The sequence below is a fragment of the Bartonella grahamii subsp. shimonis genome (assembly GCF_036327415.1).
Lineage (GTDB): Bacteria > Pseudomonadota > Alphaproteobacteria > Rhizobiales > Rhizobiaceae > Bartonella > Bartonella shimonis.
This window is the reverse complement of the sequence record NZ_CP123961.1, coordinates 1,207,700-1,265,370: the sequence shown is the minus strand read 5'-3', so window position 1 is coordinate 1,265,370 and position 57,671 is coordinate 1,207,700. Positions and strand designations below refer to the sequence as shown.

The 57,671-nt window shown below is 37.6% G+C and carries 45 protein-coding genes, 1 tRNA gene and 1 pseudogene (2 of these 47 running past the window's edge); 12 read left to right on the top strand and 35 right to left on the bottom strand.

The genetic code is table 11. The features are described from left to right. Positions 1-798: the 3' portion of a DEAD/DEAH box helicase gene (locus QHG57_RS05510; protein ID WP_330168874.1), read on the top strand. The gene continues 606 nt to the left of window position 1, outside the view; only the last 798 of its 1,404 coding nucleotides appear in the window; its start codon lies off the left edge, out of view; the stop codon is at positions 796-798. 59 nt (positions 799-857) lie between these two features. On the opposite strand, the gene gltX (QHG57_RS05505) is transcribed toward QHG57_RS05510, so the two are convergent. The 7 genes from gltX (QHG57_RS05505) to QHG57_RS05475 form a co-directional block, all read right to left on the bottom strand. Continuing rightward, a complete protein-coding gene (gltX, locus tag QHG57_RS05505; RefSeq protein WP_330168873.1) occupies positions 858-2,231 on the bottom strand; it encodes a glutamate--tRNA ligase in 1,374 nt (457 codons plus the stop codon). A gap of 10 nt (positions 2,232-2,241) precedes the next feature. Continuing rightward, positions 2,242-3,918 carry an NAD+ synthase gene (locus QHG57_RS05500; protein WP_330168872.1) on the bottom strand — a complete coding sequence of 559 codons (1,677 nt, stop codon included), beginning with the start codon at positions 3,916-3,918 and terminating at the stop codon, positions 2,242-2,244. A 108-nt stretch (positions 3,919-4,026) separates the two neighbouring features. Continuing rightward, positions 4,027-5,406 carry a class II 3-deoxy-7-phosphoheptulonate synthase gene (locus QHG57_RS05495; protein ID WP_330167466.1) on the bottom strand — a complete coding sequence of 460 codons (1,380 nt, stop codon included), beginning with the start codon at positions 5,404-5,406 and terminating at the stop codon, positions 4,027-4,029. 68 nt (positions 5,407-5,474) lie between these two features. Next, entirely contained in the window at positions 5,475-6,866 is a 1,392-nt protein-coding gene (gene gor / locus QHG57_RS05490; RefSeq protein WP_330168871.1) for a glutathione-disulfide reductase, read from the bottom strand. 203 nt (positions 6,867-7,069) lie between these two features. Next, positions 7,070-7,639 (bottom strand): DUF2059 domain-containing protein, encoded by a 570-nt coding sequence (locus QHG57_RS05485; RefSeq protein WP_330168870.1) that lies wholly within the window; start codon positions 7,637-7,639, stop codon positions 7,070-7,072. Positions 7,640-7,744: 105 nt separating this feature from the next. Beyond that, a complete protein-coding gene (gene rpiA, locus QHG57_RS05480) occupies positions 7,745-8,449 on the bottom strand; it encodes a ribose-5-phosphate isomerase RpiA (protein ID WP_330167463.1) in 705 nt (234 codons plus the stop codon). 462 nt (positions 8,450-8,911) lie between these two features. Further along, entirely contained in the window at positions 8,912-11,176 is a 2,265-nt protein-coding gene (locus QHG57_RS05475) for a ComEC/Rec2 family competence protein (protein ID WP_330168869.1), read from the bottom strand. Between the two features lie 111 nt (positions 11,177-11,287). Between QHG57_RS05475 and gltX (QHG57_RS05470) the strand changes: the two genes are divergently transcribed. From gltX (QHG57_RS05470) to QHG57_RS05440, 7 genes are all read left to right on the top strand, one after another. After that, positions 11,288-12,718 (top strand): glutamate--tRNA ligase, encoded by a 1,431-nt coding sequence (gene gltX / locus QHG57_RS05470; RefSeq protein WP_330168868.1) that lies wholly within the window; start codon positions 11,288-11,290, stop codon positions 12,716-12,718. Positions 12,719-12,967: 249 nt separating this feature from the next. Next, positions 12,968-14,263 (top strand): citrate synthase, encoded by a 1,296-nt coding sequence (gene gltA, locus QHG57_RS05465; RefSeq protein WP_330167460.1) that lies wholly within the window; start codon positions 12,968-12,970, stop codon positions 14,261-14,263. 646 nt (positions 14,264-14,909) lie between these two features. Continuing rightward, complete coding sequence (locus QHG57_RS05460) at positions 14,910-15,662, top strand: transporter substrate-binding domain-containing protein (RefSeq protein ID WP_330168867.1); 753 nt, start codon at positions 14,910-14,912, stop codon at positions 15,660-15,662. A 473-nt stretch (positions 15,663-16,135) separates the two neighbouring features. Next, positions 16,136-16,888: a transporter substrate-binding domain-containing protein gene (locus tag QHG57_RS05455; RefSeq protein WP_330167458.1), complete on the top strand. Its 753-nt coding sequence runs from the start codon at positions 16,136-16,138 to the stop codon at positions 16,886-16,888. A gap of 80 nt (positions 16,889-16,968) precedes the next feature. Further along, positions 16,969-17,691, top strand: a complete 723-nt coding sequence (locus tag QHG57_RS05450; RefSeq protein WP_330167457.1) for an ABC transporter permease — start codon at positions 16,969-16,971, stop codon at positions 17,689-17,691. Continuing rightward, on the top strand, positions 17,688-18,395 hold the full coding sequence (locus QHG57_RS05445) for an ABC transporter permease (RefSeq protein ID WP_330167456.1): 708 nt from the start codon (positions 17,688-17,690) through the stop codon (positions 18,393-18,395). The genes QHG57_RS05450 and QHG57_RS05445 overlap by 4 nt, the downstream gene beginning before the upstream one ends. A 79-nt stretch (positions 18,396-18,474) precedes the next feature. Beyond that, the gene (locus QHG57_RS05440) at positions 18,475-19,248 is read left to right on the top strand and encodes an amino acid ABC transporter ATP-binding protein (RefSeq protein WP_330167455.1); all 774 of its coding nucleotides are present in this window, start codon (positions 18,475-18,477) and stop codon (positions 19,246-19,248) included. A 20-nt stretch (positions 19,249-19,268) separates the two neighbouring features. Here the strand turns inward: QHG57_RS05440 and lpxB are convergent, their stop codons facing one another. From lpxB to QHG57_RS05375, 13 genes are all read right to left on the bottom strand, one after another. Continuing rightward, a complete protein-coding gene (gene lpxB / locus QHG57_RS05435; RefSeq protein ID WP_330168866.1) occupies positions 19,269-20,465 on the bottom strand; it encodes a lipid-A-disaccharide synthase in 1,197 nt (398 codons plus the stop codon). Continuing rightward, on the bottom strand, positions 20,458-21,330 hold the full coding sequence (locus QHG57_RS05430; protein WP_330167453.1) for an LpxI family protein: 873 nt from the start codon (positions 21,328-21,330) through the stop codon (positions 20,458-20,460). The genes lpxB and QHG57_RS05430 overlap by 8 nt, the downstream gene beginning before the upstream one ends. A 32-nt stretch (positions 21,331-21,362) precedes the next feature. Beyond that, positions 21,363-22,157, bottom strand: coding sequence for an acyl-ACP--UDP-N-acetylglucosamine O-acyltransferase (gene lpxA, locus QHG57_RS05425; protein WP_330167452.1), 795 nt, complete (start codon positions 22,155-22,157; stop codon positions 21,363-21,365). A gap of 24 nt (positions 22,158-22,181) precedes the next feature. Further along, entirely contained in the window at positions 22,182-22,649 is a 468-nt protein-coding gene (gene fabZ / locus QHG57_RS05420; protein ID WP_330167451.1) for a 3-hydroxyacyl-ACP dehydratase FabZ, read from the bottom strand. 1 nt (position 22,650) lies between these two features. Then, positions 22,651-23,697: a UDP-3-O-(3-hydroxymyristoyl)glucosamine N-acyltransferase gene (gene lpxD, locus QHG57_RS05415; protein WP_330167450.1), complete on the bottom strand. Its 1,047-nt coding sequence runs from the start codon at positions 23,695-23,697 to the stop codon at positions 22,651-22,653. A gap of 65 nt (positions 23,698-23,762) precedes the next feature. Further along, entirely contained in the window at positions 23,763-26,159 is a 2,397-nt protein-coding gene (gene bamA, locus QHG57_RS05410; protein ID WP_330167449.1) for an outer membrane protein assembly factor BamA, read from the bottom strand. Between the two features lie 202 nt (positions 26,160-26,361). Next, complete coding sequence (gene rseP / locus QHG57_RS05405) at positions 26,362-27,510, bottom strand: RIP metalloprotease RseP (RefSeq protein WP_330167448.1); 1,149 nt, start codon at positions 27,508-27,510, stop codon at positions 26,362-26,364. Positions 27,511-27,525: 15 nt separating this feature from the next. Next, the gene (locus tag QHG57_RS05400) at positions 27,526-28,341 is read right to left on the bottom strand and encodes a phosphatidate cytidylyltransferase (RefSeq protein WP_330167447.1); all 816 of its coding nucleotides are present in this window, start codon (positions 28,339-28,341) and stop codon (positions 27,526-27,528) included. 738 nt (positions 28,342-29,079) lie between these two features. Beyond that, positions 29,080-29,640: a ribosome recycling factor gene (gene frr / locus QHG57_RS05395; protein ID WP_330167446.1), complete on the bottom strand. Its 561-nt coding sequence runs from the start codon at positions 29,638-29,640 to the stop codon at positions 29,080-29,082. Positions 29,641-29,677: 37 nt separating this feature from the next. Continuing rightward, positions 29,678-30,397: a UMP kinase gene (pyrH, locus tag QHG57_RS05390; protein WP_330167445.1), complete on the bottom strand. Its 720-nt coding sequence runs from the start codon at positions 30,395-30,397 to the stop codon at positions 29,678-29,680. 156 nt (positions 30,398-30,553) lie between these two features. Next, on the bottom strand, positions 30,554-31,477 hold the full coding sequence (tsf, locus tag QHG57_RS05385) for a translation elongation factor Ts (protein ID WP_330168865.1): 924 nt from the start codon (positions 31,475-31,477) through the stop codon (positions 30,554-30,556). Positions 31,478-31,580: 103 nt separating this feature from the next. Then, positions 31,581-32,360 carry a 30S ribosomal protein S2 gene (gene rpsB / locus QHG57_RS05380; protein WP_330167443.1) on the bottom strand — a complete coding sequence of 260 codons (780 nt, stop codon included), beginning with the start codon at positions 32,358-32,360 and terminating at the stop codon, positions 31,581-31,583. Between the two features lie 167 nt (positions 32,361-32,527). Continuing rightward, complete coding sequence (locus QHG57_RS05375) at positions 32,528-33,364, bottom strand: EipB family protein (RefSeq protein ID WP_330167442.1); 837 nt, start codon at positions 33,362-33,364, stop codon at positions 32,528-32,530. Between the two features lie 144 nt (positions 33,365-33,508). Between QHG57_RS05375 and QHG57_RS05370 the strand changes: the two genes are divergently transcribed. Continuing rightward, the gene (locus tag QHG57_RS05370; RefSeq protein WP_330167441.1) at positions 33,509-33,970 is read left to right on the top strand and encodes a RidA family protein; all 462 of its coding nucleotides are present in this window, start codon (positions 33,509-33,511) and stop codon (positions 33,968-33,970) included. Between the two features lie 135 nt (positions 33,971-34,105). Then, positions 34,106-34,528, top strand: a complete 423-nt coding sequence (locus QHG57_RS05365) for an HIT family protein (RefSeq protein ID WP_330167440.1) — start codon at positions 34,106-34,108, stop codon at positions 34,526-34,528. A gap of 7 nt (positions 34,529-34,535) precedes the next feature. Here the strand turns inward: QHG57_RS05365 and clpA are convergent, their stop codons facing one another. Both clpA and clpS read right to left on the bottom strand, forming a co-directional pair. After that, positions 34,536-36,887 (bottom strand): ATP-dependent Clp protease ATP-binding subunit ClpA, encoded by a 2,352-nt coding sequence (gene clpA / locus QHG57_RS05360; protein WP_330168864.1) that lies wholly within the window; start codon positions 36,885-36,887, stop codon positions 34,536-34,538. Between the two features lie 6 nt (positions 36,888-36,893). After that, positions 36,894-37,265, bottom strand: a complete 372-nt coding sequence (gene clpS, locus QHG57_RS05355) for an ATP-dependent Clp protease adapter ClpS (RefSeq protein WP_330167438.1) — start codon at positions 37,263-37,265, stop codon at positions 36,894-36,896. Positions 37,266-37,501: 236 nt separating this feature from the next. Between clpS and QHG57_RS05350 the strand changes: the two genes are divergently transcribed. Together QHG57_RS05350 and QHG57_RS05345 are read left to right on the top strand one after the other, a co-directional pair. Beyond that, positions 37,502-38,851: a D-alanyl-D-alanine carboxypeptidase gene (locus QHG57_RS05350; protein WP_330167437.1), complete on the top strand. Its 1,350-nt coding sequence runs from the start codon at positions 37,502-37,504 to the stop codon at positions 38,849-38,851. A 31-nt stretch (positions 38,852-38,882) separates the two neighbouring features. After that, complete coding sequence (locus tag QHG57_RS05345) at positions 38,883-39,161, top strand: hypothetical protein (protein WP_330167436.1); 279 nt, start codon at positions 38,883-38,885, stop codon at positions 39,159-39,161. A 1,810-nt stretch (positions 39,162-40,971) separates the two neighbouring features. On the opposite strand, the gene QHG57_RS05340 is transcribed toward QHG57_RS05345, so the two are convergent. From QHG57_RS05340 to tuf, 13 genes and pseudogenes are all read right to left on the bottom strand, one after another. Beyond that, positions 40,972-42,363 (bottom strand): L-serine ammonia-lyase, encoded by a 1,392-nt coding sequence (locus QHG57_RS05340; protein ID WP_330167435.1) that lies wholly within the window; start codon positions 42,361-42,363, stop codon positions 40,972-40,974. 351 nt (positions 42,364-42,714) lie between these two features. Next, complete coding sequence (locus QHG57_RS05335) at positions 42,715-43,404, bottom strand: nitroreductase (RefSeq protein WP_330167434.1); 690 nt, start codon at positions 43,402-43,404, stop codon at positions 42,715-42,717. Between the two features lie 177 nt (positions 43,405-43,581). After that, positions 43,582-43,986: pseudogene (locus tag QHG57_RS09775) on the bottom strand (MerR family transcriptional regulator). Between the two features lie 845 nt (positions 43,987-44,831). Beyond that, a complete protein-coding gene (gene rpoC, locus QHG57_RS05320; RefSeq protein WP_330167432.1) occupies positions 44,832-49,043 on the bottom strand; it encodes a DNA-directed RNA polymerase subunit beta' in 4,212 nt (1,403 codons plus the stop codon). 172 nt (positions 49,044-49,215) lie between these two features. Next, the gene (rpoB, locus tag QHG57_RS05315) at positions 49,216-53,364 is read right to left on the bottom strand and encodes a DNA-directed RNA polymerase subunit beta (protein ID WP_330167431.1); all 4,149 of its coding nucleotides are present in this window, start codon (positions 53,362-53,364) and stop codon (positions 49,216-49,218) included. Positions 53,365-53,655: 291 nt separating this feature from the next. Next, the gene (rplL, locus tag QHG57_RS05310) at positions 53,656-54,027 is read right to left on the bottom strand and encodes a 50S ribosomal protein L7/L12 (RefSeq protein ID WP_012755028.1); all 372 of its coding nucleotides are present in this window, start codon (positions 54,025-54,027) and stop codon (positions 53,656-53,658) included. A gap of 100 nt (positions 54,028-54,127) precedes the next feature. Continuing rightward, positions 54,128-54,646 carry a 50S ribosomal protein L10 gene (rplJ, locus tag QHG57_RS05305; protein ID WP_273723160.1) on the bottom strand — a complete coding sequence of 173 codons (519 nt, stop codon included), beginning with the start codon at positions 54,644-54,646 and terminating at the stop codon, positions 54,128-54,130. A gap of 357 nt (positions 54,647-55,003) precedes the next feature. Then, positions 55,004-55,708 (bottom strand): 50S ribosomal protein L1, encoded by a 705-nt coding sequence (gene rplA / locus QHG57_RS05300; protein ID WP_330167430.1) that lies wholly within the window; start codon positions 55,706-55,708, stop codon positions 55,004-55,006. A gap of 4 nt (positions 55,709-55,712) precedes the next feature. Continuing rightward, positions 55,713-56,141 carry a 50S ribosomal protein L11 gene (gene rplK / locus QHG57_RS05295; RefSeq protein WP_273723157.1) on the bottom strand — a complete coding sequence of 143 codons (429 nt, stop codon included), beginning with the start codon at positions 56,139-56,141 and terminating at the stop codon, positions 55,713-55,715. Positions 56,142-56,290: 149 nt separating this feature from the next. Further along, positions 56,291-56,821: a transcription termination/antitermination protein NusG gene (gene nusG / locus QHG57_RS05290; RefSeq protein ID WP_273790740.1), complete on the bottom strand. Its 531-nt coding sequence runs from the start codon at positions 56,819-56,821 to the stop codon at positions 56,291-56,293. Between the two features lie 20 nt (positions 56,822-56,841). Next, complete coding sequence (secE, locus tag QHG57_RS05285; protein ID WP_012755023.1) at positions 56,842-57,054, bottom strand: preprotein translocase subunit SecE; 213 nt, start codon at positions 57,052-57,054, stop codon at positions 56,842-56,844. Between the two features lie 201 nt (positions 57,055-57,255). Further along, positions 57,256-57,331, bottom strand: a tRNA-Trp gene (locus QHG57_RS05280). A 47-nt stretch (positions 57,332-57,378) separates the two neighbouring features. After that, positions 57,379-57,671, bottom strand: partial view of an elongation factor Tu gene (gene tuf, locus QHG57_RS05275; protein WP_330167429.1) — the end only. The gene runs 883 nt beyond the window's last position; the window shows 293 of its 1,176 coding nt (coding positions 884-1,176); the start codon falls outside the window, past its right edge; it ends in the stop codon at positions 57,379-57,381.

Below are 57,671 nucleotides of genomic sequence, written 5' to 3'. Positions count from 1 at the left end.
TTTTTACATTCTCCCGTATCTGTTGAAGTTACAAAAGCTTCCTCAACAGCTACCACAATTACACAACGGCTTGTTAAATCTGGAAATAAATCATGGGATAAAAGAGCGGTTTTACGAGAACTTATCCAAAATGAAGGTGCAGAGCTTCAAAATGCAATCATTTTCTGTAATCGAAAGAGAGATATCTCTGAACTTTTTAGATCGCTCATCAAACATAACTTTAATGTAGGAGCACTTCATGGAGATATGGACCAATATTCGCGCATGAACACCCTAGCTGATTTTAAAAATAATAAACTTACACTTCTTGTTGCTTCTGATGTTGCTGCCCGTGGACTCGATATTCCAGCTGTAAGTCATGTATTTAACTATGATGTTCCTACACATGCTGAAGACTATATCCATCGAATTGGTCGTACAGGGCGTGCAAATCGTAGCGGAAAAGCTTTTACGATTGTCACAAAAGCTGATCAAAAATATATCAATGCCATTGAGGAAATGAGTAATGAAAAAATTGAATGGCTCAATGGAGATCTCTCAACTTTAATAGCCGATGATCAAACAGAAGATATTGTTGTAAAGAAAAAATCTTCAAAATCATCAAAGAAAACTGCTCAAAAAGAGCCTGTTGCTCACACTAAAAAATCTGTAGAAGAGAATAAAACAGAATATATCAAAAATGCAAATAATAAAGAGAAGCCACCTGAGCAACAACGCCCACGAAAAAATAAGAATTACACGCCCCTTGGATTTGGTGACGATATTCCTGCTTTCATGCTTATAAAAACGTGTAAATAAACTTGTTCTTTATTCTCCTTAAGAGTAAAATGAACGAAATGCTTTTAAAAAAGCCGCTCTTATTTCCTAGAGAGTCTTTCTGCTACCTTTTCACGCCCTAAAAGCTGTAAAATTTTTCCCATTTCAGGCCCATGATCCATGCCTGTAAGTGCCTGACGTAATGGCATAAATAAAGCTTTTCCTTTCCGACCTGTTTTTTCTTTTAATGCTGTCGTCCAAATTTTCCAACTTTCATCCTTCAATACACCTTCAGGTAAGAAATTAAGTGACTGCTGCACGAAAGCACGATCCTCTGGTGCCACTGTATCAAAATTCTGTTCATCATGAATGATTTTCCACCACAAAACAGCATCATTGACTTTATCAATATTGCTTCTTATCGCGTTCCAGAAATATTCCGCCTTATCTCCCTCAATAGAAAGGCTTTTAAGTCGCATTTGAACTTCTTCATAAGTTAACTCATGGACAAGATGACTATTTAAAGCAAGAAGATCAGCAATATCAAATTTTGCAACGGATCTTGACGTATCTTGGAGATTAAAATGTTCTAAAAGTGCTGCTTGATTGGGATAGGGACACACATTTTGCGATGTTCCAATCAAAACAGCAAGACACTGAACAGCTATAGATTCAAATCCTTCTTCCCGTAGAGAACGAATAGAAAGATCATTATTACGTTTTGAAAATCCTTTTCCTAAAACTGTCGCCAATAAATTGATATGACCAAAAACCGGTAACTCTGCGTTAAGAGCTTTAAAAAGAGCAATTTGAGCGCCTGTATTTGTAATATGATCATCCCCACGAATAATATGCGTAATAGCCATATCTACATCATCAACAACAGACGGCAATGTATAAAGATAGCTTCCATCTTCACGAATAAGAACAGGATCTGAAAGAGAAGCCAAATCAATCGTCTGCTTTTCCTTTACTGCATCATTCCAGCAAACTTCTGTTCGCTTTGTTTGCAAAGGATTATTTTCAAAATTAGGGAGAAGAAAACGCCAATGGGGTTTACGACCTTGTGATTCAAATTCTTTTTTCTCTTCTACTGTCAATTTTAATGCAGCACGGTCATAAACAGGAGGCAATTTGCGCGAAAGCTGGATTTTACGACGCCGATCTAATTCTTCCGCTGTTTCATAACAGGGATAAAGAAACCCGCGTTGTTTGAGAATTTCCGCAACTTCATCATATCGATTAAATCGCTTAGATTGGTAATAAACTGCATCTGGTTGAATACCAAGCCATTCAAGGTCAGCAGCAATAGCATCGATATATTCTTGTTTAGAACGTTCAACATCTGTATCATCATAGCGCAAAATAAATTTTCCCTTATACGCTTGCGCATAAAGCCAATTGAAAAGCGCAATACGGATATTGCCGATATGAATATAACCTGTTGGAGAGGGAGCAAAACGAACTTTAACCATAAAATAATACTCAATTTTTATCGCGAAAACGATTAACTATGGGATAGCGACGATCGCGTCCGAAATTCTTGTAACTGATTTTTACACCGGGTGCAGATTGTCGTCTTTTATATTCGGCACCATAAAGAAGCTGTTCAACTTTCTCAACAGTTTCCCGTGAATACCCACGTTTAATAATATCACAAACACTCATGTCATTTTCTACAAGAGATTGCAAGATATCATCTAGAATAGGATAAGGGGGAAGAGAATCTTCATCTTTTTGATTTTCCCGCAGCTCTGCAGAAGGCGCTTTTTCTATAATATTGGATGGAATGACAATTCCTTCTGGTCCTCTCAAATTGTGCAAGTGATTTTTATTGCGCCACCCAGCTAATGCATAAACCTGCATTTTATAAATATCTTTAATAGGATTAAACCCGCCATTCATATCACCATACAGTGTCGCATATCCCACAGCCATTTCTGACTTATTGCCTGTCGTTACCACCATTGAACCGAATTTATTTGAAAGAGCCATTAAAAGTGTACCGCGTATACGACTTTGAAGATTTTCTTCTGTTATATCAGAGGGTAACCCTAAAAAAATAGGTGCCATTGTCTTTAAAAAAACTTCAACAACTTGCTCAATCGGTATGATTTCATAACGACATCCTAAAAGGTGTGCACATTCTTTAGCATCTTTTAATGATTCTTGCGAAGTATAATGATAGGGCATCATAATGGTGCAAACCCTCTCAGCACCAAGAGCATCCACCGCCATTGCCGTACACAGGGCTGAATCAATTCCTCCTGAAAGACCAAGAATAACATCCTTAAAGCGATTTTTATTGACGTAATCTCTCAAACCTAAAACACAAGCTTGATAATCGGCCGCTAATCCATTGAGAAGACTTTCATTAGGACCTGAAACACAGTGCCATCCCGTCGTTGTTTTTTGCCAATGGCTTAAAGCAATATGGCTATCAAAGTGTTTCATTTGAAATATCCTTTTGCCTTGTCCATTCAAGGCAAAGGACCCGCCATCAAAAACGAGCTCATCTTGACCACCAACTTGATTAGCATAGATAATTGGTACTCCAGATCGTAGAGCTTGCGTATGAACAATATCTATACGTTTTAAAGTTTTATTACGATAGTAAGGAGATCCGTTAAGGACAAGAATAATTTCCGCTCCTTTATCTTTAAGCTCTGTACTGAGAGAGAAATCATTCCAAAGATCTTCACAAATGACAATTCCTAATTTGATTCCATGATAAACAATAGGCTCAGGACGTGTACCTGAAGAAAATAAACGCTTTTCATCAAATTCAGCATAATTAGGTAAATCAAACTTCAAACTTTCAGCAATGACTCTACCTTCATCAAGAAGCATGACACCGTTGTAAATATTGCCATTGCGTCTTAATGGAAGACCAATGACAATTCCTGGTCCGCCTACGGTTATCTTTGCTAATTTCTCAACAGTCTTTTCACATGTTTTTGTAAAAGCAGGTTTTAGAACAAGATCCTCCGGCGGATAAGCACTTATAAAAAGCTCCGTGAATAAAACAATATCAGCCCCCTCTTCTTTGGCCTTTTGATGTGCCATAACAGCTAAAGAAAAGTTTCCCTCAATATCACCGACAATAGGATTTAATTGGGCAATTGATACCCGAAAATCATTTTTTATAAGCCTTTGTATCATTTCATCAGTTTAGCAACCACAACTTCATTCTTCATCATCGGAAATATCACTTTTTTAAAAATTCTCCTCTGCCATAATGACCTAAAAATATATTAGGAAAATTTTTGCCTACCCACCAGCAGCAATTGCTAACGGATCAATCACACGATTTTTTTTAAGGAGTTCAGCAACAAGAAAAGCTAATTCTAACGCTTGGTCTGCATTTAACCGTGGATCACATTGCGTATGATAACGATCAGATAAATCGTCTACAGAAATGGCATGCGCCCCTCCTGTACATTCAGTAACATCACGACCTGTCATCTCAATATGAATGCCTCCTGGATAAGTTCCCTCTCCACGATGTACTGCAAAAAAATTCTCTACTTCTTTTAAAACATAATCAAAGGGACGCGTCTTATAACCATTAGCAGTAATTGTATTGCCATGCATTGGATCACATGACCATATAACCGCACGCTTCTCGCGTTCAACGGCACGGATGAGTTTAGGCAAATAACTTTCAACTTTATCATAACCAAAGCGCGTAATGAGAGTAAGCCGACCCAGCTCGTTTTCAGGATTTAAAATATCAATTAATTTTAAAAGCTCATCAGACTCAATAGAAGGACCACATTTTAATCCTATAGGATTTTTAATGCCGCGACAATATTCAACATGAGCATGGTCAATCTGACGTGTACGGTCACCAATCCATAACATATGACCAGATGTTGCATACCAATTTCCTGAAGTTGAATCAATCCGCGTCAATGCCTCTTCATAACCCAATAAAAGTGCTTCATGACTGGTATAAAAAGATGTTTCACGCAATGAAGAATGGGTTTTGGATGTAATCCCTATAGAACGCATAAAATCAATTGCTTCAGAAATACGCTCTGCCAATAATTCATAACGCTCCCCCTGTGGACTGTTAGAAACAAAACTCAACATCCATGTGTGAACATTTTCTAAATTAGCATAGCCACCTTGTGAAAAAGCACGCAATAGATTAAGTGTTGCCGCAGATTGGCGATAAGCCATAGACATCCGTTGCGGATCTGGAATACGAGAATCGGCTTCAAATTCAATGCCATTAATAATATCCCCCCGATAAGCAGGAAATTCAACTCCCTCTTTGCTTTCGATATCAGAAGAACGGGGCTTTGCAAATTGACCAGCAATACGACCAATTTTAACAACAGGTTTAGAACTACCAAAGGTTAAAACAATCGCCATTTGCAAAAAGACACGAAAAAAATCACGGATATTATCAGCTTCATGTTCTGCAAAGCTTTCGGCACAATCACCACCTTGCAATAAAAAAGCTTGTCCTTTTGCAACAGCTGCTAATTCATTTTTTAAATCACGTGCTTCACCGGCAAAAACTAAAGGAGGATAACTTCTCAGTTTTCGTTCAACATCTTCTAACATAGACTTATCTGGATAAGTCGGAACTTGTTTAATTGGCCTTACTCTCCAAGAGTCAGGCGCCCATTCTTTTATCATTACACACTCTCTAAAGATTAATCTTACAAATTGGCATATCAAAAGCTTTTTACCACAATATATGCTGTTTAACTTTCTATTCTCTTACCATTTTCATATATATAACTTGGTTTATACATCGTTACCAATTCTTCTGCCATCGTTGGATGCACTGCCATCGTTTCATCAAAGATATCCTTCGTCAGCTTACCCTTGAGAGATATCCCTATAAGCTGGGCCATCTCGCCAGCATTTTCCCCTAAAATATGAGCGCCCACAACAATACGGCTTTCACCATCAACAATGAGTTTCATAAGCATTTTCTCTGAACTACCAGAAAGAACATTACGCATAGGACGAAAAACTGTACGATAAATTTCAAGACGTTTATAGCGGCGTACTGCATCTTCTTCTGAAAGACCAACTGTTCCAATCTCTGGCTGAGAAAAAACTGCCGTCGTAATTAAATCATAATCAGGTGTCGTTGGAATATTCTCAAACGCAGTCTTCACGAAACACATTGCATCATGAATCGCAACAGGTGTTAATTGAATATGACCTGTTACATCACCAACAGCCCCAATATGGGATATGTTTGTTGTCATTCTTTCATCAACAACAACTGCACCAAACGTATTAACTTTAACCCCTGCCCTCTCAAGTCCTAAACCGACTGTATTGGGCACACGCCCCGTAGCCAACATAACCTGATCGGCACTGATCATTTTCCCATTTGATAAAACAACTTCATAACAATTTTCTGCAGACTGCACCTTAGAAACTGTTACGCCATAGAGAATAGAAATCCCTTTTTCAACCATTGCATCGCTAAGCAATTGCCGCAAATCATGATCAAAATCACGAAGGATTAAATCACCCCGATGGAGTAGTGTTGTTTTTACACCTAATTCATGAAAAATATTAGCAAATTCAACACCAATATACCCTCCACCAACAATAACTATTGATTTTGGTAGTTGATCAAGGTCAAAAATCTCATTAGAAGTAAGGCAAAATCCACCGCCTTCTATGAAAGTATTTGGTGCAATTTTTGCCCCTGTTGCAATCAAAATTTTTTCTGCACTTACCCGCTCCCCCGTAGCAGCAAGCTCTAATGTGTGATCATCTATAAAAGTAGCACGACTTTCATAAATATGCACATTGTTACTTTCTAATCCCTTACGATACAGCCCTTCTAACCTTGATATTTCTTTATTTTTAGCTGCAACCAACTTTTCCCAGCTAAAAATTGGATCCGCATATTTCCATCCAAAACCAACACTTTTCTTAAATTCTTTTACATATTGTGATGCATAAACATAAAGTTTTTTTGGAACGCAACCACGAATAACACAAGTGCCCCCTATACGATATTCCTCTGCTATGGCAACCCGCTTGCCAAGCCCCCCAGCAAGCCGTGCTGCACGCACTCCACCAGAACCACTTCCAATAACAAATAAATCAAAGTCAAAAGAGCCCACGAATTATTCCTTCTTATATACCTGCAAGAATAGGCTAAGATCATTTATTATCAAATGAAAGTCTTTTTTCTTTTGAAGAAGCATTTTTTATAAAGCCGTATTCTAAATAGACCTACTCTCATTAAAATATTAAAAACGGTGGGAAAACCGCCGCTATTTAAAAAATCAGAAATTACTCATTGGTTGTCATGATATCAATCACGCTATTTTTTATTTTCTGAAGATTCTGATTTTATAGGCATATTTGTAGGCATAGTAGAATTATTCAAATTAAGTGTTTCAGACATCTCTTTTTTCACATTTTCTACAAGATCCTGCATAAGAGCAGTACGCCATATATCAAATGCTGAATAAGAATCACGTGCAATATTGGGAACTTCTGTCAAAAACTTTTTACCGGTATCAGAATTATAAAATGTTGTTATTGCATCAAGCTCTTTTTGAGTAAAATATTTTGCATATACATGAGCAATCTCTTTTTCTAGATCAGAGCGCCTTTTAATTAAAGCAAGCGCCTGCTTATCAACAATATCAGAAATAGCTGTTGCCAAATTCGGATCATCGCTGATCAGTTCATTTTTGAAATCATGGACCGCATTTGGTAAAAAACTATCAAATTGATCCGTTGCATGAATAGCTCTGATTGCCTTTCGCGCTGAATCTAAATGTTGATCACTCACACCTTGTGCATCAACCATTCCAACATTCACAAAAAAAATAGCAATTGCACCAAAATATACGACAAAACGCTGAAAAGAAAATATTATTCTCATTTAATGATTACCCCGATCGCTAATTATAATTTTAATTCGTTATTCTACCTAAAATCTTTAAGACCCTTTTTACTCCGCTAACATATCATCATGTAAATGCCTTTTCTAAAAATCAAATGGTTCTAAAACTTTTATTTGACCATCAGCCATAGCGACAATTGCACGTGAAGCCAACCCCAAAAAAAGTCCATGCTCAACAACACCAGGAATGGCAAGAAGTGCATCCGATAATGGTTTTGGTTGCAAAATGCAGCCCCAAAATGCATCAAGAATAAAATGTCCACCATCTGTTTCAAAAGGATTTTTTCCATTCATTCGCAATGCAATTTCTCCAGAAAGCCCTAAATCATTAGCAACTTTTTCGATGGCTCTGCATGTTGTATGGATACCAAATGGATTAACTTCAATTGGTAGTGCAAAAGCACCAAGTCTTTTTACCATCTTTGTTTCATCAGCAATGACAAGCATTGTACGAGATGCCGATGCTACAATTTTTTCATACAACAATGCTCCCCCTCCACCTTTAATGAGCATCATCTCAGGACCAATTTCATCTGCTCCGTCAATATCAAGATCCAGTTCAGGTATTTGTTCTAAAGTAGCAACAGGCACTCCAAACTTACAACAGAGTTGTTCAGAATATCGTGAAGTAGCAACACCAGTCACTCGCAAACCATCCGCAACACGCTCACCAAGAAGACGAATAAATTCATTGACTGTCGAACCAGATCCAATACCAAGCCGCATATCATCTTCAATAAATTCAAGCGCTTTAATAGCTGCCATTTTTTTTAACTGCTGAACATTCATAAATGACTTTGCCTTTTATCTGTATAAACAGCATTCACCCCCCTATTACCACCGATAATAATGATAACTTATTGACGCAATCTATTTAAATTTACCATCATCTTTGACTTGAAGAGATGTTACTCGTTATAGAAATATATGATAAGAATAAAATCGAATAATCAACAATTATCTTTTTTATTTCTTTGAGAAAATTTGTTAGCATTTTTCTCATTCAATAAGAGTTTTTGATTTATCTTGTGCTATCAATAGGATACACATATCAATTTTCTTTGAAAATTTAAAATGATCAGATTATAAAAAATCATCTACTTCTAGAAAACTGTAGATTATTATCTCGTTTCAATAACGTTGATAGACTTACCAATTTAAATGCCGCAAAATATTACCAGAAAAGTCTTCTATTATTTTTTGTTTTGTCATTATCCAAATGTGAAGCAAAATATGATGGATTATATATTGTTATGAATGCTGTCTGTGCATATTCCATGGTCTATGAAACCCTAGCGAAGACCAAATAATCTCTCCACCTTTGGTCATCATAACGCTTCCTCGTGATAACAATTGTTGAGGCGTAAATATTATTTTTGCCTTCTTGTAACAAGTTGGATTATACATTACAAATGTCTGAATGAGAATATCTGCCTCTACACATTGATCTGTTTCTCTCTGTAAAACAATTACTTTTAATCCATTCTCTAATAATGACGTACATACATGATAATCACAAATAAATTGTCCGTACAACGAAGGACCATATTTTGTCGGTTTTATCGTTTCATTCACACGAAATGACTTTTTCCATATAGATGTCGTGAACTTAGAAATATGGTAACGATCAATATATAATTTTTTATCATGGATAACACCCACGAGACGCATATTGTCTGCTATAATCAGTTGTACAGGTGAATGTATTACACAAATAGAAATACCAGCCAAAATAAATAAACTGAAAAAGAGTCGGATGGGTGTTTTGCAAAAAGTCAGTCCAACCAAGCCTATACTCAATAAAACCAATGCAGATAACGGCATAAAACCAGGATTCAAATCAGGAGAAATAGCCTTGATAGCGTGCGCAATCTTTATCACAAGATCAACACCAAACCCCATAATTTGAAGGGGGAGCCATTCGAATCCTCCTAACATTGCGAAGACTGCAATTAATCCAAAAGGAATGACGAAAATTGAGATGACAGGCAAAGCAAAAGCATTACTGATAATGCTCAAAGATGCCGTATTAGAAAAATGATAAGCAGCATAAATTCCACTTGCACTCCCTGCAACAAGGGAAGAAGCACATGCTGAAAGCATCGATAAGAAAACAAAATTTATCACTCCTCCTCCAACATAAGAGGGAGTTGTTTTTCTTTTACGAAAAAATGACCTTCCACTCCACCAATCAAAAAAAGCGATTAAAGCAGCAGTCGCAGAAAAGGACATTTGAAAGCTAGGACCTAATATTTCATGGGGTGTCATCGCCAGAGTTATCAACCCTGCAATAGAAAAATTACGCATTGTTATAGCAGAGCGATTACACAATATAGCAACCAACATAACAGCAATCATCACAAAACTTCTCTGTGCTGATATTGCTAAGCCCGACAATAACAAATAAAAAGCTGTTATCATAAACGCAACGATAGCAGCAAATTTTTTACTGGAATAATAGGAAGAAAAAACTGGAAAAAATGCTAAAAAACTACGGATACTCAAAAGAACTATGCCGCTTAACAACGCCATATGTAAACCTGATATTGATAAAATATGGGCTAATCCAGCCGTACGTAATGCTTCATTTGTCTCATTTGAAATGCCAGCACGCTGCCCTGTTATGAGAGCAGCTGCAACACTCCCCTTTTCTCCTTCAAGGGCTATACGAATTCTTTGTGTCATCTTCGTGCGTAAATTTTCAATTTTCTGTAGAATGATAGCGAATATCCCATCAGACTTCGAAACGGATATTTTTCTTGGTTTTCCTAAATAAATACCTTGTGCCCCAATTCTTTTAAAATAATTATGAAAACTAAAATCGTAGCCTCCTGGACGTACTGGCCCAGAGAATGCACGAATCTTAACTTTCCCATATAGGCCTTCACCAATCGCTAAGCCAGATGGCAAATATCTTGCCGATAAACGAACACGATGAAGACTATGGCGTAATATAGGCTTTTCTGTACTCAAAACATCCAAAATTAAACGAAATCCCCCTTTGTTTCCTGACTCAATAGAAACAATTCTTCCCGTCAATGTGGTGACAATGTCACTGCTTAACATAGGTGTTGCAATACGCCACGTTTCTATTTTTGCCGCCAAAGCACCCAATATAATACAAAACAAAAATCCCACGGGAATCCATATTTTTCGATAAAAACGTGCAACGTAGAGTATTCCCAGAAAAATACTGACCAACGCCCACAATTGTCCCCAACTTGGCTCCCACTCTAAATGAAAATAAAAAATGATTCCTAGGGCAAAAAAGACTAAAATCAGCGAAAAAAAGACACCAAAAGAAACTTCTTTATTGATACAATCTTCTAACCATTTGCGAAATAGAGTGATTGCCTCTCTTAAAAGTGTCAATAAAAAAAATTTTTGTCGGTTATAACTGCCATTCTTTGCATCATTATATATAGAAAAAACGCTCTGCCCTATTTGACATGGCTTTTTTCTTTCTATAACAGATTTTTCGGATAAACTCTCTTTAACTTTACTTTGATAAAACATTCGTCCCCCACTTTAACTCGCAATACGGCTATTGCACACCCCATCACCTATGTTAACATGACTTTTCTATAAAGTTCCATAAGTAATATCTTAATTTAAAGGAAAATATTCGTGTCTGTTATTACTCGTTTTGCCCCTTCACCTACTGGCTTCCTTCATATTGGTGGCGCTCGTACTGCTCTTTTTAATTGGCTTTATGCAAAGCATACTGGTGGAAAAATGCTTTTACGAATTGAAGATACAGACCGAGAGCGCTCAACAGAAGCAGCTGTAAAAGCTATTATAGATGGCTTGCACTGGATGGGGCTTAGTTATGATGGCCCCCCTATTTTGCAATTTGAACGTGCTGAACGTCACCGCCAAATCGCCGAACAGTTGGTCAAAAACGGCAAAGCATATTATTGTTATGCTTCACCTGAGGAGTTAGCTGAAATGCGTGAAAAAGCCCGTGCAGAAGGGCGCCCACCACGTTATGATGGACGTTGGCGGGACCGTGACTGTTCTGAAGCTCCTAAAGGTGTTAAGCCTGTTATTCGCATCAAAGCCCCTGAAGATGGAGAAACGATTGTACATGATCGTGTGCAAGGTGATGTTCGTTTTCCTAATAAAGATCTGGATGACTTTGTTATTTTACGTTCTGATGGTTCGCCTACCTATATGCATGCTGTTGTCGTTGATGATCATGATATGGGCATCACACATATTATACGTGGTGATGATCATCTTACCAATGCAGCCCGACAAATGATCATCTTTAAAGCAATGGGATGGGACATTCCTGTTATGGCACATATTCCTCTTATCCATGGTGAAAACGGTGCAAAATTATCAAAGCGACATGGTGCACTCGGTGTTGAAGCCTACCGAACAATGGGATATCTTCCTGCTGCTTTGCGCAATTATCTTGTCCGTTTAGGTTGGAGTCATGGTGATGACGAATTGATATCACTTAAAGATATGATTTCTTGGTTTGACATTGAGGATATTAACAAAGGTGCCGCTCGTTTTGATCTCAAAAAGCTCGATTCTATCAACGGGCACTATATGCGCATGAGTAATGATCAAGAACTTTTTGATGCTGCTCTTAATATTCTACCAGAAACCGACAGGGGGGCACAAATTTTTGAAAGACTTGATGAAAACCGCCGTGTTCAATTTTTAAAAGCAATCCCGCATTTGAAAGAACGTTCAAAAACACTGTGCGAACTGATTGACAATGCCTCCTTCATTTTTGCGCAACGACCTTTACAACTTGATGAAAAAGTACAAATACTCCTAGATAAAAATGGACGAACCATTTTAAACGATCTTTATCTTGCCCTGAAAGCTTGCCCTTCTTGGGATACAAAAGCCCTAGATGAAACACTTCGTTCTTGTGTACAAACACAGAATCTCAAATTTGGATCTATCGCCCAACCACTTCGCGCAGCTCTTACAGGATGTGCAACATCACCAGGTATCGTAGATGTTCTTATTTTATTAGGACGTGATGAATCTCTTCATCGCATCAAGGACCAACTTATCACAACAATATGTTCATGATGTGTACTGAGTATATTTCCTCAAATAGGAATCTATATAAATATATCAACGCACCCTAAAAAGTTTTTTATGTTATATCATTGAAATACATTTTTTATTGAGTAATAATGATCAATACAGAAATATTTTTAGATTGCATGTACTCACTTTTAGAGGCAATCTATCCTTAAAAGCTTCAGTTATACATCCTCCACTCTGATGAAGCAGAGTTTTAATTTTTAGAAGTAAAGGATCTGAAAGGAATACCGAATGTCTGAGAATAACGCATATATTACTGTGAATGATAAAAAAGTAGAGCTTCCCTTGCGTAAAGGCACGAGTGGACCTGAAGTCATTGAAATTGCTTCTCTTTACAAAAAAACCGATATTTTTACTTATGATCCTGGTTTTACTTCAACAGCTTCTTGTGAATCAAAAATTACTTATATCGATGGTGATAAAGGCATATTGCTTTATCGTGGTTACCCTATTGATCAATTGGCTGAGAAAGGAGACTTTCTCGAAAGTTGTTACCTTTTACTTTATGGTGAACTCCCAACACAGCAAGAAAAAAATGAATTTGATCGATGTATTATGCAGCACACCATGGTACATGAACAGTTTGCACGCTTTTTCCATGGATTCCGTCGTGATTCTCATCCTATGGCTGTCATGGTTGCCTGCCTTGGTGCTATGTCTGCGTTCTATCACGACTCTATTGATATTACAGATCCTCACCAGAGAATGATTGCTTCTGTTCGTCTTATCTCAAAAGTTCCAACGCTTGCTGCTATGGCCTATAAATATAGTATCGGACAAGCATTTGTTTATCCACGTAATGATCTTAGTTATGCTGCAAATTTCCTCCGTATGTGCTTTGCTGTTCCTTGTGAAGAATATAAAACAAACCCTGTGCTTGCTCGGGCGATGGATCAAATCTTTATTCTTCATGCAGATCATGAACAAAATGCTTCTACATCTACGGTACGTCTTGCTGGATCATCGGGTGCTAATCCGTTTGCCTGCATTGCAGCAGGTGTTGCATGCCTCTGGGGACCAGCACATGGTGGGGCCAATGAAGCATGTCTAAAAATGCTACAAGAAATAGGTTCTATAAAAAGAATTCCTGAATTTATTGCACGTGCAAAAGATAAAAATGATCCTTTCCGCCTTATGGGCTTTGGGCACCGTGTCTATAAAAATTATGATCCACGTGCAAAAATCATGCAAAAAACCTGTCACGAGGTTTTAAAAGAACTCAACATTCAAGATGACCCACTTCTTGATATTGCAATAGAACTTGAAAAAATTGCCTTAAGTGATGAATATTTTATTGAGAAAAAACTTTATCCCAATGTTGATTTCTATTCCGGCATTACATTAAAAGCTCTAGGTTTTCCAACTGAAATGTTTACTGTTCTTTTTGCATTGGCGCGCAGTGTCGGGTGGGTGGCACAATGGAAAGAAATGATTGAAGACCCTGCACAAAAAATTGGTCGTCCTCGACAACTCTACACAGGCTATGCTATGCGTGACTATGTTCCTATAGATGGACGTGCAAATTAAAAAAAGAAATCAATAAAGCTTCAATTTACTGAAGCTTTATTGAGAATAATCAAAAAACATCCTTTAAAAATTTTATAAAACGTGATTTTAAAACTCTTTCTACAGAGGTAACAGCATCATAAGAATTTACTTTGTAATTCTCATTATCTTTAATGGAAGTGTATTCCCTATCATTCCTTCATGATTAAAAGCCTTATTACATATTAAAGTCTAGCAATGTCAGAATTCTACTTTCTATCTTCTCCATATAAAATTGCAAAAGGCTTACATTAAGTGCTTCTTTAGGATGCCAAAAACTTCTTATCCCTCTTCAAGTAGATTAGAATAAAAACACTTTACATCTTTTCTTGTTAAGAGCTGAAATTTTCTTTATATTTAGGTTAATAGTTTTTCTATTAAAGATAACTTATTGATTTTTAAATAAAATTGTTAAAAATCATCATATAATCAACAAGAAATGTACTTCTTCCCTGCATTTTTTATTCCCATCCTTGATAAGGATAAATCATTTTTTTGATAATGATATCCAGCATAATGATAGCAAAATAAACACAGACAAATTTTTTACATTGCTCCCAAAAAGCTTACAGATTATAAAAATGCCTGATGGTTTCATATTTGCCAGCTTATCTAATAGGAGAACATAATGAAATTATTAGCAGGAGCTCTTATAATAAGCGCGACATTGTTTACCCTATCGGCCAATTCTCAAACGCTGAAAATTGCAAGCGATGCTTCTTATCCGCCATTTAGTTATATTGACTCAAACAACAAACTTCAAGGATTTGATATTGATATATCTTATGCGCTTTGTAAAAAAATGAATGTTGAATGTACTATTGTCACACAAGACTTCGAGGGGATGATTCCCGGTCTTCTCGCCAAAAAATACGATGCTATTGTTTCTTCCCTTTCTCCTACAAAAGAGCGCTTACAAAAAATTGATTTTACCGATTCTTACTACAACACTGTACTCGCTGTTATCGTTACCAAAAATTCGGGAATTAAAGAAATCTCAACACAAGACTTTAGAGGTAAAAATCTTGGAGTACAATCGAATACAACACAAGCCGCATATGCGGAAGATCATTATGCCTCTGAAGGAGTGAATATCAAACTTTATCCTACAGCAATAGAAGTTAATCGTGATCTTTTAAGCCATCGGCTTGATATCATCATCTTTGATAAATTAAAAGCATTAAATTGGCTTGAAAATGAAGGAAAAGATTGTTGTAAGCTTCTAGGGACTTTAGAAGAAACAAAATTTCCTATTGCAATTGCACTCCGTCAAAATAATAATGATCTTAAAAACAGTTTTAATAAAGCAATAGAAGAAATCCGCGCCGATGGAACCTACGAGAAAATTATGAGAAAATATTTTACTTTTAATATCGATTAGATATCAATTAAAATTCAGTCTTTATATTTAAAGAATATTTTTAAACTCTTTATTGGGCATGCAAGTATAATTTGAAATTCGGTATTTTTATAAGAAAATTTACATTTATCAAAATAATTTTTAATTGTTCCTCGATATTTAAACATTTTATAGAATCTAATGACAACAATAAGGTTGTATTTTTATCGTATCAAAATCTAATTTTTTATGTTCAAATTGAATCGCCTTATTTTCAAGAAAAATCCTCAGTTTTTACTCACGAAATGATCTAATCAATCATTTCGTGAAAATTAAGCTATCATACAAGCAATAAGATATTTATTTTTTGTAAAAAAGATAGTTTTTTGATAATTATGTCCAACATAATGATCTAAAATAAGCATCAATAAATTTTTGAATTGCTCCCAAAAAGCTTACAGATTATAAAAACATAACGATTTCATATTTGCCCGCTTATCCAATAGGAGAACATCATGAAACTATTAACAGTAGCTCTTATAATAAGCGCCGCATTATTCACCCAATTGGCTGATGCGAAAACATTAAAAATTGCGAGTGAAGGCACCTACCCTCCCTTTAGTTATATTGACTCAAATAACAAATTACAGGGACTTGATATTGATATATCTTATGCGCTTTGTAAAAAAATGAATGTTGAGTGTACTATTGTCACACAAGACTTCGAGGGAATGATCCCTGGGCTTATTGCAAAAAAATATGATGCTATCATTGCTTCCCTCTCTCTCACAAAAGAGCGCTTACAAAAAATTGACTTCACAGATCCTTACTACGATACAGCACTGGCTGTTATTGTTACCAAAGCTTCGGGAATTAAAAAAATCTCGATCCAAGACTTTAGAGGTAAAAATCTTGGTGTACAATCAAATACAACACAGGCTTTCTATGCAGAAGATCATTATGCCTCTGAAGAGGTGAAGATCAAACTCTACCCTTCCACAATAGAAGTGAATCGTGATCTTTTAAACCATCGACTTGATGTGATTATTGTTGATAAATTACAAGCATTAAATTGGCTTAAAAATGAAGGAAAAGATTGCTGCAAGCTCCTAGGAACTTTAGAAGAAACAAAATTTCCTGTTGCAATTGCACTTCGTCAAAATAATAATGATCTTAAAAATAAGTTCAATAAGGCGCTAAAAGAAATTCGTTTGGATGGAACTTATGAGAAAATTATGAGAAAATATTTTACAAGTGATGTCTATTAAATTATCAATATAATATTTAACAGATATCCGCTGGTTATTTCTAAAAAATATTATCTAACTCTTTCATGAGGAACACAAGAATGATTGAAAATTTAGCATTGCTATCATTTAGCAATGGTGGATGGGGAGCGGTTATACTTTCCAGTGCAGGAATGACATTGTCGTTGGCATTATGTTGTGGACTTCTAGGGCTTCCTCTAGGTCTTCTAAATGCAGTGATGATTCGATCCAATATTAAGATGGCCAAAGCTATGGCACGCCTCTTTTCAACGGTATTTCGTGGGCTACCAGAGCTTTTAACTTTGTTTTTAGTTTACTACGGATTACAAAGCCTTATTCAAAATGTCTTTGATTATTTTAATCTTGAAATCATGTTCAGTATCAATGCTTTTGTTGCTGGTGTTCTTGCGCTTAGTATGGTTCTTGCAGCTTTTTCTTGTGAAGTTTGGCTTGGAGCATTTAATATTTTTGATAAAAATCAATATGAAGCGGCTAAAGCTTTAGGACTTTCACGGTCAACCACATTTTTTCGTATTGTCTTCCCTCAGCTCATCCGAAATGCCTTGCCTGGACTTTCTAATAATTGGCTTACTTTACTGAAAGATACATCCCTTGTTTCAACCATCGCACTTGTTGACCTCATGCGACAAACGAATTTAGCTGTCGCTGCTACCAATAAACCCATGCTATTTTATCTTGTAGCATGCTTACTTTATTTGCTATTTTCAGCAGTTTTTGCTGCAATCTTACGCCATTTGGAAATATACACTCAAATAGGCTATAAAAAGGTGCTACGTCAATGATTCCTGAGTGGCTTTATTTCCTTTTCAATCCTGATCTTTTAAACCATTATGGACCAAAATTTATTAATGGCTTTATTGTTACTGTTGAGCTTGTTTCTATTTCTTGTTCTCTTGGTTTTTTTCTTGGTATGCTTATCGCTTTTGCACGTGTATCAAAAAATACATTTTTACAATATTGTGCAAATGCTTATGTCTATTTTTTCCGTGGCTCTCCTTTATTAGCTCAACTCTTCCTTTTTTATTATGGGCTTGGTTCAATGAACAGTTTTTGGCAACAGGTAGGACTATGGTGGTTTTTTCAAAACGCGTGGTATTGTTGTCTTTTTATTTTTACACTCAATTCTGCTGCCTATCAATCTGAGATCTTTAAAGGAAGTTTTCTATCCGTAACAATTGGGCAACGTGAAGCATCAAAAGCTTTAGGGCTAAGTAGCTCTGTCACATTTTTTAGAGTTATTCTTCCACAAGCAATGATTGTAGCATTACGCCCCCTAGGAAATGAGTTGATTTTAATGATTAAATCTAGTGCTATTGCCTCACTTATTACTGTTTATGATTTAATGGGGGTTGCTAAACTCACTTATTCACGGACTTTCGATTTTCAAGTTTACGTTTGGGCTGCTCTTATCTATCTCTTTATCGTTGAACTCATTCATCGTTTTATTGTTTTTATAGAACAGCGCCTTACTCGATATTTACGGTAAATAAAATGATCATAAAAAACTTTACCAAACCAAAATATTGAATTAATCAAGTTATTCATCAATGAAAGAATAAAATGAGATGAATTTGAAAAATAATAAATCGACCTCTCCCAGTAAGAACCCTGTGATCTCTATTCGAAATCTAAATAAATGGTATGGAAACTTTCAGGTTCTACATGATATTAACTTTAATGTTCAAGCGGGTGAACATATTGTTATTTGTGGACCATCCGGATCAGGAAAATCAACGTTAATTCGTTGTATTAATCAATTAGAACAAGCACAAAAAGGTTCAATCTGTATCCATAACGTTGATATCCATACCGCTCCTGTACAACAGCAGAAAAATGTGCTTCGTAAGATAGGAATGGTCTTTCAAAACTTTAATTTATTTCCCCACATGAACGTTATACAAAATTGTATTTTAGCACCTATGACAGTTCAAGGGCTTTCCAAACAACAAGCACAAGAACGGGCAATTCGTTACTTAACGCATGTTGGTATTGAAAAACATTGTGAAAAATATCCTTTACAACTTTCTGGTGGGCAACAACAACGCGTTGCGATTGCCCGTGCACTTTGTATGGAGCCTGAAGTCATGCTTTTTGATGAACCAACCTCTGCTCTTGATCCAGAAAGTGTGGGAGAAGTTTTGGAAGTGATGGCTCGATTGGCCGATACAGGGATCACAATGCTTTGTGTTACCCATGAAATGGGCTTCGCACGTAAAGTCTCAGAAAGAATACTCTTTCTAGAAAATGGAAAAATTGTTGAAGATACAGCCTCTGAAGAATTTTTTACCAATCCTAAAAGCCAACGTGCTTGTAATTTTCTTGCTAAAATTAAATATTAATCATTAACATATTGCTTTATTTATACAATTTTATTTCTGCTTTTTAAAAGAGTGATAATTGTTTGTGCGCCAACAACCCCCGATGGTACTTCAGTTTTCATTTTCTGTTCTACAATCTCAAAAGCATCGAGTTGTGCCTGTCGTATTAAAGGATTATATAAAAGTTGTTCTACTTGTCTTGCTAACATGCCTGGACGTAGAAATTCATCAAAATATTCCGGTACAATAGGCTTATCAGAAATAATATTGGGAAGAGCTGCACTCCATAACATTATTTTAGGGAAAATAAAGAATTTAGAAAAATGATCAAGTTTATAGCAAAGGACCATTGGAATTTTAGCTAATGTTAATTCAAGTGAAATCGTTCCAGATGCTGCAAGTGCAACATCTGCTTGTTCAAAAGCACGCCATTTTGCATCTTCACCAACTACAATTTCCACTTTGCTTTTCCAACCTTGTACAAAATCACGAATTTTATCTGCTAAACGTGGTAAGGTTGGTAAAATAATACGTAAATGAGGAATACGTTGTATAAGAATCTCTACTGTTTCTCGAAAAATAGGCATTAAGGAACGAATTTCTAAATTACGTGATCCTGGTAAGATAACTAATGTAGGCGATGATGTTTGTATATTGATCAAACTTCTTTGTTCTAATTGGCGTTTTTTTTCTGACTGAACTCTTAAAAGGGGGGGATATGTCAAAAGACGATGTCCAACATAGGTTGTGGCAGGGCCTCCCAAATCTTGCATAACCTTTTCTTCAAAAGGAAAAACCGCTAAAACATGATCAACAAATCCACACATAGCTTTTGCACGCTCTGCCCTCCATGCCCAAACGGTTGGTGCAACATATTTAATGATAGGAATAGAAGGCGCTAAAGCATGTACCTTTTTTGCAACACGATGCGTGAAATCAGGGCTATCAATAATAATTAAACAATCAGGTTGTTCTTGTGCAATAAATTTGGATAAATTGCGAATATGTAGCAACAACAATGGCAGTTTTTTCAATACCTCCTTTAAGCCTACTAAAGCAATATCATGGGGATCAAAAAAGCTTTTTAAACCTAATGCCTTTAAATGCCTTCCCCCAACACCAATCAAATGAATATTGTATCCTATCTGTTGTGATAAACAAGAAATTAAATCGGACGCAAGTAAATCACCAGATTCCTCACCTGAAACCACAGCAATCTTTAAGAAACAATTACTCATGACCAAACTTTTCGAATGTTTCTATAAATAGAGAATATTTGTTGGCTTTTTCTATTGTTGTTTTCACCGATAATATTAGACTTCTATTTGCTTCCACCGCAACACCAGATAAACCACTCTTTGCAATATTCATTATTGTCGCGGGCCCAATTGATGGCAAATCAACGCGATTATCCTGTTGTGGTTTTGCACATTTTACAAGAATGCCACCTTTAAGGGGAATTTGCCCTCTTTCTCGCATTTCACAAACACGCCACAACATATTATCAGTTCCCTCAGCGCCCTCCAGTGCAATCACCCTTCCTTGAACAACGACAACGGCTTGCCCGATATCTAATTGACCTAAAAGCTTTGCTGCTTCTGCTGCTAAAAAAATATCTTTTTTCTCTTTTGGAGTAGCACGCCGTACTGTTAAATTAAATCCTATGGGAGCTAAAAGATCTGGGACTATTTCATGAGCACCGATAACACAAAAGCCGTATGCTTCAATAACCCGTATAAAAGCTTTTAATAACGCATCATCCCCTCTTTTCAAAGCTCCGATTAACTTAGGAAGAGCTAAAAATGTTGTCCAGTCCAGTCGCAATTGTTTAAGAAGTGGGCGCTTTTTCACACCACCTGCCAAAACAACATTATAAACTCTAGCCTCTTTTAAGATTTTAACGAGTCGCGCTAGCTCTACAATTGATAACTCGCAATGCTCATAGCGATAAAGAACAGAATCTGCCTCACCACGCAAAAGCACAAGAAAAGGATTCTCTCCATTCTTCTCAAGAGCCTGCGCAACAGTAATTGGTAGAACACCATTTCCTGCTATAACAGCAGTACGGCCGGAAAGAAAACTTCTGGTTCCCCAAATAGGCATTTTTAATCCTTATGTTCTTTTATTCTATCACCTTAAAATTTTGGTGTACAATAAAAACGCTTTCCCTCTTCTTTAATAAAATTAACAACGTCAGCAACAGACTGAGAAGAAGAATAGAAAGAAGCAACATCACTAACACGCTCTTTAAATGGTTTGCTATGATCAAAAAGCATCGCAACCGCATGACGGAGTGCATGAATATCTTGACGCTCAAGTCCTGCACGCTTCATGCCAATAATATTGAGTCCAGCAAGTTTTGCTTGCACACCAACAGCTGTTCCATAAGGTATCAGATCACCAACCAGTGCAGATACGCCGCCGATAAATGCATGATGTCCAACACGAACAAATTGATGAACAGCAGCACCGCCACCGATAATCACATAATCACCAATAGTAACATGACCAGCAATCATGGCATTATTGGCAAATGTTACATGATTGCCTACATAACAATCGTGAGCGATATGCGCATAACAAAAAAATTGGCAATTATCACCAACAACTGTCATCCCTACACTCGAATCGGAGCCTCTATGCATTGTTACACCTTCACGAATCGTACAATTCTTACCAATAGAAAGAGTTGTAGCCCCTCCTTTATGTTTATTATTTTGCGGTTCTGCGCCCAAAACAGCATGAGAAAATACTTTACTCTTGGCTCCTAACGTTGTCTTTCCCATTATCACAACATGACTTGTCAAACTACATTCATCACCAATAACAGCCTCTGAACTAATATGGCAAAATGGTCCAACGCGTACATTCTCACCAAGCTGCGCTCCCTTCTCCACAAGAGCAGTTGGATGGATTTTCGTACCGGACATTTTTAAATTCCCATCAAATATCGTTTATTCTTCTTCGACAATCATCGCAGCAATTTCTGCTTCAGCGACGCGGACATCTTCTACTTTTGCAACACACGAAAAACGTCTCATACCAGACCTTTTTTTCAAAAGCTGAACATGAATCTTGAGCTGATCACCAGGCATAACCGGCTTACGAAATTTCGCATTATCAACCGTCATAAGGTAAACTAAATTTGTTTGCTTATTGCCTAAATTTAAAAGAGCTATTGCTCCTGCCGTTTGTGCCATAGCTTCTAAAATCAAAACTCCAGGCATAACAGGCTTCGCGGGAAAATGTCCCGTAAAATGCGGCTCATTAATCGTTATATTTTTAATACCAATAGCTCCCTGTTCACCATCAATATCAACGATACGATCGACTAATAAAAATGGATAACGGTGCGGTAATATTGATAATAGTTTTTCAATATCGACAGCCTCTAAGTTTTTAGTCTTTTCACTGCTGATCATATCAGCGTTTCTCCTTTTTAACTTTTCCCATACTGCGCAACGTCGCTACTTCACGAAACCATTGTTTAAATGGTCGCGCTGGACTACCTCCCCATTTTTCGCCATCCGGAATGTCATTCATAACACCACTACGAGCAGCAATCTGAACACATTTACCTATTATGATGTGGTCGGCTACTCCAACACCTCCGCCAAGCTGAGACATATCCCCTATAGATGTACTTCCCGCAATGCCACATTGAGCGGCAATAAGACAATAGCGGCCAATTTTTACATTGTGGGCAATTTGTACAAGATTATCAATCTTGCTTCCTTCACCAATAACAGTATCTTGAAATGTCCCACGATCAATTGTCGTGTTCGCACCAACTTCTACACCATCCTCAATAATAACGCGACCAAGTTGTGGAATTTTCTCGATTCCAAAAACGCCCCCAACATAACCAAAACCATCTTGCCCAATGCAAGCACCAGGATAAAGCTGAACCTTATCACCTATTATAGAACACTGAACTGTTACCTTAGGAGCAATATAGCAATCACATCCAATACGGCAATTTTCACCGATAACAGCTGTGGATGAAATAAGCGTTCCTGCACCAATCTCAACATTTTTACCAATAACAGCTCCCGCTTCAATACACACATCATGTGCCAACTTAGCCGTTGGATGAATATGTGCATGCGATGAAATCCCCTTCGGTCCCAACCAAGGCATTGGCTTGACAGAATCTGGAAACAAAATACGACCAATCTGAGCAAAGTCACGCTGTGGTGTGGATGTCACCAAAATTGCCATAGTTTCGGGAACTTTAAAAACAACCTCATTCGTACAAAAAACAGCAACAGCAGAACTGTCCAGTAATGCATCAGAAAACTTCCGACGCTCTACAAAAACAAGAGAACCTTCCACAGCACTCTCAAGTGAAGAAAGAGTATTGATAACTTTATGAGAAAACTCTGGATTAAGAAGCTTTGCACCCGTCAACTCAGCAACATTTGCAACTGTCAATCGCCGGGACGGCGTAAAAAAAAATGTATCCGCCATCAAAACACTTTCTCTCCCAGCTTAAGCTATTCTCTTCAAGTTTTTCCTTCTTAAAATCGCTCAAATCAGAACTTCGTAGAAATACCAAAGTTCAATTGTTGCAAACGATCACCTTCCTGCTTCGTTATTGGCCAGGCATAATCAAAACGCAAAGGACCAAACGGAGAATCCCACATCAAACTCACACCTGCAGATGAACGCCAAGCACTTTTGGTATTGGTAACAGACGGTTCACCCTTAAAAACGGCTTTATAATTATTGCCATAAAGCGTGGCAATATCCGCAAATAAAGCACCGCGCAACCCGAACCCTTCAGGCACAACAGGGATAGGAAACTGTACTTCAGCAGTCGCATTCATATATGTTGTTCCCCCCAAAAAATAAACTTCACCCTTACTGGAAACCTGACGGGGACCTATTCCATTATATTTGAACCCTCGAATCATATCAGTATTCGCTTTAAACATATCGAAAATACGGACACCTTCTTTGCCTATTTCATGGAGATAACCACCCCCAAAGGAAAGCAAACCAACAATATCCTTCTGATCAGAAAGAGTCTTGTACATCATCGCCTTACCCGTGGTCTTCAAGAACTTTGCACTCCCACCAAGCCCTGCATATTCCTGAAGAAGATGCACATACCACCCATCATGGGGAGATTTCATATCATCAATCGTATTATAGGTGAAACCATAACTAATTGATGAACGTTTCCAAGGACTTTGTTTTGCAGCTTGAACAATCGCACCAGAATATTTCCCATATAATTCTATTACGTCACTCTCTTTGTCAAAATCATACTCTCCGCCAAAATCATATTCTTCCTGCACATAAGAATAAGCTAGATTGGCAGATAATTGATTATTAATAGGCAATGAAAACCGCAGCGATCCACCTGTCTGTCGTACATCATAGGCTTTATCAGCACGATAAGTACTGCGAAAAACATCAACGCCAGCAGATAAACGATATCCTAAGAAATAAGGATCAACAAATGATAAATTATAATTACGAGATTTTTCTTGCCCCGCACCTAATCCTAAACGAACATATTGACCACGTCCCCCAAGATTACGTTCAGTAACAGAAACTTCAAGTGACATACCAGGACTTGTTCCCCCCGTTGTATATCCTCCAGAAAGAGAGAGGTCTCCTGTTGAAGCTTCAACGACATCTATCACCAAAATAACTTGGTCAGATTGATCTGTGGGAACCATTGAAATATTAACGGCTTTGAAGAAACCTAAACTTTCTAGACGACGTTTTGCCCGCTGTAATAAAGTTTGATTGTAAGCATCTCCTTCGTTTAAATCAATCTCACGGCGAATGACGTAATCACGCGTTTTCTCATTGCCACGTATATCAATACGCTGAATATAAGCACGTGTACCCTGTTCAATATTATATAAAATTGAAATTGTATGATTTGCTAAATTACGATTTCCCCGCGGTTCAACTTTAGCAAAAGCATATCCAGAATCAGCGACCTTGTTATTAATAATTGCAACAGACTGTTCAATATCTTCTGCACTATAAACACCACCTGGCTGGGTTTTAAGCATCCTTTTCACAGATTGAACATCAATTCCATCAACGTCACTTTCAACCTGAATATCACTAATTTTATAGCGCACACCTTCATCAAGAACGAAAGAAATTTTATACGTATTGCTTGCTGCATCAAAAGTCGCTTTAGAAGAGACTATACGAAAATCCGCATAACCACGATTATAATAAAAGCGACGTAAAGCTTCTTCATCAGCAGCGAGACGCTCTTCACTGTAAACATCACCTCCCAACAACTTCGAAAAAATTCCCGAAGTTTTTGTTGAAATCACATCACGCAAACGGCGACTTCCAAAGACACTATTCCCCTTAAAAGTGATATCCCCAATCTTTGTTTTTTGCCCTTCAACAACATTAAATACCACATTAACTCGCCCTTTTCCAAGGTTAATCGTTTGAACGTTAACAGTGATATTATTACGACCAAGAGTTTTATAGGCTTCACGAATTGTATTTATATCAGCAGAAAGCTTAGCAGAATTAAAAGGCTCATTCGGTTTTAAAGAAATAAACCGCTTAAGATCTGGGTCTTTAAAAGATTTATTTCCCTGAAACAATATTTGATTGACAACCTCATATTCTTTTACAAATACAACTAATTTATCACCTACCGGATTTATTTTAACATCATAAAATAAACCCAATTCGAAAAGATTCTTCACAGCATTATCAACATCACCACTGGAAACCCCTTGTCCAGCCTTAATTCCCATATTGTCTCGAATCGCCTGAGAACTTACAAACTTATTCCCACGAACCTCAATAGAACGGACTACAGACGCTTGTATTTCTCCAACCGCAGCAATTGACATAAAAACTGTTGCTGGGGCAATCATCCCCATCTTTAACACCAATACAGATGCTGCATTTAAAAACTTTGAATTTGTAGTCATTGGCTTTTTTACCTTACTCTTGTTCCTTGGACATGATGCCTTAAAAAGCTAACTGCCGTAACAACCTTTTTACAGCAAGACTTTTCATTCCTTAATACTCATTATAATGTACGACGCCACAACATTTTGCAGACATGGTAAACAACCTTCAATTTGTTTTTGCTATTATTACCCAATTTATAAAGCGTTTTCCATAATTTAATTAGCTAAACCAACAAAAATAATCATTAAAAAAGACAAAGATCATAAAAAGGAGAAGAATGGAAAAACCTAAACGAAAAACAATTCCCTGAATTTTAGCGGATATTTTCCTCCCAGTAATGACCTCAATGACATGCAATAAAAGATGCCCACCATCAAGCGGTAGAATCGGAAAAAGGTTAATAAGCCCAACACTTATTGAAAGAAAAGCTGCCAAATTCAACAAAGAAATAAAACCTGTCTCGCTCACTTTCCAAGCAATTTTAACGGTTTTAGAAGGTCCACTTAGCCGACAACGATCCTCTTTGCCTCCTATTAAACGACTCATAAAAAGAACAGTTTGAGTGGCGATAAACACAGTACGGTCTGCCGCTTCCCTTACAGCTGTTACAAAACCATAGCGAATATGTTTTATATAAGTTGGATCTAAACGTGCAGGATTATTTAAATCAACAGGAACACCTACACCTATCATAGCACTTTGTGTTCGACTACCAAATCCATCATCTCGCTCAACGACTTTCGGAGTAATGACCGTTGTAAAAACTCGCCCCATACGTTCTATTTTAAACTCTATGGGTTCTCTTCCGTTAAAAGCTATATAATTCATCAAATCTTCAAAACTCTCAACCCGTCGTCCATCCATTTCAACAAAACGATCACCTAATTCCAAACCGGACTGAAGAGCAGGGCTATCTTTTACCAAAGAACCAACAACAGGCTCAATAGCTACACGACCATAGATAAAGAAAAAAAATGTTAGAATAATAACAGTAAAAAGGGCATTGAAGAAGGGACCAGCAAAAACAGTTGCTGCTTTTTTCCAAGCATGCGCACGAGCAAATGAACCATCAACAATCAGTGATGATTGGGATGATACCGTATCGATTTTTTCCTCATCCCCAACAAATTTTACATAACCTCCTAAGGGGATAAGTGCTAAACGCCACTTCGTGCCATGCTTATCTATATAACTCGCTATTTCTGGTCCAAATCCCAGTGAAAAAATTAACGCCTTAATACCACACCACCGACCAATGAGATAATGCCCAAATTCGTGCACAAAAATGATAATCATAATGATAAAAAGAATACTCAAACTTCTTAAAAGAAAATCACCCATAGTGACGATATGATTTAAAAGTCCCAAACTATCTTCTCCCAATTAGATCATACTAAAAAGATTAAAAGGCGCATCCGTATCAGACATAAATGAACCAATTAAATAAAGAAGAAAAGCTGCCCCTACCAATCCATCTATACGATCCATAAAACCACCATGTCCAGGCAATAAAGAACTAGAATCTTTAACAGAAAAACATCTTTTGAGCCATGATTGCCCTAAATCACTCAATTGTGAAACAATTGACAAAACAAGTGTAAGGAGTGGCACAAAAAAACTTGCTAAATTTATATCAAAAAATCCAAAAGCAACCCATATACCACCGAAAACTCCGACAAATGTACCACCAAGTGCTCCTGACCATGTTTTATTAGGAGAAAATTGTGGTGCTAATTTAGGCCCCCCTAATGCACGTCCGATAAAATATCCACCAATATCTGTTCCCCACACTATCGTAAATAAGAAAATAACAACTTGGAACCCCAACATTTCATGATCCCGCAGAAAGCATAAAGCAACAACAGGAAAAGACGCATATAAAAAACCACAAAAAACCCAAACACTCTTTTTTATAGATATAATAGCCAACAGCACAGCCAAAACGATTAAAACACAAAAATTTAATGAAGCAGATACATTCAACACTAAAAAAAAGCCAAAGATCAAATAAAAGATACTTGCTAATACTTTTTGTAAAACACACCATTTTTCTTTAGTAATACTCATCCACTCATAAAGAACAAAACCGCCAATACACCATACAAATAAAAAAAAGAAGATCCCTCCTAACCATGTTAGATACAACGCAATAATGCCAAACACAAAAGCTGTCAGAACACGATAAACCAAATTAGACAAAACAACATCCAAACAATAAACATAAAAATACAAATTCTAAAATTGACGCAAGAAAAACTCCTCTACCCAGTATTTTTATTTCATACTTGTATAAATTTCTCTTATAATTTATCATAAACAATCTAGTCTACCAAGATAGCGCTTATGAGACTAATAATCAATGAAAACAGCTTCAAAAATCTCCGTCAAGATTAATCCTAAAATATTTTTTGATATTTTCTCAAATATAAAATGAAAAAAAGCTATTCATGCTCCATATAAATTAACTAATATAGGTTTCATATAAAAACACTTCTCTATCAACCATTCGTTATTAAAAAACGAATTATGCCACATAACATCTACCTGATCGATTATACTCATATGTTTTTAATGGGAAATAAGAGAAAGGTTAGGCTTATATTTTTGCGTTATATTCTTTCCCCAACCTCATCTTAGAATATTTAAATAATTTCTAATAATGCTTTCATTATGCAGTTTAACAAAGGCACGCTAAACTGAGAGCCCTCATCATACTGTTAAATAGTGTCTTTCAGCAAAGAACATGATTTACCACACAGACTAAAGAATAAAAACATCTGCCCTCTCAAATCAATCTCTGCCGTATCAGGATAATAAAACGATCCCCCCTTGCATTGCACCTTGCTGCCACAGAAGACACCACTCCCCACTCTTATCTATAGAAGCCATTTACAGGCTAAGAGTATAACATCCTTTATTCTAGCGAAAAAAACTGTCTTAAACGTGCATAATTTCAGATTCTTTTACGGCTAAAATTTTATCAATATCAGCAATAGTTTCATTTGTGAGTTTTTGAACTTTTTCAGACAAACTATGGGCTTCATCTTGTCCAATTTCACCATCTTTTTCTAACTTTTTCAAATTGTCCATACCATCCCGACGAACATGACGTGTAGCAACACGTGCTTGCTCTGCATAGTGATGCGCAATTTTTACAAGTTCTTTACGACGCTCTTCATTCAACTCAGGCAAAGGAATACGTAAAGTCGTACCATCAGTTATGGGATTTAAACCAAGACCAGAATCGCGAATAGCGCGCTCTACAGCTCCGACCATCGTTTTATCCCATACAGAAACAGAAAGCATCCGAGGTTCGGGAACAGAAATATTAGCAACCTGATTTATGTGCACAATAGAACCATAAGATTCAACGGTCAACGGTTCTAATAAACTGGCCGATGCGCGTCCAGTCCGCAAACCACCTAATTCATGTTTAAAAGCCGTAATAGCACCATCCATGCGACGTTTCAGATCATCCATAATTGACGTAACATTCATATTTCTGTCTCCTTCAATTGTCCTTTGAAGCTTACCCTTATTCCGATACTATTGTAAAGCGCCCTGTTCCATTCAAGACTTTAGCCAAACCGCCTTTTTCATGAATGGAATACACAATAATCGGTACATTGTTCTCACGTGCTAAAGTGACCGCCGTTGAATCCATAACAGATAATCCCCATTGCAAAACTTCAACATGTGTTAATTGGTCAAAACGCTTAGCGTTAGGATCTATCTTTGGATCTGCTGAATAAATACCATCAACTTGTGTTCCTTTAAGAAGAACATCCGCTCCAATTTCTGCTGCACGTAAAGTAGCAGCAGAATCAGTGGTAAAAAATGGATTTCCTGTACCGCCCGCAAAAATAACAACTTTTCCCTGATTCATATAAGCTATTGCTTTACGTTGCGAGAAACTTTCACAAATTTGTGGCATAGCAATCGCAGAGAGCACAACAGTTTCAACCCCTAATTTTGTCAAAGATGTTCGCAATGCTAAAGAGTTAATAGCAGTTGCAAGCATTCCCATATGATCGCCTGTCACTCGGTCCCCACCATGCGAAGCAACAGCAACGCCGCGAAAAATATTTCCCCCACCAATAACAACCGCAACTTCTATCCCCATTGTGCGCACTTCTGCAATATCAGCGGCAATACGGTCTACAACAGAAACATCAATGCCAAAACTCTGCCCCCCCATAAGAGCTTCACCAGAAGCCTTTAAAAGAATACGTTTATACGGAAGTGCTAATGCCATTAATAATCTCCCCAAAAGCATATTTACTTTTTGCTTTTGACACCACGAAGGGCATCACTTTTTTACGTGACGCCCTCTCAACAATTACATTGTTCCCATCAGAGTTTCTACAACCAACGATATGATTTTAAATCTCTGATCAAAAGTTTGCAATAACTAGCCTTTTACAGCAGCAGCAACCTCTGCAGCAAAATCAGATTCCTCTTTTTCCACACCTTCACCTAATGCAAAACGAATAAAGCCTGTGATTTTTGCTGGTGCACCAATTGATTTCTCAGCATCCTTTAAAGCGGACTCAACAGTCATATCAGGATTCATAACGAAAGCTTGAGAAAGCAAAACAACCTCTTCAAAAAACTTACGCATACGTCCTTCTACCATTTTTTCAATGATATTTTCAGGCTTTCCAGACTGACGTGCTTGATCTGAAAAAATCGCTTTTTCACGTTCAACAGCAGCAGCATCAACATCTTGTGCTGTAAGCGCTAACGGATTGGTTGCCGCAATATGCATCGCAACCTGCCGACCAAAAGCAAAAGCTGCCTCTTTATTTCCTGTTGTTTCAATCGCAACCAAAACACCAAGCTTACCAAGACCATCAGCTACACTATTGTGTATATAAGTTGCAACAACACCATTCTCAACAGACAATTTAGCAGAACGACGAAATGTCATATTTTCGCCAATTGTACCAATTGCATCTTTAATCGTAAGCTCTACAGTCTTCTCAGAACCAGGATAAAGAGAAACAGAAACAGATTCAACATCACCTGGCGTATCCAAAGCAGCAGTTGCTACATTGCGCACGATGTCTTGGAATCCGGCATTGCGTGCAACAAAATCTGTTTCAGAATTAATCTCAACTAAAACCGCATTTAAATCTTTTGATACAACTCCGATTAATCCTTCAGCTGCTGTACGACCAGCCTTTTTATCTGCTTTAGCTATTCCTTTTTTACGAAGCCAATCAACAGCAGCTTCCATATCACCACTGGTTTCTGCTAAAGCGGCTTTACAGTCCATCATACCAGCGCCAGATAGTTCTCGAAGTTCTTTTACTTGTGCAGCAGTAACGCTCATATTTGCCTCTTTATTTTGTAACAGTGAAAGCGTGCAAAATCCCTCTGCACGCCTATAACTTCTTTTTTATAAAATACAAAGTACCTTAATTAGGCACTTTATATTATCCAGAAACTTCTGAAACCACATTTTCTTCCAAAATAGGCTCCACAGGCGCATCAACTTGAGCTCCTAAATCGATACCCATTGCTCCTTGCTGACGTGCAATACCATCAAGAGCGGCACGAGCAAAAAGATCACAATAAAGAGAAATTGCACGTGAAGCATCATCATTACCTGGTATTGGATGCGTTACGTCATCAGGATCACAATTGGTATCAATAATAGCAATCACTGGAATGCCTAAACGCTTCGCTTCTTGGAGGGCAATATTTTCTTTATTCGTATCGATAACAAATATAAGATCTGGAACAGATCCCATATCTTTAATACCACCAAGCGCACGATTAAGCTTTTCACGATCACGTTCAAGATTTAAACGTTCTTTTTTGGTAAAACCTTGCGCTTCAGCAGCAAGAATTTTGTCAAGCTTTCGCAAACGATGTATCGAATTGGAAACCGTTTTCCAGTTTGTGAGCATACCTCCAAGCCAACGTGCATTAACGTAATACTGGGCAGAACGATTCGCCGCATCAGCGATAATGTCAGATGCTTGCCGTTTCGTACCAACAAAGAGAATACGACCACCACGCGCAACAGTATCTGAAACAAGTTTAAGCGCTTGGTGTAAAAGCGGAACGGTCTGAGCAAGATCAATAATATGGATATTATTACGCTGACCATAAATATAGGGAGTCATTTTGGGATTCCAGCGATGAGTCTGGTGACCAAAATGCACACCTGCTTCTAAAAGCTGATGCATAGTAAAATCGGGTAGTGCCATAAATCTTATCCTTTCCGGTTCAACCTCCGCGGAAAAAGCAGGAAAACCTACTACCGGCCGATGCTTGCTAGACTTTTCTCATAAATCATTTGCAAACACCCAAACTCCGCGTGTGGAATAGCGCAAACATACTAATATTTGATTCTTTTTCAAGTCATTTTCTTTAATCATTTAATATTTGCATTTTCACATTGATTAAGATCTTTTCCAGGCTCCAAGAATTCGAGACTGTTCAATTTTGCACGCACTGAAAAAGTTCCATAATCTATATGAAAATCACGCATGACGCCATTCTCATGTAAGAGAAAACTGCTCCGATAAACCGGCAAACCATCTTTATTTTCTCCATCATCAAAATAAGAAATTGTAACAGGCCAATATTCCTCTTCATCCAATTTTCTCATTTTTTCCGTTTCGCTATCAGATAAAAGCGCCTTCTTTTCTCCTATGACGATACTTTCTTTTATAACTTTATCTGCTTTATTTGTCCCATCAAATACAGTAACATTATAAAAATGATGTCCTGCTTTTGCATGGCGGATAATATTTTTTAGTTGCATCATTGGAAATTCAGCCATTGCAAGCTTATACTCTTTTTTCTTTGGCTTTTTTAAAGTAACTGTAATACCATCTTGAGTACGCTCCGCAACCCCCTCGGCACGATGCGTAACCTCTTCTCCCTCTTGATCTGTAATATTAAAATGAAATGTACGACTGTCTCCTGTTTCATAACTCGTCGTCTGTTGATCCGTTAAACGGACCGGCATATCTTCAATGTGAATACGGCTAATGAAACGAAAACGTGTGCTATAACCTTGGCATGCCGAACCAGTAAGCTCGTAAACCATTCGCCCTGACATCGCAGAAATTGCCATTTCATGAGAAACGCTATCGAGATGAAAATCATAAATTGCTCGATGAGGCAAAATAAAAATTGGCTCTTCAGCTCTCGCGGTACATAAAAAAACAATATATAAAATTATTATAAATAATGATCTAATCATTCCCAACTTCCGAACTTTATCCCCGTTGCATAACATCATACAATAAGGCAAAAAAGGCTAATTTCTCAATTAACCACACATTTCCTTAAATCAAAAAATAGATTATGCAATGAATGTATTATAGAGTAGCTATGGAGTTTAATTATGACCAATATGATTGAAAAAAACTTAGAAAAGTTCGGAATCACTCTTCCTGAAGTAATCTCCCCCCTTGCTAATTACATCACCACTTCACAAAGTGGCAATCAACTCTTTATTTCTGGACAACTCCCTCTTATTAATGGAAAACCAATAGCCATCGGTAAAGTTGGTGCAACTGTGAATACCGAACAAGCCCAAAAAGCATCCGAAGCTTGCGCTCTCAATATTCTCGCTCAACTCAAGGCAACTCTAGGTGACTTAAATAAAATAAAACGTGTGGTAAAAATTACTGTTTTTGTGGCTGTAGATTCTCATTTTACCGATATTCCTTTTGTTGCCAATGGAGCTTCTAATTTATTCGTTAATATCCTTGGTGAAATTGGAAAACACGCCCGTTCTGCTATTGGTGTTTCCTCTCTTCCTATGGATGTTCCGGTAGAAGTTGAAGCCATCATAGAAATCTAAATCTTCATTAAGACAGGGCACTATCCTAAATATAACTGAAGTCAAAATACTTCGTTTGTCTTAAACTTTGATAAACCTTGCATTTTTTCGTTTTGAAATTAAAATCTTAGACTTATAATAAAAGGAAATATTTGTATGAAACAAGCTTATGACAATAACAATATTTTTGCTAAATTGATTCGCAATGAAATCCCTTCTGTTCGTGTCTACGAAGATGATGATGTTATTGGATTTATGGATATAATGCCACAGGCACCAGGTCATACGCTGGTCATTCCTAAAAAAGGCTCTAGAAATTTACTTGATGCAGATACTGAAACATTATTTCCTGTTATTAAAGCTGTTCAAAAAATTGCAAATGCCATCAAAAAAGCCTTTCAAGCAGATGGCATAACTGTCATGCAATTTAATGAAGCAGCTAGCCAACAAACCGTTTATCACCTCCATTTCCATATTATACCACGTATGGAGGGAATAGAACTTACCCCTCATAATAATGTGATAACGCCTACAGAAATACTTGAAGAGAATGCAAAAAAAATCCGCGCTGCCTTATAACAAACTCTTAATTTGTTGTGCTTTTTTTTCCTACACGTTTTTTTGTAAAATTTTCCATTTTACTTTTTTTTGAGCCTACAGATATATTGGAAGATGAGATTTCTAACTGTAAGCTTTCTTTTTTGTCATTTGATTTTTGTGTCAATATGCGAACGATGCCACCGTTGCGTAACTTTCCAAATAAAATTTCATCTGCTAATGGCTTTTTAATATATTCTTGTATAACACGCCCTAATGGGCGTGCTCCCATCTGAGAATCATATCCTTTATTGGAAAGCCATAAAGTTGCAGAAGGACTTAATTCAAAACAAATTCCCCGATCAGCTAATTGTGCTTCAAGCTGAAAAATAAATTTTTGTACTATCTGATTGATGATTAAGTGAGATAAAGGTGCAAACGGAATAATTGCATCTAACCGATTACGAAATTCTGGTGTAAATAACCGATTAATTGCTTCTATATCCTCACCATCACGATGTACTTTCCCAAATCCAATAGCTGATTTTGCCATATCTGAAGCACCAGCATTGGTTGTCATAATCAAAATAACATTGCGGAAATCAATTTTCTTACCATTATGGTCTGTTAATTTACCATAATCCATTACCTGCAATAAAATATTAAATAACTCTGGGTGTGCTTTCTCAATCTCATCTAGCAATAGGACTGCGTAAGGTTTCTGATCAACTGCATCTGTAAGGAGGCCGCCTTGATCAAACCCTATATAACCTGGAGGAGCTCCGATTAAACGTGCTATCGTATGCCGTTCCATATATTCTGACATATCAAAACGCAATAATTCAATGCCTAAAGATGATGCAAGCTGTTTTGCAACTTCAGTTTTTCCTACACCTGTTGGTCCTGAAAATAAATAACTTCCTATTGGTTTATCCGGTTCGCGTAAACCTGCTCGCGCCAATTTTATGGATGAAACCAAGACAGAAATTGCCTGATCTTGACCATAAACAACATGTTTGAGTTCTCTTTCAAGCTTACTCAGTATCTTCTGATCATTCCGAGAAACTGTTTTTGGTGGAATTCTTGCAATTGTAGCAACAGTCGCTTCAATTTCTTTAACACCTATACTCTTCTTGCGCTGTTTTTGCGGCAAAAGCTTTTGCGCTGCGCCACTTTCGTCAATAATATCAATTGCTTTGTCAGGTAACCTACGGTCAATTATATAGCGTGAAGATAATTCTACGGATGCCTTCATTGCCTGATCTGTATATTTAATCTGATGAAAATCTTCAAAGTAAGGCTTCATCCCCTGCAAAATCTTAATCGCATCTGTAACAGAAGGTTCATTAATATCAATCTTCTGAAAACGACGCTCTAAAGCACGATCTTGTTCAAAGAATTTGCGATATTCTCTGTAAGTCGTCGAACCAATACATCGCATAGTTCCAGAAGATAATACAGGTTTTAAAAGATTTGCTGCATCCATATTTCCCCCTAATGTCGCTCCTGCCCCAATTAAGGTATGAATTTCATCAATAAATAAAATAGCATCTGGATACAGCTCAAACTCTTTAATAACTTGCTTTAAGCGTTCTTCAAAATCACCGCGATAACGTGTACCAGCAACAAGTCCCCCCATATCAAGAGAAAATATTGTTGCATTTGATAAAACTTCAGGCACTTGCCCATCAACAATGCTCTTTGCCAATCCCTCAATTATAGCGGTTTTCCCCACTCCAGGATCACCAACCAAAAGCGGATTGTTTTTTGACCTTCGACATAAAATCTGAATCATGCGTGAAATTTCTATTTCTCGGCCAATTAATAAATCAATTTTTCCATTAAGTGCTTTACAATTGAGATCAACACAATAATTCGTTAAAGCACTTGTTCCTCTTTCACCATTATCCGAAATCTGCTGATCTAATTGCTCTTCAAGTCCTTCAAGTAACATAGATAGCCCATCATCACGCGTGACACCATGTGAAATAAAACGTACAGCATCATAGCGTGTCATTCCCATCTCTTGAAGAAAATATGCTGCATGGCTTTCACGTTCAGAAAAAATTGCAACAAGAACATTTGCCCCCGATACTTCATCTTTTCCAGCTGATTGTGCATGAATCACCGCACGTTGGATAACACGCTGGAAAAAAGCTGTAGGCTTTGTATCCTCATCAGCTCTAATCTGTTCATCTAACTCTGAGCGAAGATAATTGGTTAAGCGCTCTCGCAATTCCTCCACATCTACTTGGCATGCCTGAATAACGGAATTTGCATCGGCATCATCTAACAGTGCAAGTAGAAGATGCTCTAATGTTGCATATTCATGCCGTGCTTGAGTAGCAATTGTTAATGCACGATGCAAAACCTCTTCAAGACTAGGTGTAAAAGATGGCATAATTCCTCACTTCCATTCCATTACACATTGTAACGGATGTTCATTTTGACGTGCACATTCCCTCACTTGTACTATTTTCATTTCAGCGACTTCATAAGTATAAGTTCCACATTCACCTATCCCATTGTGATGAACATTTAACATAATCCGTGTTGCCTCTTCGAAATTTTTTTTAAAAAAGTTCTTCAAAACGAAAACAACAAAATCCATAGGTGTGTAATCATCATTAAGTAAAAGAACGCGATATAATTTAGGTTTTTGGAGTTTTGCTTTAGCCTTAGGTATTATAACCGCACCATGCCTACCTTCATCACCATTTTTGCTCTTTTCATTATGCATAATATGAGCTATAGAGTTTGTTATGAGCGTCTGTCCCATTATCGTTTCCTATGAAGCACATTTTTTATTAATTTTAAATTCTTTCATAACTATTGCAATACCTGTTTGTATAAGAGAAAAACTTTCTCTCTATAGTTAGACTTCAATCACTCACTCAGAAAATAACTTCTGTAAACAAATTAGTAATACCATTCGTTTAAACTGCATAAAAAAGTTACAGAAAAGGAAGCTTTATAGAAGTTTTTTAAGATAAATGGAGAAATAGGATACTGCAAGTGTATATTAACTATCAAAAAATTATGCGCTACTATAAAAAAATAACAATTTCTTTTGTTATGTTAGCTTTTTCTTACTGTTGGGCATCAGCGACACCTCAAGGAGCCTATCCTGATAAGTATGCCGCTATTGTTATAGATGCTACCACGGGAAAAACTCTATTTCAAGCCAATGCAACACTGAAACGTTATCCTGCTTCTTTAACAAAAATGATGACATTGTACTTACTCTTTGAAGCTATGCAGATGCGTCGTGTGACACCAAATACACCAATTCCTGTTTCACATTATGCAGCAATGCGTCCACCGACAAAAATTGGTTTTAAAGCAGGCCAAACAATTTCTGCAGAAGCAGCAGCTAAAGCACTCATTACAAGATCCGCAAATGATGTTGCTGCTGCCATTGCAGAATATCTTGGAGGTAGTGAAAAAAAATTTGCTCAAATGATGACAGTAAAAGCTCGTAAACTTGGTATGAAACATACACATTTCGCAAATGCTTCAGGACTTCCGGATGTGCACAATTATACTACAGCACGAGATATAGCTACTTTGTCATTAGCTTTACGTAAACATTTTCCAAAACAATATAAATTGTTCAAAACAAAAAGTTTTAATTTCCATGGACGTACAATTAACAGCCACAATAAACTCGTTAAAATAATGAAAGGTGTCGATGGAATTAAAACAGGATACACACAAATGTCAGGTTCTAATTTAGCAACTTCAATGCGTCTTGAGGGGCGCTCTGTTGTAGCTGTTGTTATGGGAGGTAAATCATCTACTGCACGTGACGAGCATATGGCTAGCTTATTGAATCAATATTTACCAAAAGCAAGCCAAATGAAAAGTGGTGAACGTTTAATGGCTTCTGCACGCTATCACCTACCCACTGGCGCCAATACTCCTATACCAACCATTAAAGCTGATTCAAGTGATTTTGACGATGAAATTTCAACTATGTTGACAGCATTTGCAGAACAACCTAAAAACTCCAATATCGCAATAACGGCTGTAAATAAGGTAATTATACCAATACCAAACCCTCAAAAAACTATACCGGTTGAGACTCATAAAATTGTAACAGCCTCTTTGTCCGCGAACGCCGGATGGGCTATCCAAATTGGTTCTCTTCCTAGTGAAAAACAAGCAAAAACTCTGCTTTTAAAAGCAAAAAATGCAGCTTTTTCTACTTTAAAGCAGGCATCTTCACACATGCAACTGTTTGAAAAAAATGGGCAGCGTTATTACCGAGCACGATTTACAGGGTTTCAATCAAAAAAAGCTGCATTTGATGCTTGTTCTACATTAAAGAAAGCAAATTTTAACTGCTATACTGTAGCTTACTAAAAGTTTTTGAATTCTGCGTTAGGATAGTATTATGACAGATAATGCTTTTGCTTTATTTCATAAAAAAGAAATTTTATTGAAGCAATCATCCCTCCTTTCATTGCGCTCTCTTCACAATGCTGCCGCAAAACTTGCTGGTTTAAAATATAATTCAACTACCTTAGATACACAATCTCTTGTTAACCTTCTCATTTGCCAAACAATGCGCAACCGTCGTCTCATAATGCCTCCTGTACGCATTCACTTACGCGTTGCGAGCCAAACGGGTAATGTACCTATTAAAATCCGTCTAGGAGCAACAAACACTTAATTCTACAGACCATCTCTAAAAAATTATTTTATTATTAACCATCTCTACAGTCTCAGAAAAACTTTTGATAAACATACGTCTTTCTTAAATCATTAGAAATTGTACTGACAGCTTTTTCAATTATCCAATACCTTTAAGCTTTCAATAAAACCATTGTTAAGGACATAAAAATACTCAATATTTTTCTGCTTTTGGATTTAATATAAAAAATCGTCCTTGATATCTTTCTGGAAAAAATGAATAGATTCATTGAGTGAAGGTTTATCATTTTAGGGATTATTGTAAAAGTTCAATAAGGAAAATCCCTCTCAATAACGGTCTCCCCCTACAACATAAACACTGTAAAAAATAATCTAACTTCTTTTATTGATATTTTTTTCAACGGACAAAGAAAATTTAAAAATACAAATACTATCGATAAAAAACATAAAAGAAATTATCAGATTAAATATCATGATAACGATTTCCTAAGATTTTAATTTATATAATTTATTTTTCACATCTTCAATAAGAGATTTTTATAAGATTCTCTTATTTTCCTTCTTATATTGAATAAGCCAAAACTATTCGATTTCTCATCACGAGAAAGATTGGCATATAAACTTATTAAAAAGGAATCAAAATATCTCTTATGAATCATTTCAAGTACTAGGATCTTTTGTAACATTGAAAGTTGAAAAAAGGATGATAGTGCTGATTTTCTCCCTTTATAGATAAAGGTGCTAATACTCTATAGATTTTATACCATTCATGGAAAACTTACATTATACTATTCATATGCAAGATACTGATTTATAAAGATGGTTTATTATTTTTCATGTTAGATGAGAATCTCGAATGTCGTAAGATTCTCTCATTTCAAATCTGTGTATGTTGAATCAATCGAAACCGTTCTCTTGCATGTTATAAACGGGATGAGCGTGTGACGTGAAACTGTACCAGAAAGACTCAAAATGCCTATAATGAACCGTTTCAAATGCCAAGGACTTTTCCCCGCATAAGGGAGCTGGCAAAGTGTGCGATCATGCTCAATGTGCTCCTTTTATTAAGCATAAAGATGGGGGACTCAATGGAATTTACCTTTATACCCACTCACAGATGCTATCGCGAAATGAGTTTGGGAGCGTTGAGAGATATTTCTTTAAAAAAAACTTATAAATGAGTAACACAATAATGTTCTATCGTGTGCATTCTATTCTCACGAGAATTTTGATAAATATTTTTTATGTATACGTTATTATTTATTTTAATTTTTTTGGGCTACAGAATTTATAAAGATATCTCCAATATATCTTTAATTATTGTAAATTAGCGTTTTTTTTCAAGGTCTTTTTTACCATACTAGGTACCCAAAAATCTTCACTTTTAAAAAATTAAAAGCTTTAAAACTCTCTCTCACCTCATCATAATTATTCAGATTTAAAACAAATTTTCCTTGGACAGTCATGCATAGTCTTCCATTACTTAAAAGATATGGCTATGAAAACTTTTAAAAGCCATAAAACCCAGCAAAAAATAATGGCAGGTTGATCACTAAAATTTTACTTTACGCTTTTTTATTTTTTCCAAATTAGACTTTTTCCTATTTCAGAGACAAATCAGACAGATATCAGCAACACTCTCCCTCCAAACTTACATGCAAAAGCTATTATTCGTTAAGAAAGTATAGAGGCATCTCAAATTTATTTTAAGCATGCTGCTGAATTAAATTGGAATTTTAATTTATAAGTAATAAAAAAACATAAGCTTTAGCAGGAAACACGATCCCTCTCCAAAAAGTCTAGTTATAGATTGAAAAATGTTCCAGCTTTTAACAAGATATTGCATTAACTGCAAGACCACCTTTGCTTGTCTCTTTATAACGTTCACTCATATCATGACCAGTCTGGCGCATTGTTTCTATACAAGTATCAAGAGAAACAAAATGATCTCCATTACCATATAATGCAAGAGAAGAAGCCGTTACCGCCTTAACAGCTCCCATTGCATTACGCTCAATACAAGGAACTTGTACAAGACCTGCAACAGGATCACATGTCATTCCCAAATGATGTTCAAGCGCAATTTCTGCCGCATTTTCAATTTGAGCTGGTGTTCCACCTAACGCTGCAGTCAACCCTGCTGCGGCCATTGAAGATGCTGTTCCAACTTCACCTTGACACCCAACTTCTGCACCAGAAATAGAGGCATTATGTTTGATAACACCGCCTATAGCTGCTGCCGTTAATAGAAAATTATGTATTCCATCTCGATCTGAATCATCATTAAATTGAAGATAATAACGCAAAACTGCTGGGACAACACCGGCTGCCCCATTTGTTGGGGCTGTAACAACACGACCACCTGCTGCATTTTCCTCATTGACTGCTATAGCATATACCGAAAGCCAATCATTTGCCCAAAGTGGATAATTGCAATTTTTCTTTTGATTTTTCAAAAGCGTTTCATGCAGCTTTTTAGCACGCCTTAGAACACGCAATCCACCAGGCAACTCACCTTCTTGTGAAAGACCTCTATCAATGCAATTTGTCATCGCTGAAAAAATTTCATCAAGCCCTGTATCAAGAGAAGAACGCTCTATCTTTGTTTCTTCATTTAAGCGTTTCATTTCAGCAATTGAAAGTCCTGATTTTTCTGCCATTGATAACATTGTACGAGCAGAATCAAATGGATATGGTACCTCAAATGCTTCTGGTTGTATATTATCATTCATATGGCTTAATTCATCCTCAGTCACAACAAAGCCACCACCGATAGAATAATAAATTTGCCGCAACAGAACATTCCCATCAGTATTAAGTCCTTCAAAGGCTAGTCCATTTGTATGTCCAGGGAGGATTTTCTTTCGTTCAAAAATGAGATCACGTTGCACATCAAACTGATAAGTGGGATGGCCTTCTGGTTGCACTTTTTTTTCACGTATAACTTTTTCTAACAAAACCCCTATGCTATCAGGATCAACAGTAGAAGCTTTTTCTCCTAAAAGTCCTAATATGATAGCCCTATCTGTTGCATGACCAATACCCGTGAAAGCTAAAGAACCATAAAGATAAACACGTATATGAGAAACTTGAATATCAGACGACTGAGAAAAATCTCCTATCTCTTGCAAAAACATATTAGCAGCCGTCATCGGCCCCATCGTATGTGAGCTAGAAGGACCAATCCCAATTTTAAAAAGTTCAAAAACAGATAGAAACACGTATCACCTCAAAACTATAAAAACTATAGTACAGCTTGAGCATATATGCTTTTTCATAACGTTTGTCCCGCTTAAAATCAGATTGCGAGATAAACTAGAAAAATGACAGCAATAAATACGAACGTCGCTCGTCTTGCTACCACCCAACACTTTCTTTCTATAGCGCTTTCCATCAACCAACCTTAAAAATGGATAATGCCCCTAGAGTCATCGCTCTTAATGTTCCAAACGTAGTAAAATAAGTGTTAATATGCAACATCAAAATTCAATAAGAATAAGAAATTCTTATCGGAAATATTTTTCATAATGCACCAATTTCTTCAAAGCGTATGCTTAATTATATAAAATATTTTATGGGTATGTTTCAATGAAACGTACAAAATTTTCTAACGATTCTCGTTCTGTCTCAAAATTATTTTCTGGAGCACTCATATCGCGATAACCAAGTGCCATACCACAGATAATATGACGATCAGAAGGAATAGATAAAAGCATACGAATCTGTTTATGATAGTCAGCAAAAGCAGCTTGAGGACAGGTATCTAATCCAAATCCACGTGCAGCTAACATAATGGTCTGCATAAACATACCCAAATCAAGCCAACTCCCCATTTCCATGTCGTGATCCATTGTAAATAAGAGTCCTACAGGTGCATCAAAAAATAAAAAATTTCGTGCCTTTTGATGAAGTATTTTTTCTTCATCACCTTTTTGAATTCCAAGACTCTGATAAAGATCCAAACCAACTTTTCGTCGCCTTGAAATGTAAGGTTCACGCCACTGACGCGGATAATAATTATATTCACGCTCTCCTTTTACACCTGATAACACAAGTTGTGAAAGCTCTTTCCCTACTTTCTGTAATACACTTCCTGTAAGCACAATCACTTGCCATGGCTGAATATTTGTTCCAGATGGTGCACGTGCTGCAAATTTTAAGATTTCTTTGATTGTTTCCAAACTAACTGGCTGATCAGTAAAAGCGCGAATTGACTTTCGTGACAAAATAGATTGAAAAACACTCATAGGAGAAACTGCCATTGTTTTTACTTTCTTTATAAAAAAGATTTTTTTGCTTATCAAGGAGCAATATACTGCCGAAATACCTTTGCAGCTTTTTTCAAACACTCTATTTCTTTAAATGACTTACACATTTTACACAGTGTTAAAGATTCCCCTTAGAGATAGTATAACCTATCTCTTTAATAAAAAAATTGCCTAAAAGCAGATATTATAATCAATGATTACCCCCAGCTCCGCTAAGCTCTCAAAAAAATCTCCTCAATTCGTTCTAAATCCTGTATAAGATCATCAATACCATGCTGCATCTGCTTTAAATCAGCTCGTTTTTTATGAATTCCTGCAATTAATTTCTTAAGCTTTTTCTTATCATCAGGTATTTTTCCAACCATTGTCAACATATCAGATATTTTAGACAACGAAAATTTAACTCTTTTAGCGCGCAGTATTTGTTTTAACTTATGACGATCCGTTTGTGTATAAAGCCGTGTATTTCCACGCCGGAAAGGGATAAGAAGCCCCTCTTCTTCATAAATAACGTAAAATCCGAGCTGTTATTGAAAACTCACGTGTTAATTCTCCAATTGAATAATATCCGTACATTTTATAATTCTGTCTTCATAGATCACATTGTTATAAGAAATATATCTATTTTTTATAAAACTTCAGTTAAGCACTCTAATTTCTACTTTCCTGCATTCTAATTTATAAGAAAATACATTCTTGTCATACAAGTATTGTATAGTAGAGAACCAATTATTTTTTAGATTACAGAAAAGACTATTGGTCTTTCATTATAAGCCCTTTTAAATCTTTATAGAAGATATCGACCAACAATTTTTCTAAAATTCAAAATCAATCATTATTTTATTTGTAGATAATCAACTCTTTTCCTTGAATATGGCTTTTGAGTTTCACATATTTTGGAAAAATTTTATACTGCTTTTAGAAATTAAGAAACTTTAAAATAAAGTAACAAAAATGTAGCTTATCACTAGATTTTGTATATTTTGCCAGCAGGTTTTGTACCAATTTATTTTTTTAAAAGAGTCTTTAAGTGGTTCTCAAAGGATTTTTAAAGACCTTTCAAAACCTTCTCTCATTTTTACTATGAAAACGCTCTTTTTTCTGATTTTCGGTAAATTCCGCAATTTTAGGCGTCAAAATCTATTTTGACAAAACGCGCATTTAATGGTAAAAATTGTACATAAAAACAACAAATTACTACCTATTCCTATCTCTTCCCACTTAGCACAAAACCTAGTGTCAAATTACAAAAAAAGATAAGCTTCGTTACAAAATAATAAGCCACTAAAGATGTTTAAAATAACTATTGCCTTATAATTTTTGATATTTTTTAGGAGAATATGCAACTTCTGCATTTCGAGATAAAAAACGTCTGAACTCTCTATTCAGACGTTTTTATATTATGTGATGTTGTATTTAAATTATTCAGCAACGGCGTCGGTTGTCATATTTGTCAACATAGCCTTAGCCACTTCATTATTACTAGACTTACGCTGCTCATCTACAATCAAATCATCACGAACTGCAGCAATACGACGGATTTGAGAAATCGTACCACCCGTGCCTGCTGGAATAAGACGACCGACAATAACGTTCTCTTTAAGTCCTTGCAACGTATCAATTTTACCAGAAACTGCTGCTTCAGTAAGAACACGTGTTGTTTCCTGAAACGATGCTGCCGAAATGAAAGAAGGCGTTTGAAGAGAAGCTTTTGTAATTCCAAGAAGAATGGGATTACCAGATGCAGGTTTTTTCCCTTCTGCAATCAAATTATCATTTATCTCATCAAGTTCAATACGATCAACATTATCACCTGGAATATATCCTGAATCTCCAGATTCAGTAATTTCAACTTTTTGCAACATTTGACGAACAATCACTTCAATGTGTTTATCATTAATAAGGACCCCCTGCAAACGATAAACCTCCTGAATCTCATTAACAAGGTAAGATGCCAAAGCTTCAACCCCCTTAATCGCCAAGATATCATGAGGTGCTGGATTACCATCAAGGATATAATCTCCCTTTTCAATTTGATCACCTTCTTGGAAGTGAAACAACTTACCTTTTGGAATCAAATATTCTACTGCCTCAAGAGTTTCATCATTTGGTTCAATAATGATACGACGTTTATTCTTATAACCACGGCCGAATCGAATCGTGCCACTTACTTCAGCAATAATCGCATGATCCTTTGGACGACGCGCCTCAAAAAGCTCAGCCACACGTGGTAAACCACCCGTAATATCTTTCGTCTTAGCACTTTCCATTGGCAAACGAGCAATAACATCACCAGCCTTAACATGAGCGCCAAGCTCAACAGAAAGAATAGTTTCCACTGACATCATATAACGGGCTTCACCTCCCTTATACAATTTAGCAATGGATTCACCTTCTTTATCTGCGTGGATAATAATGGCTGGTTTAAGATCTGCACCACGTGGATTAGCGCGCCAATCAATCACCAAACGCTTCGTAATACCCGTAGATTCATCAGCTGTTTCAGTGACAGATAAACCATCAACCATATCTTCAAAACCCACATAGCCTTCAACTTCCGTTAAAATTGGACGTGTATAAGGATCCCATTCTGCTATACGTTGGCCACGTTTAACCACATCACCATCATCAACAAAAATATGGGCACCATAACTAACACGATGTACAACACGCTCTTTTCCTAACTCATCCTTGATAAGGATAGCCATATTACGCCCCATAACAACCAAATGTCCTTCAGAGTTACGAACCACATTACGATTACGAATCTCCACTTTACCTTCATAAGATGCCTCTAAATACGATGAATCAACAACCTGCGCAGTTCCTCCTAAGTGGAAAGTACGCATAGTAAGCTGTGTCCCCGGCTCACCAATGGATTGAGCAGCAATAACACCAACGGCTTCTCCCTGATTAACAGGTGTTCCACGCGCCAAATCACGACCATAGCATTTTGCACAAACACCAAGACGTGTTTCACATGTTAAAGCAGAACGAATTTGAACAGATTGAATCCCGGCTTCTTCAATCTTCGCAACATCAGCTTCCTCAATCATCGCTCCACCTTCAAGGATAACCTCTCCAGAGACAGGATGTAGAATATCAACAAGCGCTGTACGACCAAGAATTCTTTGCCCAAGGGAGGCAACAATTTGTCCTGCATCAACAATTGGCTGCATGGTAAGCCCTTTTGCGGTACCACAATCAACTGCTGAAATAATAGCATCCTGAGCAACATCAACAAGACGCCGTGTTAAATAACCAGAATTCGCCGTCTTTAACGCCGTATCAGCAAGTCCTTTACGTGCACCATGCGTGGAATTGAAGTATTCATTAACAGTTAGACCTTCTTTAAAATTTGAAATAATGGGGGTTTCAATAATTTCACCCGATGGTTTTGCCATTAATCCACGCATACCGGCCAATTGTCTCATCTGGTTAGCAGAACCACGTGCACCAGAATGCGACATCATATAGATCGAATTCATCGGCCGTTGACGACCTGTTTTAGGATCAAAATCAACAGCTTGAATACGTTTCATCATTTCATCTGCAACGCGATCTGTACATTTACCCCAAGCATCTACAACCTTATTGTATTTTTCACCTTGTGTAATCAAACCATCATTATATTGCTGTTCGTACTCCTTAGCCAAAGCTTCTGTCTCTGCAACTAAACGCGACTTACTATCAGGAATAACCATATCGTCCTTCCCGAATGAAATTCCTGCACGACAAGCATAAGAAAAACCAAGCTGCATAATACGGTCACAAAAAATAACCGTCTCTTTTTGTCCACAGTGCCGATAAACATGATCAATCATTTTAGAAATGTTCTTTTTCGTCATTTCTTGATTGACAAGATCAAATGAGATATCCGAATTTCTTGGCAAAAGCTCACCGATAATCAAACGACCAGGTGTCGTATCATACAGTTTAGAAACTTCTTTTCCATCCTTACTGATATTCTTAACACGGCCTTTAATCTTCGTATGAAGCGTTACAACCTTATTTTCCAAGGCATAATGAAGCTCACCTATATCAGAAAAAGCCATTCCTTCACCTGGTTCTTTTTCAGAAACAATTGAAAGATAATAAAGACCAAGAACCATATCCTGTGAGGGAACAATAATTGGGGCACCATTGGCCGGATGAAGAATATTATTGGTCGACATCATCAAAACACGGGCTTCAAGCTGTGCTTCAAGAGAAAGCGGAACATGAACCGCCATCTGATCTCCATCAAAATCCGCATTAAAAGCAGTACACACCAGTGGATGAAGTTGAATAGCTTTGCCTTCAATTAAGATAGGTTCAAAAGCCTGAATCCCCAAACGGTGCAATGTAGGCGCGCGGTTAAGTAAAACAGGATGTTCACGAATAACCTCATCCAAGATATCCCAAACTTCTGGATGTTCTTTTTCAACAAGCTTCTTTGCCTGTTTTACTGTTGATGAATAGCCTTTTGCATCAAGCCGCGCATAAATAAAAGGCTTAAATAATTCAAGAGCCATTTTTTTGGGAAGACCACATTGATGCAATTTTAATTCAGGACCCGTCACAATAACAGAACGCCCTGAGTAATCAACACGCTTCCCAAGTAAGTTCTGACGAAAACGTCCTTGCTTGCCCTTCAACATATCTGATAGAGACTTGAGAGGACGTTTATTGGCTCCAGTAATCACACGCCCACGCCGTCCATTATCAAACAATGCATCAACAGCTTCTTGTACCATACGCTTTTCATTGCGCACGATAATTCCAGGAGCACGCAATTCAATCAGCCGTTTCAAGCGGTTATTACGATTAATAACACGCCGATAAAGATCATTCAGATCTGATGTCGCAAAACGCCCACCATCAAGCGGAACCAATGGACGCAAATCCGGTGGAATAACCGGAATTGTTTTCATAATCATCCACTCTGGCTTATTTCCAGATTCAAGAAAGTTTTCAACGATTTTAAGTCGTTTAATCAATTTTTTCTGCTTTAACTCTGAAGTTGTTTCAGCTAATTGGAGACGCAAATCATTGGCGATTTTATTTAACTCCATACCAGCTAAAAGCTCGTAGATAGCTTCAGCGCCAATCATAGCTGTAAACTGATCTTCTCCAAACTCATCAATAGCAAGCATATATTCTTCTTCAGAAAGAAGCTGATGGAGCTTAAGAGATGTCAACCCTGGTTCGGTTACAATATAATTCTCAAAATAAAGAACCCGCTCAATATCTTTTAAAGTTAAATCTAAAAGTGTAGAAATACGACCTGGTAATGATTTAAGAAACCATATATGCGCAACAGGTGCCGCAAGCTCAATATGCCCCATACGCTCACGACGTACGCGCGAAAGAGTAACCTCTACACCACATTTTTCACAAATAATGCCCTTATACTTCATGCGTTTATATTTGCCACATAGACATTCATAGTCTTTAATAGGGCCAAATATACGTGCACAAAAAAGACCATCACGCTCTGGTTTAAAAGTCCTATAATTAATAGTCTCAGGCTTCTTAATCTCACCATACGACCAGGACAAAATTTTCTCAGGACTCGCAATAGAAATACGAATAGAGTCAAATGTCTGCGCTGGCGCTTGAGGATTGAAAAGATTCATGACCTCGTGGTTCATGCTGTTCTCCTTCAAAGATTCTTAGAACCTGTTGTAATATCTCATTTATTTTATAACAAATCTTCTTTAAAATACATTCACTTTAAAAAACGACCTGTATAACCTTAATAAGGTTATTGAGCTTCTTAAGGTAATCAAAGCGCAACCTTTTTCTAGTGCGCTCCTCGAATTATTATTCTGCCGTATCAGACAATGCCCGCTGTGCAATAAGTTCACGCGCATCATCAAGCTCCACATTAAGAGCGAGTGAACGCATTTCTTTTACCAACACATTAAAGCTTTCGGGTATACCCGCCTCAAATGTATCATCACCACGCACAATTGCCTCATAGACTTTCGTTCGACCAGCCACATCATCTGATTTTACTGTTAGCATCTCCTGCAAAGTGTATGCAGCACCATAAGCTTCAAGTGCCCAAACCTCCATTTCACCAAAACGCTGACCACCAAACTGTGCCTTACCTCCTAGTGGCTGCTGCGTAACAAGTGAATAGGGACCTATCGAACGTGCATGAATCTTATCATCCACAAGGTGATGCAATTTCAACATGTAAATATATCCCACCGTTACTGGACGATCAAAAGGCTCTCCAGTACGACCATCATAAAGCGTAACCTGCCCTGAACTATCTAAGCCTGCATCTTCCAGCATCATGTTAATATCAGACTCATGCGCTCCATCAAAAACAGGCGTTGCAATTGAAACACCTTTCTTCATCTGTAATGCCAATTTGTAAAGACTTTCATTATCATACTGACGGACTGGTTCATTATGATTATCATCAGGCATAAGATTTTCAATACGCTGGCGCAAAGGCAATATATCCCCAGTCTCTTGATATAACTCTAACAAATCACCAATCTTCTTGCCCATTCCCGCACATGCCCAACCAAGGTGTGTCTCAAGAATTTGTCCAACATTCATACGACTAGGCACACCAAGCGGATTCAAGACGATATCAGCATGAGTTCCATCTTCAAGAAATGGCATATCTTCTACGGGAAGAATGCGTGAGACAACACCCTTATTCCCGTGACGTCCCGCCATCTTATCACCTGGTTGGATTTTGCGCTTCACAGCCACAAAAACCTTCACCATTTTCATGACGCCAGGAGGCATTTCATCACCTCTTTGGACCTTTTCAACTTTATCCATAAAGCGACGTTGTAATGCTTCTTTTGATTCATCATATTGCTTGCGCAAAGCTTCAATTTCATTTTGAAGCTTTTCATCCTCAACAGCAAATTGCCACCACTGGGATCGTGGATATTGCCCCATTACCGTACTATCAAGCTTTTTGTCCCCCGAAAAGCCTTTCGGACCTTCTACGGCAATTTTACCTGTCAACATATCGATGAGGCGCGCATAAACATTGCGATCAAGAATAGACTGTTCATCATCACGGTCTTTTGCTAAACGCTCAATTTCTTCACGCTCAATTGCCATCGCACGTTCATCTTTTTCCACGCCATGGCGATTAAAAACGCGAACTTCAACAACAGTACCAAAAGTCCCAGGAGGCATACGCATAGAAGTATCACGAACATCAGATGCCTTTTCCCCAAAAATTGCACGCAGAAGCTTTTCTTCTGGCGTCATTGGACTTTCACCTTTTGGGGTAATCTTTCCAACTAAAATATCACCTGGTTGAACTTCAGCACCAATATAAATAATGCCAGCTTCATCAAGATTTCTTAATGCTTCTTCCGCAACATTAGGAATGTCGCGCGTAATTTCCTCAGGACCAAGTTTTGTATCGCGTGCTGCAACTTCAAATTCCTCAATATGAATTGAAGTAAACACATCATCAGCAACAATGCGCTCGGATAACAAAATAGAATCTTCATAATTGTATCCATTCCAAGGCATAAAGGCTACGAGAACATTCCGCCCAAGAGCTAAATCACCAAGATCCGTTGATGGACCATCTGCAATGATATCACCTTTTTCTACCCTATCACCGACATGCACAAGAGGACGCTGATTAATACAAGTGGACTGATTAGAACGCTGAAATTTCTGTAAGCGGTAAATATCAACGCCTGATTTTGAAGGATCTAAATCTTCTGTTGCACGGATAACAATACGGGTAGCATCGACTTGATCAACAATACCACTACGTTTTGCACTCACAGCTGCTCCTGAATCGCGCGCAACTATGGATTCCATTCCCGTCCCAACAAATGGCGCTTCAGCGCGTACAAGAGGAACTGCCTGACGCTGCATATTTGATCCCATAAGCGCACGATTCGCATCATCATTTTCCAAAAAAGGAATAAGCGCTGCTGCAACTGAAACCAACTGTTTTGGTGAAACATCCATCAAATCAACATGATCACGCGGCGCCATTAAAACTTCACCAGCATGACGGCAAACAACAAACTCTTCTATAAAACGACCTTCACTATCTAATGAGGAATTAGCCTGAGCAACATAATGCTTCGCCTCTTCCATCGCGGAAAGATAAATAACTTCTTTTGTAACTTTTCCATCAATAATTTTTCGATATGGGCTTTCAATAAAGCCATATTTGTTAACTCGCGCAAATGTTGCTAAGGAGTTAATGAGACCAATATTGGGTCCTTCTGGTGTTTCAATCGGACAAATACGACCATAATGCGTAGGATGTACGTCACGGACCTCAAAGCCCGCACGTTCACGAGTCAAACCACCTGGACCAAGAGCAGAAAGACGGCGCTTATGGGTAATTTCCGACAATGGATTGGTTTGATCCATAAACTGCGACAATTGTGAAGACCCAAAAAATTCACGAACTGCTGCTGCTGCAGGCTTTGCATTGATCAAATCCTGTGGCATAACTGTATCAATCTCAACCGATGACATACGCTCTTTTATCGCACGCTCCATACGAAGAAGACCAATGCGATATTGATTTTCCATCAGCTCCCCAACGGAACGAACGCGACGGTTGCCAAGATTATCAATATCATCAATTTCACCACGACCATCACGCAGTTCAACCAACATCTTAACAACAGCAATAATATCCTCTTGGCGTAAAATGCGAATAGTGTCTGGACAATCAAGATCCATACGCAAATTCATCTTAACACGCCCAACAGCTGAAAGATCATAACGTTCTGTATCAAAAAACAATGAATGGAACATTGCTTCTGCTGTATCAATCGTTGGGGGCTCTCCTGGACGCATCACTCGGTAAATATCAAATAATGCATCCTGCCGACTTTCATTTTTATCCACCTTTAAAGTATTGCGGATATAAGCGCCAATATTCATGTGATCAATATCAAGGATATTGATTTGGTCAGCACTAACATCAAGCAAAATTTTTAATACTTTTTCGTCAATTTCATCACCAGCTTCAAGATAGATTTCACCTGTTTCGTAATTGACAATATCTTCGGCTAGATAACAACCTAATAAATCATCTTCACTAACTTTAACCGCTTTAAGTCCTTTTTCTGCCAAAAATTTTGCAGTACGAACTGTTAATTTCTTACCAGCCTCCGCAACAACTTCACCACTATCTGCGTCTATAAGGTCAGAAATGAGCTTCATTCCTTTAAAGCGATCAACAGAATAAGGAACACGCCATCCTTCTCCATCACGTTCATAAGTTACTTTATCATAAAACGTCGACAAAATATCCGACCCATCCATACCCAATGCCATCAAAAGGCTGGTAACAGGAATCTTGCGGCGTCGATCAATACGAGCATAAATGATGTCCTTAGCATCAAACTCAATATCAAGCCAAGAGCCACGATACGGAATAACACGAGCAGCAAAAAGAAGCTTTCCTGATGAATGGGACTTTCCTTTATCGTGGTCAAAAAAGACACCAGGAGAACGATGCATTTGAGAAACAATAACACGTTCCGTACCATTAACAATAAAGGTACCATTCGTCGTCATTAAAGGCATATCGCCCATATAAACGCCTTGCTCTTTGATGTCTTTGATATCTTTGGAGCCAGTGTCCTCATCAACATCAAAAACAATTAAACGCAATATCACCTTTAATGGGGCTGCATAAGTTAAATCACGTTGACGGCACTCTTCAACATCAAATTTTGGTAAATCAAATTCATAACCAACAAACTCAAGCATAGCTGTACCGGAAAAATCCGAAATAGGAAAAACCGATTTAAAAACAGCCTGCAAACCTTCATCTGGTCGTCCACCTTTCGGTTCCTCAACCATGAGAAACTGATCGTATGACGCTTTTTGAACCTCAATAAGATTCGGCATTTCTGCTACTTCAGGAATCTTACCAAAAAATTTGCGTACGCGCTTACGACCATTGAATTGAGACATCATTGCGTGAGTCTGAGCCATCGTCGCTCCTTGATCTTTACTCTTCAAGGTAAACAAACCTTGAAAGCCTTATATCATTAACCTGCATATGCAGACCAGTTCACTTGACACTCAATAATGAGCATCATTACTTTTCCCCACCAACATAAGCCATTCATCTTTCTGACTTTATGACGAAGGGATGAGTAATCCAAACCCATCCCATTATTGTTACGAAACCATTGGGAAAAGGTTTTTTACTCATTATTTTCCCTCTTTTGTATTAAGAGAAAGAAAATCGGCAAACATAAATGCCCGCCGATAAAATTAAATTTACTTAAGTTCCACTTTAGCACCAGCAGCTTCAAGTTGAGATTTAATTTTTTCTGCTTCTTCTTTAGAAGCACCTTCTTTAATAGGCTTAGGTGCTCCTTCAACCAGATCTTTAGCTTCTTTAAGACCAAGTCCAGTAAGAGCACGAACTTCCTTAATAACATTAATTTTTTGTGCACCACCTTCAACAAGAATAACATCAAACTCTGTTTTTTCTTCAGCAGCTGGAGCAGCGGCACCGGCAACAGCAGCAACAGCTACAGGAGCAGCAGCCGAAACTCCCCACTTTTCTTCAAGTAACTTAGAAAGCTCAGCGGCTTCCAAAAGGGTTAGATTAGAAAGGTCTTCTACGATCTTCTCTAGATCAGCCATTTTTAAATTCCTTCAATTAAAAGATTTGAACCATTATTAATCTTATTCAAAAAAACAGAAAAGCATTAAAGCTCTTCCATAAACGTGAATACAAACAGCCTTAAGCCGCCTTATCCTCCTGAGCATATGCTCCTATGACACGTGCAACCTGACCAGCAGGGGCATTAACAACCTGTGCAATACGGGTCGCAGGGGTAGAAATCATACCCACAAGTTTTGCACGCAACTCGTTTAATGAAGGCAACGAAGCCAATGACTTCACAGCATCTACAGTTAAACTTGTTGCACCCATTGAACCGCCAAGGATGACAAATTTGTCATTGCTTTTCGCAAAATCAACAGCAACTTTCGGCGCTGTGATTGGATCTTCTGAATAAGCAATAAGTGTTTGTCCAGTAAACAAACCCATTATCGATTCAGATTCCGTGCCCTGAAGAGCGATTTTAGCAAGACGGTTTTTGGCGACTTTAACGGCACCGCCAGCTTCACCCATTTTCGAACGCAAATCATTCATCTGTGAAACTGTCAGACCGGAATAATGTGCAACAACAACAGAACCAGACTTCCGAAAAGCCTCGTTAAGCCATGTAACAAATTCGCGTTTTTCCGCTCTATTCACTGTCTCTCTCCATTTAACAGATTTGCTTAAAACAAATCTGTTGGTTACCTTTGATAACATAAAATACTTCATGTCACCGATGAGGATCCTGTCCCCTTTTTCACGCACAGCGTTCAAAGGCAACCTTGGCTCAAACCCTTTAAGTCTTTTAACTCTCAGTTTTTACCCCAGTCTCATGCAGGTTTTTTTGATTAAGATACTTAAAAGCACCACCTACAATCTCGGACAGGATATTCCGGAATTTCTCCCGGTATAACCTAAGCCCTATAAAGCTTAGATAACTAAATGCTGATCAAAACCAGCATTTTAAATACAATTTTGATATTCACATACCCCAAAACAAAATTATAAATCAGCTTATACTGACTCTGAACGAACCGTTGCTGGATCAACTTTAACACCAATTCCCATAGTCGAAGAAACAGCAACGCGCTTAATATACTCACCTTTTGCACCTTGCGGTTTGGCTTTAATAACTGCACTTGCAAAGGCTTTTATATTTTCTACGATTTTCTCAACACCAAAAGAAGCCTTACCAATACCAGCATGCACGATACCAGCTTTTTCCACACGAAACTCAACAGCACCACCTTTAGAAGCTTTCACAGCACCAGCGACATCAAGTGTTACAGTACCAACTTTCGGATTTGGCATCAAACTCCGTGGACCAAGAATCTTACCAAGACGACCAACAAGAGGCATCATGTCTGGTGTTGCAATACAACGATCAAAGTCTATCGTTCCTCCATTAATGCTTTCAAATAATTCTTCAGCACCCACAATATCAGCTCCTGCCGCCTTAGCTTCCTCAGCCTTATCCCCACGAGCAAAAACAGCAACACGAATATTTCGTCCTGTTCCATTAGGCAAATGAGCAACTCCTCGAACCATTTGATCAGCATGACGAGGATCAACACCCAAGTTCATTGAAATTTCGATTGTTTCATCAAACTTAGCAACTGCACGCTCCTTAACCATTAAAACAGCATCTTTTAAAGCGTAAAGTTCATTAAAATCAATATCTTTTCGGATATTTTTTATTCTTTTTGCTACTTTTGCCATAATATTAGCCCACCACTTCCAAGCCCATCGAGCGAGCAGAACCTTCAACCATACGCATTGCTGCCTCAATGTCATTCGCATTAAGATCTTTCATCTTTGATTCCGCAATCGAACGAATTTTATCGCGAGAAATGCTTCCTACAGACACTTTACCAGGCTCTTTTGAACCAGATTTCAGGTTTGCTTCTTTCTTTAAAAAGAATGATACAGGAGGCGTCTTGAGAGAAAATGTGAAAGACTTATCTTGGTAATACGTAATAACAACTGGAATCGGCGCCCCCTTTTCCATTTCTTGTGTAGCTGCATTAAACGCCTTACAAAATTCCATGATATTAATACCACGCTGCCCAAGAGCTGGACCAATCGGTGGAGATGGAGTAGCAGCCCCTGCAGGAACCTGCAACTTAAGCTGACCTATACTTTTTTTTGCCATAACAATCTGCCTTTAATTTCACTGGTATACTGACAATTTATCTTGCCTGCTACCCGCTGCAGTCACGTGGTTCGGATCATTAAGCCGACAAAAGCCATAAATCACCTCCCACTCCTTCCTTAAAGTAATTAAAACTACTCTAAGTTGAATCAGAGTTTTTCAACCTGACCAAATTCCAAATCAACAGGCGTAGGACGCCCAAAAATAAGCACTTCAACCTTAAGACGAGAACGCTCTTCTTCAACCTCTTGAACAATTCCATTAAACGAAACAAAAGGACCATCAGCAACGCGAACTTGCTCTCCAACTTCAAACAGCACAGAAGACTTTGGAGACTCAACCCTTTCCTGAACTTGTTTGAGAATTTGTTCAACCTCTCGATCAGAAATGGGAACAGGACGTGCATCCGATCCTAAAAAACCTGTCACTTTAGGCGTATTCTTAATAAGATGATAAACTTCATCTGTTAACTCAGCACGAACAAGAACATAACCAGGAAAAAATTTTCTCTCAGTATCAACTTTGCGTCCACGACGAACCTCTACAACACGCTCCGTTGGAACAAAAATCTTTTCAAAAAGATGATCAAGTCCTTTTTGCTTTGCCTCCTTATCAATAGCTTCCGCTACTTTCTTTTCAAAGTTTGAATATGCCTGAACAATATACCAACGAGCCGCCACAGTCACACTTCCTTATACTCTCAACTAAAAAGATATTTCAGAAGATCAATAACCCGCCAAACACCAAAATGCATGACCTGATCCACAATAAAAAAGAAAGCTGAAGCCAATGCAGTTACCAACAAAACCATAACAGTAGAAATAACTGTCTCACGACGCGTAGGCCATTTCACTTTAATTGTTTCTGCATAAACCTGCTTCAAAAAGGTAATCGGATTGGTTTTAGATGCCATCGTCACACTGTACTCTCTCTAGCCCTATTGTGTTTCATACAACAAAATAAACAGAAAAAATGCAAAAGCCAACTTTCAGACTTATGCAATCTCCTTACTTCCTATTCAATACCGTTTCACACACAAAAAAACAAGCCCCATATCAAAAAAAGCGAAAAAGGCAGCAAATCCACTCCCTTATATGTAAAATTCTATTCCCCTTGGCAGGGGCAGCAGGACTTGAACCCGCGACCTGCGGTTTTGGAGACCGCCGCTCTACCAACTGAGCTATACCCCTAACTCGCAAAACTAAAACACTTTTAACATCCCTCCAACAAGCATTATTTATTCAATGATCTTAGAGACGATACCGGCACCAACAGTACGACCACCTTCACGAATAGCAAAACGAAGTTTCTCTTCCATCGCTATCGGAACGATCAACGAAACATCCATGGCAACATTGTCGCCTGGCATAACCATTTCCGTTCCTTCTGGAAGAGTAACAATACCTGTAACATCTGTCGTACGGAAGTAAAACTGAGGACGGTAGTTCGTGAAAAATGGTGTATGACGTCCACCTTCATCTTTTGTCAAAATGTAAGCTTCTGCTTTAAAACGTGTATGAGGCGTAACGG

Excerpts from the sequence above, each read along its gene's own strand:
- gltX (WP_330168873.1), bottom strand. The coding sequence starts at position 2,231 with ATGGTTAAAGTTCGTTTTGCTCCCTCTCCAACAGGTTATATTCATATC.
- QHG57_RS05500 (WP_330168872.1), bottom strand. The coding sequence starts at position 3,918 with ATGATACAAAGGCTTATAAAAAATGATTTTCGGGTATCAATTGCCCAA.
- QHG57_RS05495 (WP_330167466.1), bottom strand. The coding sequence starts at position 5,406 with ATGATAAAAGAATGGGCGCCTGACTCTTGGAGAGTAAGGCCAATTAAA.
- QHG57_RS05485 (WP_330168870.1), bottom strand. The coding sequence starts at position 7,639 with ATGAGAATAATATTTTCTTTTCAGCGTTTTGTCGTATATTTTGGTGCA.
- rpiA (WP_330167463.1), bottom strand. The coding sequence starts at position 8,449 with ATGAATGTTCAGCAGTTAAAAAAAATGGCAGCTATTAAAGCGCTTGAA.
- QHG57_RS05475 (WP_330168869.1), bottom strand. The coding sequence starts at position 11,176 with ATGTTTTATCAAAGTAAAGTTAAAGAGAGTTTATCCGAAAAATCTGTT.
- gltA (WP_330167460.1), top strand. The coding sequence starts at position 12,968 with ATGTCTGAGAATAACGCATATATTACTGTGAATGATAAAAAAGTAGAG.
- QHG57_RS05460 (WP_330168867.1), top strand. The coding sequence starts at position 14,910 with ATGAAATTATTAGCAGGAGCTCTTATAATAAGCGCGACATTGTTTACC.
- QHG57_RS05455 (WP_330167458.1), top strand. The coding sequence starts at position 16,136 with ATGAAACTATTAACAGTAGCTCTTATAATAAGCGCCGCATTATTCACC.
- QHG57_RS05450 (WP_330167457.1), top strand. The coding sequence starts at position 16,969 with ATGATTGAAAATTTAGCATTGCTATCATTTAGCAATGGTGGATGGGGA.
- QHG57_RS05445 (WP_330167456.1), top strand. The coding sequence starts at position 17,688 with ATGATTCCTGAGTGGCTTTATTTCCTTTTCAATCCTGATCTTTTAAAC.
- QHG57_RS05440 (WP_330167455.1), top strand. The coding sequence starts at position 18,475 with ATGAATTTGAAAAATAATAAATCGACCTCTCCCAGTAAGAACCCTGTG.
- lpxB (WP_330168866.1), bottom strand. The coding sequence starts at position 20,465 with ATGAGTAATTGTTTCTTAAAGATTGCTGTGGTTTCAGGTGAGGAATCT.
- QHG57_RS05430 (WP_330167453.1), bottom strand. The coding sequence starts at position 21,330 with ATGCCTATTTGGGGAACCAGAAGTTTTCTTTCCGGCCGTACTGCTGTT.
- lpxA (WP_330167452.1), bottom strand. The coding sequence starts at position 22,157 with ATGTCCGGTACGAAAATCCATCCAACTGCTCTTGTGGAGAAGGGAGCG.
- fabZ (WP_330167451.1), bottom strand. The coding sequence starts at position 22,649 with ATGATCAGCAGTGAAAAGACTAAAAACTTAGAGGCTGTCGATATTGAA.
- lpxD (WP_330167450.1), bottom strand. The coding sequence starts at position 23,697 with ATGGCGGATACATTTTTTTTTACGCCGTCCCGGCGATTGACAGTTGCA.
- bamA (WP_330167449.1), bottom strand. The coding sequence starts at position 26,159 with ATGACTACAAATTCAAAGTTTTTAAATGCAGCATCTGTATTGGTGTTA.
- frr (WP_330167446.1), bottom strand. The coding sequence starts at position 29,640 with ATGAATGTTACGTCAATTATGGATGATCTGAAACGTCGCATGGATGGT.
- pyrH (WP_330167445.1), bottom strand. The coding sequence starts at position 30,397 with ATGGCATTAGCACTTCCGTATAAACGTATTCTTTTAAAGGCTTCTGGT.
- tsf (WP_330168865.1), bottom strand. The coding sequence starts at position 31,477 with ATGAGCGTTACTGCTGCACAAGTAAAAGAACTTCGAGAACTATCTGGC.
- rpsB (WP_330167443.1), bottom strand. The coding sequence starts at position 32,360 with ATGGCACTACCCGATTTTACTATGCATCAGCTTTTAGAAGCAGGTGTG.
- QHG57_RS05375 (WP_330167442.1), bottom strand. The coding sequence starts at position 33,364 with ATGATTAGATCATTATTTATAATAATTTTATATATTGTTTTTTTATGT.
- QHG57_RS05370 (WP_330167441.1), top strand. The coding sequence starts at position 33,509 with ATGACCAATATGATTGAAAAAAACTTAGAAAAGTTCGGAATCACTCTT.
- QHG57_RS05365 (WP_330167440.1), top strand. The coding sequence starts at position 34,106 with ATGAAACAAGCTTATGACAATAACAATATTTTTGCTAAATTGATTCGC.
- clpA (WP_330168864.1), bottom strand. The coding sequence starts at position 36,887 with ATGCCATCTTTTACACCTAGTCTTGAAGAGGTTTTGCATCGTGCATTA.
- clpS (WP_330167438.1), bottom strand. The coding sequence starts at position 37,265 with ATGGGACAGACGCTCATAACAAACTCTATAGCTCATATTATGCATAAT.
- QHG57_RS05345 (WP_330167436.1), top strand. The coding sequence starts at position 38,883 with ATGACAGATAATGCTTTTGCTTTATTTCATAAAAAAGAAATTTTATTG.
- QHG57_RS05335 (WP_330167434.1), bottom strand. The coding sequence starts at position 43,404 with ATGGCAGTTTCTCCTATGAGTGTTTTTCAATCTATTTTGTCACGAAAG.
- rpoC (WP_330167432.1), bottom strand. The coding sequence starts at position 49,043 with ATGAACCACGAGGTCATGAATCTTTTCAATCCTCAAGCGCCAGCGCAG.
- rpoB (WP_330167431.1), bottom strand. The coding sequence starts at position 53,364 with ATGGCTCAGACTCACGCAATGATGTCTCAATTCAATGGTCGTAAGCGC.
- rplL (WP_012755028.1), bottom strand. The coding sequence starts at position 54,027 with ATGGCTGATCTAGAGAAGATCGTAGAAGACCTTTCTAATCTAACCCTT.
- rplA (WP_330167430.1), bottom strand. The coding sequence starts at position 55,708 with ATGGCAAAAGTAGCAAAAAGAATAAAAAATATCCGAAAAGATATTGAT.
- rplK (WP_273723157.1), bottom strand. The coding sequence starts at position 56,141 with ATGGCAAAAAAAAGTATAGGTCAGCTTAAGTTGCAGGTTCCTGCAGGG.
- secE (WP_012755023.1), bottom strand. The coding sequence starts at position 57,054 with ATGGCATCTAAAACCAATCCGATTACCTTTTTGAAGCAGGTTTATGCA.